Annotated in this window: 59 protein-coding genes (2 of these 59 cut by a window edge); 35 read left to right on the top strand and 24 right to left on the bottom strand. The window is 50.7% G+C overall.

Features of this window, described 5'->3' with window-relative positions; all coding sequences use genetic code 11:
- The 3 genes in view from fdhF to ACIDE9_RS09090 are tightly spaced (at most 20 nt apart) and all read right to left on the bottom strand, a layout consistent with a single transcriptional unit that may run on beyond the window.
- Nucleotides 1–254, bottom strand: the start of a protein-coding gene (gene fdhF, locus ACIDE9_RS09080) for a formate dehydrogenase subunit alpha (protein ID WP_411994261.1). It extends 2,668 nt beyond the left edge of the window; 254 of the gene's 2,922 nt are visible here — the first part of the coding sequence; it begins with the start codon at nt 252–254; its stop codon lies beyond the left edge, outside the window.
- 20 nt (nt 255–274) lie between these two features.
- Nucleotides 275–1,840, bottom strand: coding sequence for a formate dehydrogenase beta subunit (locus tag ACIDE9_RS09085; protein WP_411994262.1), 1,566 nt, complete (start codon nt 1,838–1,840; stop codon nt 275–277).
- Nucleotides 1,833–2,312 carry a formate dehydrogenase subunit gamma gene (locus ACIDE9_RS09090; protein WP_411994264.1) on the bottom strand — a complete coding sequence of 160 codons (480 nt, stop codon included), beginning with the start codon at nt 2,310–2,312 and terminating at the stop codon, nt 1,833–1,835. Before ACIDE9_RS09090 ends, ACIDE9_RS09085 begins: the two co-directional genes overlap by 8 nt.
- Nucleotides 2,313–2,441: 129 nt before the next feature.
- Here ACIDE9_RS09090 and moaA point away from each other — a divergent pair, with 129 nt between their 5' ends.
- The 8 genes from moaA (at nt 2,442) to lplT (ending at nt 10,805) form a co-directional block, all read left to right on the top strand.
- Nucleotides 2,442–3,452, top strand: a complete 1,011-nt coding sequence (gene moaA, locus ACIDE9_RS09095; protein ID WP_411994266.1) for a GTP 3',8-cyclase MoaA — start codon at nt 2,442–2,444, stop codon at nt 3,450–3,452.
- Nucleotides 3,452–4,030 (top strand): molybdenum cofactor guanylyltransferase MobA, encoded by a 579-nt coding sequence (gene mobA, locus ACIDE9_RS09100; RefSeq protein ID WP_411994268.1) that lies wholly within the window; start codon nt 3,452–3,454, stop codon nt 4,028–4,030. The genes moaA and mobA overlap by 1 nt, the downstream gene beginning before the upstream one ends.
- Entirely contained in the window at nt 4,023–5,288 is a 1,266-nt protein-coding gene (gene glp, locus ACIDE9_RS09105) for a gephyrin-like molybdotransferase Glp (RefSeq protein ID WP_411994360.1), read from the top strand. Before mobA ends, glp begins: the two co-directional genes overlap by 8 nt.
- An 88-nt stretch (nt 5,289–5,376) precedes the next feature.
- Entirely contained in the window at nt 5,377–6,174 is a 798-nt protein-coding gene (locus ACIDE9_RS09110) for a TonB family protein (RefSeq protein WP_411994270.1), read from the top strand.
- Between the two features lie 6 nt (nt 6,175–6,180).
- Complete coding sequence (locus ACIDE9_RS09115) at nt 6,181–7,653, top strand: ATP-binding protein (protein WP_411994272.1); 1,473 nt, start codon at nt 6,181–6,183, stop codon at nt 7,651–7,653.
- 96 nt (nt 7,654–7,749) lie between these two features.
- Nucleotides 7,750–8,211, top strand: a complete 462-nt coding sequence (locus ACIDE9_RS09120) for a peroxiredoxin (protein ID WP_411994362.1) — start codon at nt 7,750–7,752, stop codon at nt 8,209–8,211.
- A 12-nt stretch (nt 8,212–8,223) separates the two neighbouring features.
- Nucleotides 8,224–9,618 (top strand): PhoH family protein, encoded by a 1,395-nt coding sequence (locus tag ACIDE9_RS09125; RefSeq protein ID WP_411994273.1) that lies wholly within the window; start codon nt 8,224–8,226, stop codon nt 9,616–9,618.
- Between the two features lie 20 nt (nt 9,619–9,638).
- Entirely contained in the window at nt 9,639–10,805 is a 1,167-nt protein-coding gene (gene lplT / locus ACIDE9_RS09130) for a lysophospholipid transporter LplT (RefSeq protein ID WP_194755080.1), read from the top strand.
- A gap of 55 nt (nt 10,806–10,860) precedes the next feature.
- On the opposite strand, the gene ACIDE9_RS09135 is transcribed toward lplT, so the two are convergent.
- The 5 genes from ACIDE9_RS09135 to ACIDE9_RS09155 all read right to left on the bottom strand — a co-directional run bounded on the left by ACIDE9_RS09135 (nt 10,861) and on the right by ACIDE9_RS09155 (nt 16,611).
- A complete protein-coding gene (locus tag ACIDE9_RS09135; protein WP_194741321.1) occupies nt 10,861–12,192 on the bottom strand; it encodes an NAD(P)/FAD-dependent oxidoreductase in 1,332 nt (443 codons plus the stop codon).
- Between the two features lie 68 nt (nt 12,193–12,260).
- Nucleotides 12,261–12,737 carry a c-type cytochrome gene (locus ACIDE9_RS09140; RefSeq protein ID WP_370583287.1) on the bottom strand — a complete coding sequence of 159 codons (477 nt, stop codon included), beginning with the start codon at nt 12,735–12,737 and terminating at the stop codon, nt 12,261–12,263.
- A 177-nt stretch (nt 12,738–12,914) separates the two neighbouring features.
- The gene (locus ACIDE9_RS09145; RefSeq protein WP_411994276.1) at nt 12,915–13,397 is read right to left on the bottom strand and encodes a c-type cytochrome; all 483 of its coding nucleotides are present in this window, start codon (nt 13,395–13,397) and stop codon (nt 12,915–12,917) included.
- Nucleotides 13,398–13,623: 226 nt separating this feature from the next.
- The gene (locus ACIDE9_RS09150; RefSeq protein WP_194754893.1) at nt 13,624–14,502 is read right to left on the bottom strand and encodes a quinoprotein dehydrogenase-associated putative ABC transporter substrate-binding protein; all 879 of its coding nucleotides are present in this window, start codon (nt 14,500–14,502) and stop codon (nt 13,624–13,626) included.
- 243 nt (nt 14,503–14,745) lie between these two features.
- Nucleotides 14,746–16,611 (bottom strand): PQQ-dependent dehydrogenase, methanol/ethanol family, encoded by a 1,866-nt coding sequence (locus ACIDE9_RS09155; RefSeq protein WP_194754894.1) that lies wholly within the window; start codon nt 16,609–16,611, stop codon nt 14,746–14,748.
- A gap of 306 nt (nt 16,612–16,917) precedes the next feature.
- On the opposite strand from ACIDE9_RS09155, the gene pip reads away from it, so the two are divergent.
- From pip to ACIDE9_RS09190, 7 genes are all read left to right on the top strand, one after another.
- On the top strand, nt 16,918–17,868 hold the full coding sequence (gene pip / locus ACIDE9_RS09160) for a prolyl aminopeptidase (protein WP_411994278.1): 951 nt from the start codon (nt 16,918–16,920) through the stop codon (nt 17,866–17,868).
- Between the two features lie 27 nt (nt 17,869–17,895).
- On the top strand, nt 17,896–19,194 hold the full coding sequence (locus tag ACIDE9_RS09165; protein WP_411994280.1) for a YhjD/YihY/BrkB family envelope integrity protein: 1,299 nt from the start codon (nt 17,896–17,898) through the stop codon (nt 19,192–19,194).
- Nucleotides 19,195–19,315: 121 nt separating this feature from the next.
- Nucleotides 19,316–20,821, top strand: a complete 1,506-nt coding sequence (locus tag ACIDE9_RS09170; RefSeq protein WP_411994282.1) for a tetratricopeptide repeat protein — start codon at nt 19,316–19,318, stop codon at nt 20,819–20,821.
- Between the two features lie 243 nt (nt 20,822–21,064).
- Nucleotides 21,065–21,592, top strand: coding sequence for a YfiR family protein (locus ACIDE9_RS09175; RefSeq protein ID WP_194754898.1), 528 nt, complete (start codon nt 21,065–21,067; stop codon nt 21,590–21,592).
- Nucleotides 21,593–21,598: 6 nt separating this feature from the next.
- Nucleotides 21,599–23,674 (top strand): EAL domain-containing protein, encoded by a 2,076-nt coding sequence (locus ACIDE9_RS09180; protein ID WP_411994284.1) that lies wholly within the window; start codon nt 21,599–21,601, stop codon nt 23,672–23,674.
- A gap of 96 nt (nt 23,675–23,770) precedes the next feature.
- The gene (locus ACIDE9_RS09185; RefSeq protein ID WP_411994285.1) at nt 23,771–25,045 is read left to right on the top strand and encodes an OmpP1/FadL family transporter; all 1,275 of its coding nucleotides are present in this window, start codon (nt 23,771–23,773) and stop codon (nt 25,043–25,045) included.
- Nucleotides 25,046–25,238: 193 nt separating this feature from the next.
- Nucleotides 25,239–26,702 carry a porin gene (locus tag ACIDE9_RS09190; protein WP_411994286.1) on the top strand — a complete coding sequence of 488 codons (1,464 nt, stop codon included), beginning with the start codon at nt 25,239–25,241 and terminating at the stop codon, nt 26,700–26,702.
- A gap of 66 nt (nt 26,703–26,768) precedes the next feature.
- On the opposite strand, the gene ACIDE9_RS09195 is transcribed toward ACIDE9_RS09190, so the two are convergent.
- From ACIDE9_RS09195 to ACIDE9_RS09220, 6 genes are all read right to left on the bottom strand, one after another.
- Entirely contained in the window at nt 26,769–27,641 is an 873-nt protein-coding gene (locus tag ACIDE9_RS09195; RefSeq protein ID WP_411994287.1) for a choice-of-anchor A family protein, read from the bottom strand.
- A gap of 183 nt (nt 27,642–27,824) precedes the next feature.
- Nucleotides 27,825–30,464, bottom strand: coding sequence for an EAL domain-containing protein (locus ACIDE9_RS09200; protein ID WP_411994289.1), 2,640 nt, complete (start codon nt 30,462–30,464; stop codon nt 27,825–27,827).
- A 199-nt stretch (nt 30,465–30,663) separates the two neighbouring features.
- Nucleotides 30,664–31,323 carry a pyridoxamine 5'-phosphate oxidase family protein gene (locus ACIDE9_RS09205; protein ID WP_194741310.1) on the bottom strand — a complete coding sequence of 220 codons (660 nt, stop codon included), beginning with the start codon at nt 31,321–31,323 and terminating at the stop codon, nt 30,664–30,666.
- 117 nt (nt 31,324–31,440) lie between these two features.
- Nucleotides 31,441–32,199 carry a hypothetical protein gene (locus ACIDE9_RS09210; protein WP_228520048.1) on the bottom strand — a complete coding sequence of 253 codons (759 nt, stop codon included), beginning with the start codon at nt 32,197–32,199 and terminating at the stop codon, nt 31,441–31,443.
- 63 nt (nt 32,200–32,262) lie between these two features.
- Nucleotides 32,263–33,606 (bottom strand): diguanylate cyclase domain-containing protein, encoded by a 1,344-nt coding sequence (locus ACIDE9_RS09215; RefSeq protein ID WP_411994291.1) that lies wholly within the window; start codon nt 33,604–33,606, stop codon nt 32,263–32,265.
- Nucleotides 33,607–33,760: 154 nt separating this feature from the next.
- On the bottom strand, nt 33,761–33,925 hold the full coding sequence (locus ACIDE9_RS09220; protein ID WP_194754905.1) for a DUF3309 family protein: 165 nt from the start codon (nt 33,923–33,925) through the stop codon (nt 33,761–33,763).
- 348 nt (nt 33,926–34,273) lie between these two features.
- Between ACIDE9_RS09220 and ACIDE9_RS09225 the strand changes: the two genes are divergently transcribed.
- Nucleotides 34,274–34,447, top strand: coding sequence for a hypothetical protein (locus ACIDE9_RS09225; protein ID WP_411994293.1), 174 nt, complete (start codon nt 34,274–34,276; stop codon nt 34,445–34,447).
- Here the strand turns inward: ACIDE9_RS09225 and ACIDE9_RS09230 are convergent.
- Together ACIDE9_RS09230 and ACIDE9_RS09235 are read right to left on the bottom strand one after the other, a co-directional pair.
- Entirely contained in the window at nt 34,434–34,715 is a 282-nt protein-coding gene (locus ACIDE9_RS09230) for a hypothetical protein (RefSeq protein ID WP_411994295.1), read from the bottom strand. The genes ACIDE9_RS09225 and ACIDE9_RS09230 overlap by 14 nt on opposite strands.
- Nucleotides 34,716–34,736: 21 nt before the next feature.
- Nucleotides 34,737–34,892 carry a DUF3309 domain-containing protein gene (locus ACIDE9_RS09235; RefSeq protein ID WP_370583281.1) on the bottom strand — a complete coding sequence of 52 codons (156 nt, stop codon included), beginning with the start codon at nt 34,890–34,892 and terminating at the stop codon, nt 34,737–34,739.
- Nucleotides 34,893–35,143: 251 nt separating this feature from the next.
- Here ACIDE9_RS09235 and ACIDE9_RS09240 point away from each other — a divergent pair, with 251 nt between their 5' ends.
- The gene (locus tag ACIDE9_RS09240) at nt 35,144–35,623 is read left to right on the top strand and encodes a DUF421 domain-containing protein (RefSeq protein ID WP_411994297.1); all 480 of its coding nucleotides are present in this window, start codon (nt 35,144–35,146) and stop codon (nt 35,621–35,623) included.
- A 252-nt stretch (nt 35,624–35,875) separates the two neighbouring features.
- Complete coding sequence (locus tag ACIDE9_RS09245) at nt 35,876–37,486, top strand: EAL domain-containing protein (RefSeq protein ID WP_411994299.1); 1,611 nt, start codon at nt 35,876–35,878, stop codon at nt 37,484–37,486.
- 51 nt (nt 37,487–37,537) lie between these two features.
- Here ACIDE9_RS09245 and ACIDE9_RS09250 read toward each other — a convergent pair whose 3' ends face one another.
- The 3 genes from ACIDE9_RS09250 to ACIDE9_RS09260 all read right to left on the bottom strand — a co-directional run bounded on the left by ACIDE9_RS09250 (nt 37,538) and on the right by ACIDE9_RS09260 (nt 39,137).
- Nucleotides 37,538–38,491, bottom strand: a complete 954-nt coding sequence (locus tag ACIDE9_RS09250; protein ID WP_411994300.1) for a PA2778 family cysteine peptidase — start codon at nt 38,489–38,491, stop codon at nt 37,538–37,540.
- A 22-nt stretch (nt 38,492–38,513) separates the two neighbouring features.
- Complete coding sequence (locus tag ACIDE9_RS09255) at nt 38,514–38,912, bottom strand: PA2779 family protein (RefSeq protein ID WP_411994302.1); 399 nt, start codon at nt 38,910–38,912, stop codon at nt 38,514–38,516.
- 69 nt (nt 38,913–38,981) lie between these two features.
- Nucleotides 38,982–39,137, bottom strand: a complete 156-nt coding sequence (locus ACIDE9_RS09260; RefSeq protein ID WP_411994303.1) for a DUF3309 family protein — start codon at nt 39,135–39,137, stop codon at nt 38,982–38,984.
- 405 nt (nt 39,138–39,542) lie between these two features.
- Here ACIDE9_RS09260 and ACIDE9_RS09265 point away from each other — a divergent pair, with 405 nt between their 5' ends.
- On the top strand, nt 39,543–41,708 hold the full coding sequence (locus ACIDE9_RS09265; protein ID WP_411994305.1) for an EAL domain-containing protein: 2,166 nt from the start codon (nt 39,543–39,545) through the stop codon (nt 41,706–41,708).
- Between the two features lie 64 nt (nt 41,709–41,772).
- Here the strand turns inward: ACIDE9_RS09265 and ACIDE9_RS09270 are convergent, their stop codons facing one another.
- Together ACIDE9_RS09270 and ACIDE9_RS09275 are read right to left on the bottom strand one after the other, a co-directional pair.
- On the bottom strand, nt 41,773–42,564 hold the full coding sequence (locus ACIDE9_RS09270) for a hypothetical protein (protein WP_411994306.1): 792 nt from the start codon (nt 42,562–42,564) through the stop codon (nt 41,773–41,775).
- 139 nt (nt 42,565–42,703) lie between these two features.
- Nucleotides 42,704–43,153: a hypothetical protein gene (locus ACIDE9_RS09275; RefSeq protein ID WP_411994307.1), complete on the bottom strand. Its 450-nt coding sequence runs from the start codon at nt 43,151–43,153 to the stop codon at nt 42,704–42,706.
- A gap of 206 nt (nt 43,154–43,359) precedes the next feature.
- On the opposite strand from ACIDE9_RS09275, the gene ACIDE9_RS09280 reads away from it, so the two are divergent.
- Entirely contained in the window at nt 43,360–43,629 is a 270-nt protein-coding gene (locus ACIDE9_RS09280; protein WP_194754913.1) for a hypothetical protein, read from the top strand.
- Nucleotides 43,630–43,645: 16 nt separating this feature from the next.
- Nucleotides 43,646–43,981: a DMT family transporter gene (locus ACIDE9_RS09285; RefSeq protein ID WP_194754914.1), complete on the top strand. Its 336-nt coding sequence runs from the start codon at nt 43,646–43,648 to the stop codon at nt 43,979–43,981.
- A gap of 6 nt (nt 43,982–43,987) precedes the next feature.
- Here ACIDE9_RS09285 and ACIDE9_RS09290 read toward each other — a convergent pair whose 3' ends face one another.
- Genes ACIDE9_RS09290 through ACIDE9_RS09300 form a run of 3 tightly spaced genes read right to left on the bottom strand, consistent with a single transcriptional unit; the run spans nt 43,988 to nt 45,320 of the window.
- The gene (locus tag ACIDE9_RS09290) at nt 43,988–44,542 is read right to left on the bottom strand and encodes a pyridoxamine 5'-phosphate oxidase family protein (RefSeq protein WP_411994309.1); all 555 of its coding nucleotides are present in this window, start codon (nt 44,540–44,542) and stop codon (nt 43,988–43,990) included.
- Between the two features lie 36 nt (nt 44,543–44,578).
- The gene (locus ACIDE9_RS09295; protein ID WP_411994311.1) at nt 44,579–44,812 is read right to left on the bottom strand and encodes a DUF2798 domain-containing protein; all 234 of its coding nucleotides are present in this window, start codon (nt 44,810–44,812) and stop codon (nt 44,579–44,581) included.
- Between the two features lie 28 nt (nt 44,813–44,840).
- Nucleotides 44,841–45,320: a DUF2938 family protein gene (locus tag ACIDE9_RS09300; RefSeq protein WP_411994313.1), complete on the bottom strand. Its 480-nt coding sequence runs from the start codon at nt 45,318–45,320 to the stop codon at nt 44,841–44,843.
- An 82-nt stretch (nt 45,321–45,402) separates the two neighbouring features.
- Here ACIDE9_RS09300 and ACIDE9_RS09305 point away from each other — a divergent pair, with 82 nt between their 5' ends.
- The 14 genes from ACIDE9_RS09305 to ACIDE9_RS09370 all read left to right on the top strand — a co-directional run.
- Complete coding sequence (locus ACIDE9_RS09305; protein ID WP_411994314.1) at nt 45,403–45,804, top strand: helix-turn-helix domain-containing protein; 402 nt, start codon at nt 45,403–45,405, stop codon at nt 45,802–45,804.
- Between the two features lie 212 nt (nt 45,805–46,016).
- On the top strand, nt 46,017–47,171 hold the full coding sequence (locus tag ACIDE9_RS09310; protein ID WP_194754918.1) for a diguanylate cyclase: 1,155 nt from the start codon (nt 46,017–46,019) through the stop codon (nt 47,169–47,171).
- A 363-nt stretch (nt 47,172–47,534) separates the two neighbouring features.
- The gene (locus ACIDE9_RS09315) at nt 47,535–47,714 is read left to right on the top strand and encodes a Flp family type IVb pilin (protein WP_194754919.1); all 180 of its coding nucleotides are present in this window, start codon (nt 47,535–47,537) and stop codon (nt 47,712–47,714) included.
- Nucleotides 47,715–47,754: 40 nt separating this feature from the next.
- The gene (locus ACIDE9_RS09320; protein ID WP_411994316.1) at nt 47,755–48,201 is read left to right on the top strand and encodes a prepilin peptidase; all 447 of its coding nucleotides are present in this window, start codon (nt 47,755–47,757) and stop codon (nt 48,199–48,201) included.
- The gene (locus ACIDE9_RS09325; protein ID WP_228520058.1) at nt 48,201–48,692 is read left to right on the top strand and encodes a TadE/TadG family type IV pilus assembly protein; all 492 of its coding nucleotides are present in this window, start codon (nt 48,201–48,203) and stop codon (nt 48,690–48,692) included. Before ACIDE9_RS09320 ends, ACIDE9_RS09325 begins: the two co-directional genes overlap by 1 nt.
- 25 nt (nt 48,693–48,717) lie before the next feature.
- On the top strand, nt 48,718–49,647 hold the full coding sequence (gene cpaB, locus ACIDE9_RS09330) for a Flp pilus assembly protein CpaB (protein ID WP_411994318.1): 930 nt from the start codon (nt 48,718–48,720) through the stop codon (nt 49,645–49,647).
- A 23-nt stretch (nt 49,648–49,670) separates the two neighbouring features.
- The gene (locus tag ACIDE9_RS09335; RefSeq protein ID WP_411994320.1) at nt 49,671–51,026 is read left to right on the top strand and encodes a type II and III secretion system protein family protein; all 1,356 of its coding nucleotides are present in this window, start codon (nt 49,671–49,673) and stop codon (nt 51,024–51,026) included.
- 5 nt (nt 51,027–51,031) lie between these two features.
- Nucleotides 51,032–52,240, top strand: a complete 1,209-nt coding sequence (locus tag ACIDE9_RS09340; RefSeq protein ID WP_411994322.1) for an AAA family ATPase — start codon at nt 51,032–51,034, stop codon at nt 52,238–52,240.
- Between the two features lie 10 nt (nt 52,241–52,250).
- Nucleotides 52,251–53,513 carry a CpaF family protein gene (locus ACIDE9_RS09345; protein WP_194754923.1) on the top strand — a complete coding sequence of 421 codons (1,263 nt, stop codon included), beginning with the start codon at nt 52,251–52,253 and terminating at the stop codon, nt 53,511–53,513.
- Entirely contained in the window at nt 53,513–54,430 is a 918-nt protein-coding gene (locus ACIDE9_RS09350; RefSeq protein WP_194754924.1) for a type II secretion system F family protein, read from the top strand. Before ACIDE9_RS09345 ends, ACIDE9_RS09350 begins: the two co-directional genes overlap by 1 nt.
- Nucleotides 54,431–54,432: 2 nt before the next feature.
- Complete coding sequence (locus tag ACIDE9_RS09355; protein WP_411994325.1) at nt 54,433–55,350, top strand: type II secretion system F family protein; 918 nt, start codon at nt 54,433–54,435, stop codon at nt 55,348–55,350.
- Nucleotides 55,347–56,036 carry a hypothetical protein gene (locus ACIDE9_RS09360; protein ID WP_411994327.1) on the top strand — a complete coding sequence of 230 codons (690 nt, stop codon included), beginning with the start codon at nt 55,347–55,349 and terminating at the stop codon, nt 56,034–56,036. Before ACIDE9_RS09355 ends, ACIDE9_RS09360 begins: the two co-directional genes overlap by 4 nt.
- Nucleotides 56,037–56,053: 17 nt before the next feature.
- On the top strand, nt 56,054–56,335 hold the full coding sequence (locus ACIDE9_RS09365) for a DUF3613 domain-containing protein (protein WP_411994328.1): 282 nt from the start codon (nt 56,054–56,056) through the stop codon (nt 56,333–56,335).
- Nucleotides 56,313–57,671, top strand: partial view of a TadG family pilus assembly protein gene (locus tag ACIDE9_RS09370; protein ID WP_411994330.1) — the 5' portion only. Its footprint extends 270 nt past the window's final position; 1,359 of the gene's 1,629 nt are visible here — the first part of the coding sequence; its start codon is at nt 56,313–56,315; its stop codon lies off the right edge, out of view. Before ACIDE9_RS09365 ends, ACIDE9_RS09370 begins: the two co-directional genes overlap by 23 nt.

A 57,671-nucleotide genomic window follows, 5' to 3' on the forward strand; every position in this document is an offset into this window, starting at 1 on the left:
CCTTCGATCTCGACCAGGCACAAACGGCAGGAGCCGAACGGTTCCAATGAGTCAGTCGCACACAGTTTAGGCACGGTCACGCCGCCCAGTTGCGCGGCATGCATGATAGACGTCCCGTCGGGCACAGTCACGTCTACGCCGTCTATGTTCAGCGTCACCATGGTGGTGCTGTCAGACTTGGGCGTGCCGTAATCGGTATCCGCATTGTACTTAGGGGCTTGCGGCTGTGCAGAGGTATATTTGATGTCATCCATAACGTCATCCTTTGCTGCCCTTAGGCAGCAGCTTCTTTATTACTTAGACCAAAATCTTCAGGGAAATGATTCAAGGCACTGAGCACCGGGTAAGGCGTCATGCCGCCCAGTGCACACAAAGAACCATTGAGCATGGTGTCGGACAAATCACGCAGTAACTGCACATTTTGCGGGTGATTTTTACCCAGTACAATCTTGTCCATGACTTCTACGCCGCGCGTGGAACCAATGCGGCACGGCGTACATTTGCCGCAACTTTCAACGGCACAAAACTCAAAGGCGTAGCGCGCCATCTTGGCCATGTCTACCGTGTCATCAAATGCCACAATACCTCCATGCCCCAGTACGGCCCAAATCTTGGTGAATGCTTCGTAGTCCAGCGGCGTATCAAACTGGCTCTCGGGCAGATAAGCCCCTAATGGGCCACCGACTTGTACGGCACGGATAGGCCGACCCGACGCAGCGCCTCCGCCATAGTCATACAGCAACTCACGCAAGGTCGCCCCAAAAGCCAGCTCGACCAGTCCGGTCTGTTTTAAATTGCCTGCCAGCTGGATAGGCAAGGTACCACGCGAACGGCCCATGCCGTAATCGGCATAATATTGCGCGCCCTTGTCCAGAATAATCGGCACCGTGGCCAGTGAAATCACATTGTTGACAATGGTCGGCTTACCAAACAAACCCTCGATAGCTGGCAAAGGTGGTTTAAATCTGACCAGGCCACGCTTGCCTTCCAGGCTTTCCAGCAAAGAGGTTTCTTCACCACACACATAAGCGCCCGCAGCACGGCGCACTTCGAGATGGAAAGTGTGGCCCGAGCCCTGGATATTTTCGCCCAGGTAGCCCGCTAAATTCGCTTTACGGATGGCCTCATTCAGTGTTTTCAGCGCATGCGGATATTCGCTGCGCAAATAGATATAGCCTTGTGTTGCGCCCACGGCAATTCCGGCAATAGTCATGCCCTCAATGAGCACAAAAGGATCATCTTCCATGATCATGCGGTCAGAATAGGTACCAGAATCGCCTTCATCGGCGTTACACACCACATACTTCTGCTCAGCCGGGGCATTGAGTACAGTATTCCACTTGATGCCGGTGGGGAAAGCCGCTCCACCACGACCTCGCAAACCAGAGTCGGTGACTGCTTTAACAATATCGGCACCAGACATGGCCAAGGCATTTTTGAGGCCTTGATAACCATCATGTGCCAGGTAATCTTCGAGCGAAAGCGGGTCAGTGATGCCCACGCGGGCGAAGGTTAAACGTTGCTGTTTTTTCAGCCAGGCCAGTTCATCGGTCAAGCCCAGATACAAGGGATGCGCTTTGGCTTTGTCAGCCTGCACCTGGGTAAAACCTGCATCAAACAAGCCAGCCACATCGGAGGGCTGCACCGGGCCAAAGGCGACACGGCCTTGCGCCGTTTCAACTTCCACCAGCGGCTCCAGCCAGAACAAGCCACGTGAACCATTGCGCACTAGCGTGATTTCCACACCTCGCGCTTGCGCCTCTTGCATGATTTTTTTAGCCGTACGCTCAGCACCCAGCGAAAGCGCGGTGGAGTCTATGGGGACATACACCTTAACCATGACACACCTCGCTAATTAATGCAGTGACCTTGTCGGCACTCATACGGCCATACACTTCATCATCCAGCATCACGGCGGGCGAACAGCCACAGTTACCCAGACAATACACCGGTAACAGGGTTAGCTCACCATCAGCTGTGGTTTGATGGTAATCCACACCGAGTTTCGCCTTCAGTTCGGCTTCCAGCTTACCGGAGCCCATAGACTGGCAGGACTCGGCACGACACACTTGCAACACATGTTTGCCGATGGGGTGGGTACGGAAATGATGATAAAAACTGACGACACCGTGGACCTCGGCCACAGACAGGGCCAGCGCTTTGGCGATCTCTGGATAAACGCCTTCCGGCACATAGCCGATATCGTCCTGAATCGCATGTAACAAAGGCATCAGCCCACCCGGCACATGCTGGTGTGCTTGAATATGCGCTTGTATCTGCGCGTGTTGCTCGTGGCTTAATGTGTTATCCAAACCGACCTCACATTTAACTGGTTACAATTTAGTTACATTCTATCACCCTCGAATCATATCCTCTATTTATGCCTTGTGAAAGCCTAAAAAGGGCATAAAATACGAATTACTTTAGACCTTAATATAGTCATGCAAACAACGGCCACCATTCCTACACAATTGATCGACCAGTTTGGTCGGCGGGTGGACTATATCCGCCTGTCGATCACCGATCGTTGTGATTTTCGTTGCCAATACTGCATGGCAGAAGACATGACTTTCTTGCCGCGCGATGCTGTGTTATCACTCGAAGAATGTGCACGCCTCGTTAAACTATTTGTCCGTATGGGCGTGCGTAAAGTTCGCATTACCGGTGGCGAACCGCTGGTACGCAAAAATGCCATGTGGCTGTTTGAGGAAATAGGCCATTTGCCCGGGCTGGATGAGTGTGTACTCACCACCAATGGCAGCCAGCTGGATAAATATGCCACGGCGCTGAAAACCGCTGGCGTCAAACGCATCAATATCTCTATCGACAGCCTGCAAGAACACCGTTTTAAAACCATCACCCGCGTGGGCGAATTATCAAAAGTGCTCACCGGGTTAGACGCAGCCAGGTCGGCAGGCTTTGACAATATTAAAATCAATACTGTGCTGATGCGTGGCATCAACGACGATGAAGCCGAAGCCCTGGTTAACTTTGCGATTGAAAAACAGGTCGATATCAGCTTTATTGAAGAAATGCCGCTAGGGGCCGTGGCGCATGACCGTGAACAAAGTTGTGTCAGCAATACCGAGACACTTTCCCTGCTAAAAAGTAAGTTCTCACTCACGCCTAGCACCCACAGGACCGGCGGTCCTGCACGTTATTGGCAAGTCAATGGCCAGCCAACCAGAATTGGCTTTATCTCACCGCATAGCCACAACTTTTGCGAGAGTTGCAACCGCGTGCGCATTACCTGCCAGGGTGAATTATTCCTGTGTCTGGGCCAAGACCATCAAGTCAATTTGCTGCCGCTCCTACGTGCACATCCTGACAACGACCAACCTTTGGTTGATGCCATTCTGCATGGTATGCATATCAAGCCCAAAGGACACGATTTCGATTTAAGGCGTGCAGCACCTGCGGTCGTGCGCTTTATGTCACATACGGGTGGTTAATGCAGATTACTGCTGTCATTCTGGCCGGCGGGCGCGGCACACGTATGGGCGGTGCCGATAAAGGCCTGGTGAGCTACCAAGGCAAGCCCCTGGTCGCACATGTGCTGGAACGCATACAGCCGCAAGTCGATCACGTTATAATCAACGCCAACCGCCATTTAGACCAATACCAGGCATTTGGCGTACCTGTCGTCACCGATGACAACGACCAGTTTGATGGCCCACTGGCGGGCATGCAAGCGGGCATGCGTCATGCCAGCACTGACTGGATACTCAGCGTTCCTTGCGATTCACCATTGCTGCCACTGGATTTAGTAAGTCGGCTGTGCCATGCAATCCGTGACGCCGCGGCGATTAACAAGACCTCCACCATGCTGGCCATTGCACGCAGTGCTGGTGGTACGCACCCGGTATTTTGCCTGATGCCGCGCCAACTGAGCGCCGACCTCGATGCTTTTCTGCAACAAGGCCAGCGCAGAGTCAGTGCCTGGCAAGCGCAGCACCCCCATGTATTCGTGAGCTTTGAAGATGAGCAAGCGTTTACCAACATCAACCATTACCCCAGCCATCATGACTAACCAAACCCTTTTGCAACAACTGGCCAGTAATCCTTCCTGCGCAGATGACTATGACCCGAATGCCATGTCGGTGACGCAAGCACGCCAGTATATCCAGCAATTCTTGTCGCCGGTCCAAGACACCGAAACCATTAACATCAGGCACGCGCTGGGACGCACATTATCAACCGCTGTGACTTCAGGCATGAATGTGCCTGGCCACGACAATTCGGCCATGGATGGTTTTGCTTTTAGACATGCAGAAGCCACTCAAGCACTGAACATCGTCGGCACCGCATTTGCGGGCAATCCATTTACTGGTGAGTTACCGGCAGGCGCTTGCGTCAAAATCATGACCGGCGCTGTGATTCCAGCTGGCGTGGATACCGTCGTCATGCAGGAACACACCGCGACTGAAGGAGGCAAGGTCGCGGTGCTCAAAATCCCGGCCCGAGGTGCCAATATCCGCCTGACCGGCGAAGACATCGCCACCGGGCAAACCGTGCTGGTGCAGGGCCACCAAATACAACCCGCAGACATCGGCCTGCTCGCATCTTTAGGCATTGCCGAGATTCAAGTCTACCGCCGCCTGAAAGTAGCCTTTTTCAGCACTGGCGATGAGCTGGTGAGTGTGGGGCAGCCATTGCAGACTGGCCAGATTTACGACAGCAACCGCTATAGCCTGTGGGGCATGTTGCAAGCCTTGGGGGTAGACGTGCACGACCTAGGCAATGTCGCCGACGACCCCGCCGCGCTTGAAAAAACCTTGCTAGCGGCGGCGACCGAACATGACGTGGTGATTACCAGTGGCGGCGTTTCGGTAGGCGAAGCAGATTTTATGAAGCAACTGCTGGCCACACACGGCCAGGTACTATTCTGGAAAATCAATATGAAACCGGGCCGCCCGCTGGCCTATGGCAAAATCGGCCAGGCGCATTATTTTGGCTTGCCCGGCAACCCTGTGTCTACCATGGTGACCTTTTACCAGTTTGTCCAAACGGCGCTCAAACACCTGATGGGAACAAATACACTGGCGCAGCCCTCCTTCAAGGTCGAGTGTGTCAGCGCGATTAAAAAGGCCCCGGGGCGGACTGAGTTCCAGCGCGGCATCTTATTCAAAGAAGGCGACACCTGGAAAGTGAAAACCACTGGCGAGCAAGGCTCGGGGATTTTGAGCAGCATGAGCCAGGCCAATTGCTTTATTGTGCTGGATGACCAAACCAGTGCACTGGCCGCGGGCACATTGGTTGAAGTACAACCATTTAGCGGTATTTGCTAACCTCACCTTCTGCGCACGCTGGCATGAATCATAAAAAATAGCTTATAGTGTCGGGTCGCAGTGGGGGTTTAATCATAAAGGTGTTGGCGTGCAAGCCGTGTTAAAAGAGTCTAAACAGTTCAATCATGTATTAGAGTGGTGCTTGATCGCTTCACTGCTTATCCATGCTGCGATCATGTTTACCATGCCTAAGCCAGACTACGACCTGCCCCCCCCAAAAAAGCAGGAAATCCGCATTGAACTGGTGAAAGAACAGCCACCTGAGCCCGCATTGCCTAAACCTGTCGTGCCTGTGGCGCAACCAGAGCCTACACCGACACCACCCAAACCTGAACCAGTCAAGCCACAGCCGGCCAAACACGAAGCTAAACCGGTTGAGCAAAAACCAGTCACGCCACAAAAACCATCCACAACCCCGGAACCCCCTGCAGAAACGGCGCACCCGGTGGTTGAAACGCCTGCCCCGGCAGTGATTACTGCTAAACCAAGCGTCAGCGAAGCAAAGCCGGAAATGGTTGTACCACCTCCAGCACCGCCTGCGCCCCCACCTGAGCCGGCGAAAGCGACAGGTCCGAGCGAAGGTGATATTGACGCGGCGCGCAACGCGTTTAAAGAAGCTGCGCAACGTGAAATCCAGAAGAATCTGCGCTATCCGAGAATTGCCTTAGAACGCGGTATAGAAGGAGTGACTAACCTGCACATCATCTTTGATGACCACGGCAATGTCACCAGCATTGAGGTGGTGGAATCCAGCGGTAACAAGGCGATTGATGAAGCTGCCATTGCCACCATTAAAAAGTCGCAATTGAAATCACTGTTTAACGACATCCTGCGTGGCAGGCTGAAATCGACCAATGTACCGGTCAGCTTCAAGCTGGCAACTTAAGCGGCCATGTTTTTCAAGCGCACATCCTTGAATACCTCGAGCAGAGACAAACCACTGCGGCACCTGCTGCTGTTTCATGACCTGTATTTTATTGCCTTGATCGTGCTGGCGGTTGCCAGCGGCGGCTATGGTATTTACCTGTGGGACAAGGCTTCCAAGCAATCACAACGCATTAACTTCGTGATCCAGGAAATCTACCTGGTGCGCGGCGACCTCTATCGCCAAACCAAAGAGTTGTTTGATGCTTTCTTCTTGCAAGAAGAAAATGCATTACATGAATACAACCAATACACCACCTCCATCCTGGATCACCTGGAGCGACTGCAAAACATCGCCATCGACCAGGAGGAACGCGATGCGCTGATGGACATTGAGCTGAAATACCGCAACCTGGTCAATGAAGCCCCCGCCCTGTTTTACCGCTACCAGAACAACCCGGATCGCAAGGCACAGAAATCTATTTACCAGGATATTGAAACCGGCATTTTCAGGCACTATGAAGAGGTTTCCAAGCGCGCCGAAACCCTGCTGTTTGTAAAACAAGGCGAAATCAAGCACCGGCTGGATGATGCCAGAAGCAACTCGATTGCCGTGCTGTCGCTGCCGCTGATCCTGGCGTGTATCCTGATCGTGTATTCGCGCCGTATCCTGAAAAACTCCATTGTCAGGCCGATTAACGACATCATGCAGGCCACCAATGCCATCAGTACCGGCAACCTGAGTCATCAGGTGCCGGAAGCCGGTGCAGAGGAACTGGCGGTGCTGTCGAGAGAAATTAATAAAATGGCCGAAGACCTGGCCGCCAGCCGCGACGCGCTGGTTAAAAGCGAGAAACAGGCGGCGCTCGGCCTGCTGGTGCCCATGCTGGCGCATAACATCCGCAACCCGCTGGCCAGCATACGCGCCACCGCACAAGTGATTGACGACCCGCTGCTGGATAAAGATACGCAGGAATCGATTCAGGGCATTATCCACACAGTGGACCGCCTGGAGCGCTGGACAGGCAGCTTGCTGTCTTACCTGCACCCGATCAAACCCATGCTCAACCAATTACTGCTTTCGTCTATTGTGCAGGGCGCGATCTCAACCTTGCAGCCAAAGCTGAACGAAAAACAGATCAAGGTCATTGAAAACAGCGCAACCATCAAACGCCTGGTGCTGACAGATGAGCACTTGCTGGAACAAATGCTGTACAACCTGCTTCTAAACGCTTCAGAGGCTTCGCCCAAGGGCACCGAAATCCAGTTAAGCTGCACATTAGCCAACAACCTGCTCACCATTACCATGATAGACCAGGGGCCAGGCATGCCCTTCAAGCCCGAACCGCATGCGCTGACCCCAGGACCGACCACTAAACGCTTTGGCACTGGCCTGGGCATCCCGTTTGCATTCAAGGTTTGCGAAGAACTGGGCGGTGCCATGGCCTTTGACAGCGAGCCCGGCCAAGGCACGCGCATCACCATCACGCTGCCGCAGTAACAGGCAAGCCCTGCGGTTGCATGAGAATTTTCGTTTTGTGCTTGCTTAATTTTGTATTTTTATCAACAATGTGATTAAGTGATTGTCATGACTACTATGTTGAATTCACCTGTTCCAGAACTCTCCTTACCGGCCACCTCCGGCCTGCAATTTAATAGCAAAGACTATTTAGGTAAGTTTCTCGTTCTCTATTTTTACCCCAAAGACGCTACGCCCGGCTGTACGACCCAAGGCATGCAGTTTCGCGATATGCATGAACAGTTTGCTGCAGCCAATGCCGTGGTCTTTGGCATTTCACGCGACAGCCTGAAATCGCACGAAAATTTCAAAGCCAAGTACACGTTTCCATTTGAGCTGATTTCTGACAGTGAAGAAATCGCCTGTCAGGCTTTCAACGTCATTAAAATGAAAAACATGTATGGTAAACAGGTACGCGGTATTGAACGCAGTACATTCCTGATCAACCCACAAGGCATCATTGTCAGTGAATGGCGTGGTGTCAAAGTGGATGGTCATGCCGCTGAGGTATATGCCAGCATTCAGTCTTCCCACTCATAAAAGTGATTTTCTATGGCCCGTGCTCCACACACCAAGCTGTTTGTTCTTGATACCAACGTTCTGATGCACGACCCGTCGTCGCTGTTCAGATTTGAAGAGCACGATGTCTATTTGCCAATGGTGACATTGGAAGAACTAGACAACAACAAAAAAGGGCTGACTGAAGTCGCCCGCAATGCCCGTCAGGCCAGCCGCTTTCTGGAAGAAATCATCGGCAGCATAGACACGGACAAACTGGAAGAAGGCTGTCCACTTGGCATTCAGGGCAATCGCCACCTGACCGGCAAGCTGTTTTTCCAGATGGAACATGTGCCAACTGACCTGCCGGGCCTGGCAGGCAGCAAGGCAGATAACCAGATCATCAGCGTCGCCCTATCTCTCAAAAAGCAGTTTTCCAAACGTAATGTCATCCTGGTCAGCAAGGATATCAATATCCGCATCAAAGCCCGCGCCATGGGTGTGCCATCTGAAGACTACTTCAATGACAAGGTGCTGGAAGACAGCGACATGCTGTATACCGGCCTGCGCGAACTGCCAGAAGACTTTTGGGAAACACACAGCAAGGACATGGACTCATGGCAAGAGTCAGGACGCATGTTTTATAAAATCAGCGGCCCTGTCGTCAAATCCCTGTTGGTGAACGAATTTGTGTTTTATGAATATAACAAACCGTTCCATGCCATCGTACGCAAAATAGAAGATAATTCCGCCGTGCTGGAAGTGGTGCAAGATCACCAGAACCCCAAACATAGTGTCTGGGGCATCACCGCTCGGAACCGCGAGCAGAACTTTGCCTTGAACTTGCTGATGGATCCTGACATTGATTTTGTCACCCTGCTTGGCCAGGCTGGTACTGGCAAAACCCTACTGACACTGGCCGCCGCGCTGACTCAAACTCTGGACAAAAAGCGCTACTCTGAAATCATCATGACGCGCGTCACCGTGCCGGTCGGTGAAGATATCGGCTTCTTGCCAGGCACAGAAGAAGAGAAAATGGCGCCATGGATGGGCGCGCTGGAAGACAACCTGGATGTGCTGAACAAAACGGACGAGGATGTGGGTGAGTGGGGACGTGCAGCGACCCAGGACTTGATCCGCACACGCATTAAAATCAAGTCACTGAACTTTATGCGCGGCCGCACCTTCCTCAACAAGTTTTTAATTATTGATGAAGCGCAAAACCTCACGCCCAAACAAATGAAGACCTTGATTACACGTGCAGGCCCAGGCACCAAAGTCGTTTGTTTAGGCAACATCGCGCAGATCGATACCCCCTACCTAACTGAGGGGAGCTCGGGCCTGACATATGTGGTCGATCGCTTCAAGAACTGGTCGCATAATGGCCATATCACGCTGGTTCGTGGCGAACGCTCACGCCTGGCAGATTTTGCAGCCGAGGTCCTGTAGACGCAGTCTGCTTGAATGTGATGGTTAAAGGCTTTTATACCTTACTGATTGCCCAGTTCTTATCGGCAATCGCTGACAATGCACTCCTGTTTGCAGCCATTGCGCTGCTGGCCCAGCTGAACGCACCAAGCTGGCACGAACCGCTGCTACGGGAGTTCTTTGTCATTTCCTATATTGTGCTGGCGCCGTTTGTCGGCCCATTTGCCGACGCCCTGCCTAAAGGTCGCGTGATGTTCCTAAGTAACGGCCTGAAGTTTATCGGCTGTTTAATGGCGTTGGTCGGCGTCCCGCCCCTGTATGCTTATGCCATGGTCGGCGTCGGCGCTGCTGCCTACTCCCCGGCAAAATACGGCATCCTGACCGAAATGCTGCCGTCAAAGCTGCTGATCAAGGCCAATGCCTGGATGGAGGGCACCACCGTGACCGCCATCATCCTCGGCCCGGTGCTCGGCTCCACCCTATCAATCAACAATCCCTATATCGGTATCGCCTGCATCATGCTGCTGTATTTACTGGCGGCGGGCTTTAACTATTACATCCCCAAGGTGCCGATTGACCATAAGGTTGAGCAAAAGACCCTGCGCTTCTTGCTCAAGGACTTCTGGCACGCATTTATTACGCTATGGAAAGACCCACAAGGGCAAGTCTCGCTGGCCGTGACCACGCTCTTCTGGGGGGCAGGCGCAACCCTGCAGTTTGTGGTGTTGCAATGGGCAGATGTCAGGCTGGGATTCTCCCAGCAGCAAGCCACGTATTTGATTGCCATCCTGGCGGTGGGTATCGCAGTGGGTTCAATCGTGGCCTCACGCTACGTCGAATTGGAGAATGCGGTAAAAGTACTGCCCGCCGGGATCTATATGGGCATTCTGGTCATCAGCATGATGGTGATCCACAGCCCCATACTGGCTGGTATTTTGCTGTTTGTGATTGGTGTACTGTCAGGTTATTTCCTGGTGCCACTTAACTCGCTGTTACAGCATAGAGGACATCATCTGCTGGGTGCAGGCCATTCAATTGCCGTGCAAAACTTTAACGAGAACATCGGTATCTTGTTATTGCTGGGTGCCTACACCTGGATGGTCGGTGCGAAGCTAGAGATCAACACAATTGTGGCTATTTTTGGTGTATTCATTATCGTGAGTATGTCTTTGATTACCCTGGTTTACCGCAAACAAATTCAGCAATAATTAAACACACACCCAATAAAAAAGGCGCTTGAAGCGCCTTTTTTATTACCATCAATTAGTGCAGTTTCACATGCGGCTCGGTACGTCTGGAGATAATGCGTCCAATCGTATGCACAATCACCGCCATGATGCCGTGCAATGCCATCAAGTGCATTTTGTACAACGAACGATACATCACGCGTGCAAACAGGCCTTGAATATACATGCTGCCACCGGCGACAGCGCCCATCAGGCTGCCAACGGTAGAGTATTTACCCAGGTTCACCAATGAACCGTAATCGGTATAGTGAAACTCTGGCAACTGTGCTTTACCAGCCACACGTGCCTTGACTGTTTTCACCAGCAACGAAGACTGCTGGTGCGCTGCCTGTGCGCGTGGTGGCACGGTTGTATCGTGTCCCAGCCATGGGCACGCCGCACAATCACCAAAGGCGAAAATGTTCTCGTCACGCGTGGTTTGCAGATGCTGGTTCACCACCAACTGGTTGATACGGTTAGTTTCCAGGCCATCAATATCCTTCAGGAAATCTGGCGCCTTGATGCCTGCAGCCCACACCACCAATTCAGCGGGAATGGTACGGCCACTGTGCGTCGTAATGCCTTTGGACGACACCTCAGTCACACGTTCCCCGGTAAACACATTGACACGCAGCTTACGCAACTCAACGTCTACGGCATAGGATAATTTAGGCGGTAACGCAGGCAAGATACGGTCGCTGGCTTCGATCAGTGAAATTTTCACATCGCGGTCCGCGTCAATCTTATCCAGGCCATACGCCGCCAACTCACGCGTCGTATTATGCAATTCTGCAGCCAGTTCAACCCCGGTGGCACCCGCACCCACAATCGCCACTTCCAGTTGACCTGGTTTGAGTGGCTCAGGCTGCGTTTGTGCACGCAACAGGGCATTGTGCAGATAACGGTGGAACTTCTGTGCTTGTGACTGGGTGTCCAGCGCAATTGAAAACTCGCGCGCACCCTTGATCCCAAAGTCATTGGTCGTACTACCGACGGCAATAATCAAGGTATCGTACTTGAACGAACGACGCGCAATAATCTCGTTACCATCTTCATCATGCACGGGCGCCAGCAGCACTTCACGTGTGCTACGGTTCAGGCCATCCATGCGGCCCAGACGGAATTTGAAATGATGCCAGTGCGCTTGTGCCAGATACTCCAGCTCATGACGATCAGGGTCCATGCTGCCCGCTGCAATCTCATGCAGCAATGGCTTCCATACATGGGTTCTGGTGGCATCAATCAGCGTAATTCTGGCCTTTTTCTTTTTGCCCAGAGAATCGCCCAGTTTGGTTGCCAACTCCAGGCCACCAGCACCACCACCTACAATGATGACATGGTGCAAATCATTTTCGTCTGTTACGCTCACGCTTAATCCTTCAATAAAAAAGCGCGCCTGCCGTACTGCCAAGCGCGCACAACATCTCAATTATACCGTTATTCGTTACCAGTGATTTTGGCATGGCTACGAATAAAGGCGATGACTTTCAACACGTCATCCGGTTTCAAACCATCATCCGGTGCCATCAAGCCAAATCCTTTGGCCCCCATCCCACCATTGGTACCATGCCAAATGGTTTCAAACATGCCTTTGTTGGTCGCATTCTTGGCATAGCGGAAATTTTCACCAATCAAGCCTGGACCAACTGCCCCTTCTCCATGACCACCGTGGCAAGCCACACAAGAGAACAGGTTAAATCTTTTTTTGCCTTCTTTAATGGCTTCTTCGTTGCCGATATAAGGGTTTTTACCCGTCGCCAAAAATTCTTTTGCAGCAGGTGTATCAAACATTTTCTGGTCAATTTCCATCGGCTGACCATCTTGCGTTGTCACAAACTGAATCGCCTTGATATCACCACCACCGGCTTCAGCTGCCGCACCAGATTGGCCACCGTTATTACAGGCTGCCAACATTGCGGCAAGCAGCGTTGTTAAAAGCATACTTCTCATGATTACCCCCATCTTTCCTAAGATCCATGTTCTTTGAAATAAAACGGTTTTTAATTGTTTTTTATAATGAAACCGACTGCATTTATTGTGCCACAAAAACAAAAAACGGTCACCTCAGTGACCGTTTTTATTCGTAACGAATTATTCGTTACCTGTCATGCCTACGTTGCTATTGCTACGAATGAAAGCAATCACTTTCAGCAGTTCGTCTGGTTTGATACCATCATCTGGAGCCATCAAGCCAAAGCCTTTAGCACCCATACCACCGTTAGTACCGTGCCAGATTGTTTCAAACATACCTTTGTTAGTTGCGTTTTTCGCATAACGGAAGTTTGCACCGATCAAGCCTGGACCTACAGCGCCTTCACCTTTACCACCGTGACAGGCTACGCAAGAATACAGATTGAAGATTTTTTTGCCTTTTTTAATGGCTTCTTCGTTACCGATGTAAGGGTTTTTACCAGTGGCCAAAAACTCTTTTGAAGCATCTGTATCGAACATTGCTTTGTCGATGTTAATCGTTGAGCCGTCTTGAGTAGCTGAAAAAGTGATATCAGCCATCGCACCTGTGGCAAAAGCCATCAAGGAAATCAACAATGCTGATTTAAATGTGTTGCCTAACATGTTTTCTCCTAATCCTAAACAAAATGAGCGACGTTAACATCAAGACCCAACCAATATTAACGTATGCTCATTTAACGAATCGTTCCAGAAACGGTTGACGAATATTTCCGAATTAAATTACAGAATAATTCACTAAGCCATCTCAAAACAAGGCCACGATTCTACTGTGTTTCTTTTACCTTGTCATTAGCAACTGTCTGTTTTTAAAACTTTTTCACCATGTGTGTTACTTTTTATACACACTGTCGCCTTCAACCACCGGCACGGTTGGAATACCGTAATCTTTCAGGATCGCATCAATCTTATCTTTATTGCGTTCCAAGGCCTCATTGATCATCTTGATACGCTCTTTATCCTTCATACGCACGGCCACGGAGATGTTCCAGTATTCCTTGCCTTTGAGGTTGACCTTGTTGTACTCAGGAATCATGCGTACTTCTAACGGCACCTTGGACTGCTTGGCAAAATAGCCTGCAATCGGCCCCCACATCACAGCGACATCAATGTCACCTTTCACCAGGTCATCGATAATAAAGCTGGTCGGCAAATTCAGGTCACGTTGCAAACGATAAGGACGGGCATTCGTCATCAAGTCGTAATCGTTTAAAGGAATGGTTGCAGGGCTTTTATCGACAATGCCAATAATGCCTTTTTTCAGGTCTGGGGAATCCCAGTTATTAATGTCATAGTTACTGTCTTTACGCCAAACGAATACATGGCCGGAACGATAGTAAGGTTTGGAGGTTCTCAAGCCGTCAAAGTCAGAGGTCATGCCGATAATGACATCACAGCGCATGGCATTGATGGTGTTACGCAAGAAGCCCTGGCGATTATAGGCATATTGAAAGGTCAACTTTTTACCCAGATCATCCGCCAGCACTTTGGCAATCTTGTCTTCAAAGCCTTCCAGTTTGATATTGGAGTAAGGCATATTGTCCGGGTCGGAACAGACCTTAAACTCGGATTCATCGGCGACACGGCGTACTTCACCGATACGGCCTTCGTCCGGGTTGATGGAGGGGATATCAATTTCTTCGGCAAACACCACACCTTGTGTGGCAAACATCATCGCAAACGCACCCAGTATATTCCATGTAGTTCTCATTTTGACTTCATCCTTGTTGTGATTGTTTCCTGTCGTTTTTGGAGCCTTGCCTGGCACAAAAGTTCTGCCAACCAACGACAAACTGAATCATCTTATCGCGAATGCGTTTTCATTTGTAGCCAAAACACATTTAATTTTATTGCGACACTTTTGAATCATGATATTCATGAAAAAAAACACCCTGCCGAAGCAGGGTGTTAAGGAGTCAACGTATTACTACGTGTAACTTAAGACAAGCTCAAATTACAGTGAGAAAACGTTCAGTGCACCGCCGCCAGGAGCAGCGTTGTACTTAGTCAACTCTTTGTAACCACCAGCAGCACCCAGTGCGTCTGTGTCGTTGGTCATGCCCAAGTTCATCGCAACACCAGCCCAACCGCCGATACCGGACAGTACGCCAACGTATTGTTTACCCTTGTTGCCGTATGTGAATGCGTTACCAATCACGCCGGAACCAACTTGGAATTTCCACAGTTCTTTACCGTTTTGTGCATCAACAGCTTTGAACCAACGATCCAAAGTACCGTAGAACACGATGTTAGAAGCTGTAGTCAGAGCACCGCCCCATGCAGAGAATTTCTCTTTGTTGTACCAAACTTTTTTGTTGGTCATTGGATCATAAGCGCCGAAGCCACCCATTACGCCGTCAGGACCAGCAAACATAGTCAAAGTAGCACCAACCCATGGTTGACCAGCAACGTATTTAGACTCAACTGGCTCGTATGTCATACATACGTGGTTCAATGGTGTGTACACCAAACCAGTTTTTGGAGAGTAAGCAGCAGGCTGTTGGTCTTTAGTACCCAAAGCAGCTGGGCAAACACCCTTAGCGTTGTAGTCTTGGTGAGTAGAAGCAGTTGCCAATTTGTTTGGCACACCTGTTTTCAGGTCAACATCAGTTGCCCAGTTAACGAATGGGTGTACTTTTTCAGCTGCAACCAATGAACCGTTATGAGCGTTCCATGTGTAGATGAAACCGTTACGGTCATGGTGCCATGCGTAAGTTTTGCCACCTTTGTCGAACAGGATTACTTCGTTAATACCATCGTAGTCCCACTCATCGTGTGGAGTCATTTGCATGCCCCATTTAGCCACACCAGTGTCCAAATCACGAGCGAAAATTGTCATAGACCATTTGTTGTCGCCTGGACGTACATCTGGGTTCCATACGGATGGGTTACCAGTACCGTAGTAAACCAGGTTTGTACGTGCATCATATGGCCACCAGCCCCATACGGAACCGCCACCATGTTGCCAGCCGTCTTTAACAGCTTGTGGTTTCAACCAGGTACGTGTACCCAGGTCTTTTTCACCAATTTTCAGGCTGTCGTTAGCCAGTTTTTTGAAAGAACCACCTTGTTTGTTACCGCCGTTTACATCTTCGTAAACTGACAGAGCGTTGTATGATGGGTTTTCTTTGTTGAAGTCAGCACCGATCAATACTTCGCTGTCTGGACCTGTAGAGTAAGCTTTCCATGCCAGAGAGCCGTCTTTCAGGTTGTATGCAGCGATAAAGCAACGTACGCCGAACTCAGCACCTGAGCAACCGGTCAATACTTTGTCTTTGATTACGTGTGGAGCGTTAGTGTTAGTTGCACCAACTTTTGGATCAGTGTTCTTAACGTCCCATACTTTAGCACCGGTTTTTGCATCTAAAGCAACCAACATACCGTCGTTTTGTTGCAGGTAGATTTTACCGTCGCCGTAGCCCAGACCACGAGAAACGTTGTCACAGCACAGAACTGCTTGAACGCTTGGGTCTTGTTTAGGGAAATAGGACCAAACGATTTTTTGATTGTCGTTCAGATCCAGAGCGTATACGTTGTTTGGGAAAGCTGTGTGAACGTACATCATGTTGCCCACAACTACTGGTGAACCTTCGTGACCACGGTTTACACCAGTAGCGAATGTCCAAGCTGCTTTCAGGTTTTTAACGTTACCCTTGTTGATTTGTGCCAAGGCGCTGTAACCGTTGTTGTTGTGTTGACCACGTGGATGTGCCCAGTTGTTGGCATCTTTCAACGCGGCTTCTTGGTCAGCTGCTGCGAAAGCAACCAATGGCAATGCTGCTACCAGACCCAAGGCCAGTTTGATTTTGTTAACTTGCATATTGATCTCCAAAGTTAGAACTAAGGGTTTAATATTAAGTACACGTTAAATTCTGCCAGCACTAGGATTGGCAAACCAAATTTCCCGCATACTTTTCACTCCAGAGACAAGGGAAAAACTCCTGAAACGCTTTAGAATTTATCACTTGCCGCATGTGAGGATTGCAATATAGAACAATTTGTTTTCAATTGCAACAGTTTGGTTACAAATCGGTTACAAATATTTCGAAATATTTTTTGTTAATTTTCCGCAAGCTGACAACAAAATAAATTACTATTAAAAATCATACAGTTAAGAAAATAATTTATGAGCACTCTCTACCTCTATCCCGAATGCCAACCGTTCACAAATACGCATATTGACGTCAATTCGTTACATTCAATCTATGTTGAACAATGTGGTAACCCGCACGGCGTGCCCGTTATTTTTTTGCACGGCGGCCCTGGTAGCGGTTGCAATCCGGGACAAAGACGCTTTTTCGACCCAGCGCATTACCACATTATTTTGTTCGACCAACGTGGCTGTGGCCGCAGCCTGCCAGCAGGCGAGACCACAGACAATACCACGCAAGACCTGGTTGCAGATATAGAAGCGATACGCCAGCATTTGAACATTGACCGCTGGCATGTGTTTGGCGGCTCATGGGGAAGCACGCTGGCATTGTCTTACGCAAACAGCCATGCTCAACAAGTGATCAGCCTGACATTGCGCGGTATCTTTTTGAGCAGACAGCATGAAATTGATTGGTTTTTGGGCCAGGTCGCATTATTTTTCCCAGAAGCCTGGCAAACACTGCTGGCAGTGGTGCCAGCCAGCCACCAGGAAAATGTCCTGGATTACTATGCGACCCGGGTGTTTCACAGCGATACGGCCATCAGCATTCCAGCTGCCATCCGCTGGAATGCGTTTGAATCCAGCATTATGAGCCTGATCTCCAAAGCCGACAGCGCCGAGGTCAATGGCGCGGTTGAGCTGGCGCGTGCACGTGTACAGATTCATTACATTCAGCATTTATGCTTTGTCGATGGCGATCAAATGTTACAAGCCGCCGCGCAGCAACTACAATCCATCCCGACGACCATTGTGCAAGGTCGTTATGACATGGTGTGCCCACCACAAACCGCCTGGGAGTTGAGTCAGGTATTACCGCACGCCACATTGGTGATGGTGCCGGATGCCGGCCATTCGGCGATGGAGCCAGGTACTTGCCAGGCACTGTTGAATGCCACGGAACAATACAAGCAACTCGGCGTCTAGCAATCACCAGCAATGAAAGCGGGATGTATGCCGACGTTATGGACGACACTACAAACACAGTGGCAAGGCCTGAAGCAGCAATTACTGGCTTATAGCTATTGCACGCCACTGTTTGTGCTGAAAACGACCTGGCAAGGGGTGGCGAGGCACCGGTTAATGGGGCTGTCGGCCGCGCTGTCTTTTTATGCACTGTTTGCCTTGATCCCGCTGATCGTGCTGATTTTCTTTTTAATCAGTCACTTGGTGTATTCGTCTGATTATGCCATTGTGAAACTGGCAATTTTAACCAGCAACCTGCTGCCCGAATTCAGCCAGCGCATCATGGTAGAGGTCTATGAAAACACGCGCACCAAAGCCGCCTGGGGCGTAGTTGGTTTTTTGGTATTGTTGTGGACCATCACCCCATTAGCGACGCATATGCGCGCCAGCTTTCACCTGATTGCCAGCCGTAATGACGTATCTTCTTTCTGGCATAAAAAGTTACGCGATGTGCTTGCCGTACTCGGCGTATTGCTGGTGTTCTTCTTGTTCACCGCGGCTGGGTTTGTGCTGGAGTCCATCATCGTGTTCCTGGCCAATCATTTGCCATCCGCCTCCATTAATGTAGTCGGTTCGCTGCTATCGCTCGCCTTAACTACTTTGTTGATTGCCGGTTTTTACCACACCTTTTGCCCGCTGAATGTGCACTGGCGCCATTTGCTGTTATCCGCCCTGCTCACGGCCACCTTGTGGATGCTGATGCGCCCGGCCTTCGGCCTGTTTCTCAGTGTGAATAAAAACTTCGGCGCCGTGTTTGGCAGCATGAAGGCCATGTTTGTCTCCATCAGCTGGCTCTACCTGAACTTTGCCGTATTCCTGGTGGGCATAGAGTTAATGGTCACGCTGAGGCAAAAAGATGTGCTGCTGCTGAAAGGCCTGTTTGAAGATATCCCTAACCAGCAGCACTATTTACAGGCATTGATGGGCAAATACGGCAAGACCTATATGCAAGGCCACTATGTGCTCAAAGAGGGTGAAACCAGCCATCACTACTATATGGTGGTTGAAGGCAGCTTGCATTTAACGCAACGACAAGCTGACGGCAGTGAAAAAACCCTGCGCATCCTGCAGTATGGCGACTTCTTTGGCGACATTGCCTTGTTCTCAGCGCAACCCGTCACAGCCAGCGCAGTCGTCGCCTCGCCGGAAGCATCGGTCATAGAGATTTATGCCGACTGCATGGAAAACCTGCTACAGGAAGACCCACAGATTGCCGTGCGCCTATTAAAACAACTCTCTCATCATGCGCAGGTAAAAAATACATTTGCGCCATCCAGCGCCGCATAAACCGCCTGGCGCCTGATAAACAGCATAGATCCGCAGCGTTTTGCGCTAAATCAAGCCACACAACCATTGCAGAATTGTAAGATGTGTTACAAAATTGTAACTATCTTTGGAATTTCGCACGATGGCACTCCCACTTTCGCAAGAGATCAATACGCTGATACAACAGCTGAATCACGGACAATTTGCTGCTGTCATTCAACGGGCACGCCCATTGGCAGCGCAACACCCGCGAGAGTTTGTATTGCATCACCTGCTGGCGCTGGCGCTGGACCAAACCCAGCAATACCCGCAGGCGGCACAGGCCTATGAAGCGGCCCTGCAACTCAACCCGCAAGCCGCAGAGCTGTGGTTTAACTACGCGATTGTACAAACGCAGCTGGGCGCAATGGCCGCCGCCGAACAGGCTTACCGTAAAGCCATCGCCCTGAATCCGCAATTTTTTGAGGCGCATGGCAACCTGGGCACGGTACTGCAAAAACAGGGCAAACTGGATGAAGCCATGGCGAGCTACCAGCAGGGTTTACGCATCCAGCCACAAGACGCGCGCGGCCATTTCAACCTGGGCACGGTATTGCGTGACAAAGGACAACTGCAGTCCGCTGTGCAAAGCTACGAGCGCGCGATCGCACTCTTCCCCAATTACACTGACGCCTATAACAACCTCGGCGAAACCTGGCGCGACCAGGGCGATATGACCAGGGCGGTGCAATATTATCAGCAGGCGCTGCAACGCAATCCACAGCATCCTGGCGCCAATTACAACATGGGCGAGTTTTTATACCTGGCCAAGCGGTTCGAAGAAGCGATTCCTCACTTCGAGGCTTCACAATTGGACGACTGGCAATCCCGTGTACTTTACTGTTTATACCGTGCCGAGAAATTCGAGGCGTTCAAGCAGTTACGCGACGACATTATCAAGCAGGGGCCGCATACCGCACCGTTTATTGCCACCCTGTCCACACATTACAGCCTCAACCACGGCGAGGCAGACCCTTACCAGTTTTGCCCGGATGGCCTGTCGTTTGTTTACCACCGCAGCCTGCCTGAGCTGGCACCCGGCAGCCCCTTACTGGCAGAACTGCTGGACAATATTGCGCAAGCCGATATTGCCGAGCGCAAACAGGCACGCCTGACCAATGGCAAGCAATCTGCAGGCAATCTATTCAAACGTCCCGAAACCGCCTTCAGGACGCTGGGCGAGCTGGTCAAACGTGAGTTTCTGCAATACCAGGCACAATTCCAGCAGGCCAACTGCGCCTTAATCTCCCATTTCCCCAAAGCGCTTGAGTTCACCAGCTCATGGTATGTCAAGATGCAAAAAGGCGGCCACCTGGATGCCCATATCCATGAAATAGGCTGGCTCAGTGGCGCGGTTTACCTGGCCATGCCAGAGACCGCAGATCCCAAGGAAGGCGCATTCGAATACGGCACTCATGGTGACCAGTACCCGCAATTACACGACAAGTTCCCCACCCGCTACATCAAGCCCGCCGTAGGTGATATCGTGTTATTTCCATCGTCGCTGTTTCACAGGACGATTCCCTTTCACGCCGAAGCAGAGCGCATTTGTGTTGCCTTTGATTTAAAACCAGCCGCACACCTGCCAACGGCACGCAGCCAATATTAAGCCAAGGTACACGACCATCATTTAACCGCCGCAACAAGGTTGTGCCTTGCTTATCAAACTGATACAGAATTTATCAAAATTGCTGATTGTAGATTGCATGGCGCAAGGTATGATACTTGATGAGGAATCGTTATTTAAACTGGGATAGAACCAAGGGTTGCCGATGCAATCGCCCGGGAAAATCGCGCCGCAGTTCACCTCGTCTCAGGCCATCCCCACCAACCCTGATGGAGTCAGACCAATATGATTTCAGTGCGCCGGACCTGTTTGCTTCTCCCCTTGCTTGGCCTGGGTACCAGCGGCTTGTCGCAAGCGGGGCCTGAACAAGCCCGTGAAACCAAGAGTGAATTACTTTTCAACCTGGCCCTGCTGAGCCAGATGCCTAACCGCCAGCCACAAGACACCTATGCAGTATGTGCATTTGAAGAAGACATCGGCCATTTGAAGGCCACAGCGCTGGAATCGCAAAAATTACAGAATTTACAGATATTTTTGGTCACAGTGAAAGCGCCAACCGACGTCAAGCGCTGCAATCTGTTATATATTCAGGACTACGGCGCACAAAAGCCGCTAGAATTACAACAGATCATCCAGAAAGAGTCCGTATTGACCGTTGTATATAACGGCAACAAGTTTTCTGAGTATGGCCATGTGGAAATCAGCGAGCAGGACAAACGCTACCAGTTCGCACTGCACCTGACATCGGCCAAACAGGCAGGCATTGTGTTTGACACGCGACTGATGAAACTGGCGACCAATATTGTTAATTGATTGTGTATGTTAAGACTACTTCCACACCTCAAGATTGCGCACAAACTACTGCTCACCGAGCTGGTGATGACATTGAGCATGCTGCTGGTATTTATTGTCTTTGCATTCGGCAGCCATTACCACAGTCTGCGCTCCCACCTGATCCGTGACATTCTGGTACAAATGAATGTGGTGGCAAACTCGATTGGCCCGGCCGTGATGTTTGGCGAGGTGAGCTCTGCCGCCAAAACACTGGAACCGCTGACAGATAACCAGAATATCCGCAGCGTCGTCATTCTTAATCAGCAACAACAACCCTTGCAAAGCCTGCATCCTGAGCACCCGCAAAACCCGGCAGGCTGGCAATGGCTGTATCCCTACTTTACCGACATGGAAGTCTCGACGCCGATTATCGTTAATGATAAAACCGTAGGCACTTTGCATGCCACTATCAAGCAGGAACAAATTGTCGATGTATTAATCGGCTTTGCCTGGTCGAATGCCATTGCCGTGCTAGCAGCGGCATTGGCAGGCTGCCTGATTATGTGGCGACTGAACCGCAATATTGTCGATCCGATTCACGCGCTACAAAGCTTCGTCAGCAAGATCACGCGCAATCACCATTACGACCAGCGTATCAAAGTGACCAGCGCCGACGAAATCGGCATGCTGAGCCATGATATCAACAACATGCTGGAAAGCATCCGCCAACGGGATGACCGGTTGCAAGCCGAACTGGAACACCGCAAGGTGATTGAAGAGAAACTGCAGTTTTTAGCGCACTATGATAAAAACACCCAGTTATTGAACCGCCACGCGTTTGAAGAAGCCATCACGCGCAAGATCACCGCCCCGCTGGATGACCGCAAACACGTTTATCTGCTGCTACTGGACCTGGACCGTTTCAAAATCGTCAACGATGCCTTTGGCCATAACACCGGCGACAAGCTATTACAGCAGGTGGCGCACAGACTGCGCGGCAATATGTCACAGGAAGATGCCATTTTCCGCCTGGGCGGAGATGAGTTTGCCATCCTGCTGGATGCGCCTGCGCGCAATCTGATAGAGCAGGTATGCAAACGGATTATCCAAACCATTTCTGCACAATTTATCGTCGATGACCATGAAATCCACATCGGGGTCAGTATTGGGATTGCACAGCTGCGGCCCGGCTTTGACTCCAAAACCGAAGTCATGAAGAATGCCGACGTGGCGTTATACCAGGCCAAAGATGCCGGGCGTAATACCTACCGCTTTTATAGCGAAACGGATGAGGCTAACACCTCGGAATTGCGCAACCTGCGTGAAGAGCTGCATTTTGCCTTGCAGAATCAGGAGCTGGAGTTGTATTACCAGCCGATTATCCATACCCAGTTGCTCAAAACCATCGGCTTTGAGGCACTGCTCAGATGGCGCCATCCAAGCAAAGGCTTGCTGACGCCAGACCAGTTTATCAACCTGGCAGAAGGCTCAGGACTCATCATCAGCATAGGCGCCTGGGTGATCCACCAGTCGCTCAAGCAACTGTCCATGTGGCAAGAAATGTTTGACCCTGACCTGTTCATGAACGTGAACATTTCATCACGACAACTGGATGATGACAGCTTGTCTGACACTATCCGCCATGCGCTGGATTTTTACCACGTCTCGCCACGCACACTTAACCTGGAAATCACAGAGTCCATGGTCATGCGCAACATTGAATCGGCCAAACAAATTCTTTATTCACTCAAACAATTGGGTATAGGCATTGCAATTGATGATTTTGGCATCGGTCACTCATCCATGAATTACCTGAAGCAGTTGCCGGTCGATATCCTCAAAATTGACAAGCAATTTACGGCTGGCATTCCGCAAGACAAGGTCGATATTGCTATTGTGGATGCCCTGGTTGCACTGGCGGTGAGCCTTAATTTAAAAGTCGTTGCTGAAGGCGTAGAAAGTGCGATCCAGTTTGAATACTTGCAATACAAACTTTGCCATCATGTACAAGGCTATTTATTTAGTGCAGCCTTGTCTGCCAGCCAGACAACAGCGTTTATGGCCGAATTTCCAGAAAGCATTCCAACTGTTTTTCGTAAAATTGCCGGGGCCGAAAGCTAACACTTATAAAGTTAGCCTAGATACTTAAACCTAGATAAGTAGCATTGCAATCACACAGATAACAACAAGTCACACAGAGAGCGTTCAGGGGAACACATGTTACGTTTCAAACCATCTTACCTACTGGTCGGCCTGGCACTGTCAGGCTATCACCTCAACAGTACAGCAGCGGGCTTCGCCCTGTTTGAACAAGGCGCGAGCGGCCTGGGCAATGCCTACGCCGGCGCTTCAGCCGTTGCAGAAGATGCCAGCACCATTTTTTTTAACCCGGCTGGCATGACTTACCTTGAAGGTCGCCAGATGGTCGGCGCCTTGCACCTGATTAAAACCACAGGCGATTTTGATGACAGGGACAGTGCGCGCGCAGGTACACGCCCACTGGGCGGCGAAGGTGGGGAGATTGGCAGTCTGGCGGCCATCCCTAACTTTTACTACAAGCAAGACATCAGCGACCAGCTCAAAATCGGCATTGGCGTAGGCACGCCTTTCGGTTTGAAAACCGAATATGACAAAAACTGGCTGGGCCGCTTTCAGGCAATCAAATCAGAGCTCAAAACCGTTAATATCAACCCATCCTTAGCCTGGAAACTGAACGATCAATGGTCATTTGGCTTTGGCGTCTCAGCGATGTGGGCGCAAGCCGAGCTCACCAGCGCCGTCAACTTAGGGGCAGCAGAATCCTCGATCAATAATAAAGGCAAAGACTGGGGCTTTGGTTACAATCTGGGCGCCATTTACCAAGTCACACCCGATACCCGATTAGGCTTGGCATTTCGCTCAAAAGTAGAACAACATTTAAAAGGCGATGCACGCTCACCTTTTACCGGATTAAACGCGATTCCTGGCAGGACCTTGAATACAGACATTACTGCCGACCTCACCTTGCCAGAAACGCTTTCTTTCAGCAGCTTTAGTCGACTGGATGACCGCTGGGATTTACTGACTGATGTGACATGGACTCGCTGGAGTCAATTCAAAACACTCAGCATTGTGCGCGACAACGGTAGCAACTCAATCCTGGGCGAGACCCAAGAGCACTGGAATAACACCCTGCGATACTCTGTAGGCGTCAACTATCGTTACACAGATACTATAAAACTGCGCACCGGCGTCGCTTATGACGAAGAAGCCATAGACAACAATCACCGTACGGCGCGCATCCCTGGCAATGACCGTATTTGGCTATCCTTGGGTGCGAGCTGGCAATATAGTCCGCAGACTAAATTTGACGTCGGCTATGCGCATCTTTTTATCAAAGAAGCGCGCATTTATGACGATCAGCAAAGCCCTGCGCCTGGCAAAGGAATTATTGCAGGTAAATATGACGGCAGTGCCGACATCCTCAGCATGCAATTCACACACCAGTTCTAAGCCGCTCTGGGCCTAGCAATACCACACGCCAGCCGTGACTGCTGATGGCATCACGGCTGATTCCCGCGCCATGTCAGCAGCGTATCTTTCACCTTGTAAGTTTCATGTAAGCCGGTTGTCATTTAAACTTCATCTACCAGATTGAAAATGCGTGTCTTGAAACAACCCGAAACACCGCTTTTTAGGATAGAAGATGACCATAGCGCACTTTTTCAAACTGGCTTTACTGCCGCTGGCAATTAGCCAGGCATTCGCAGCCCAGGCAGCAGACCAAGCCAGCACGGCTTCACAAGAATCCCCTTCTCTTGTGTCCCGTTTCATGAATGATGACAATCCGTTCCGCATCAATTTCGATTTGGGCGACCATCCTTCTTACTTCCAGGTATATGGCCTGGTCGATATCGGCCTGACCCATATCAATCACTCTCTGCCTGAGAACTATGAGTTAGCAAACAACTTCTACCCTTACTCAGGTGCAAAAAAAACAGACAGAACCACCTCAAGAACTAACTGGGTGAATGGCGGCTGGCAAGGTTCACGCCTGGGCTTTAAAGGTGAGGTCGCCAAGCTGCAAGCATGGGACCACGATTTCAAGTTTATCTACCAACTGGAAGCCGGTTTTAATACGCTGGACATGAAACTGCACGATGCTGCACAAACCCTAGCTGATAACTCCGGTACCAATGCCAACTCCAGCGTCAGCGCCAACTCCTCCATGAACGGTGAATTGTTTACCCGCCAAGCCTGGGCAGGGATTGATGCTGGCTCATGGGGTAAATTGACTTATGGTACGCAATACAACCCGTTCTTTGAAATCACCGTGACCTATGATCCTAACGGTAAGGCCGACAGCTTTTCACCACTGGGTGAGAGCGGCACCGTGGGTGGTGGTGGTGGCGTATCTGAAAACTCACGCATGAAAAACTCCATCAAGTATGCAAATACTTACGAGTTGGAAAGCCATGACAAAATCAATTACGCCGTGATCAACCAGTTCGGTAACTCAGCGGGCACTTCGCACGGCAACGGCTACACCACACAATTAGGCTACGAAAGCAGCGCATTCGGCGTGCAATTGGCTTATGACAGATTTTTTGATTCAGTGAAGTCAGGCATTGCTGGCGCTGGCAATCCTTTGGCCAATGACACCATTGCAGTATCCCTATATAACACTCAGGCGGTATTGCTGACCGGCAGATGGATGCCGACCAAAGACCTGAAAATCATTGGTGGTGCGGAATGGTATCAATTACAACCATCCTCCTCACGCTCGATTGATTATCACTCTATCTATGATCAAACCGTGTTTGGTGGCGTAGCTAACTCGGCATTGAAACCAGGCTACAAACAGGATAACTATGTATATTACCTGGGTGCCAACTTTGACTTTGCGCAACGCGTGCCTGCCCTGGCTGGCCTGACCACCTCCATCGGCTACTACCTGACAAAAGCGGACGCCATTGACGGCCCTACCGTTTCAACCAACTCACAGGGCAAGATTGATACCTGGACGGCAATGCTGGACTATAAGCTGAATAAACGTTTCGATACTTATCTGGCTTATACCACCAACCACTTTTCAGGTGATAAATATCCAAGCGCTTCGAATTACACGAATGTGACCAGCTACGGTGCTGGGTTACGCATGAAGTTCTAAAGCGAATGTGGAATTAAAAAAGCTCAAGCATATGCTTGAGCTTTTTTATTTGCGCTGCTGCGTTGATTAGGCGTGATATTTGCGTCTGCGAGCCAGCATGCCAGCCACACCAAGACCCACCAGCAACATGCCATAAGATTCAGGCTCTGGCACCGGCGTCACCACCAGGCCAGTGATTTCTGTTGGCTTGAACATGCCTTTTACATTGACCTGGGTATTGGTGTTCCAGCTATTGGCAATCACGTTACCGTTGATCGCCGTAAAACCGCCAGTGATGTCCGCCAGTGGCGCCAGGATAGTGCCCGTTGCACCTGAACCGGTACTCAATGCCGTGGCTTCATAGAAGTTATAAACGACATTAAAACCATAGCTGGCAAAGTCAGTGCCGGTGCCGCCGTTGAAGGTCAAACCACTACCTGAAATGTTCAGAATAATGGTTTGGCCTGCTGAAAAACCAGTAAAGGTTGTATTGTTTCTGGAGTTGAAAAAACTGCCATCAATATCAAAAATTTGCGCACTGCTATTGTTGCTGGCGGTGAGTTGCAAGCCGCTATAGTTGTAAGTCGCTGTTCCAGTATTCACCAGATTATTCAGGCTGGCAGACAAGTTGAGCAAATAAGTGCGCTCATTGGCGAAGTTGATAGGGTCGCTGTTGGTGTAACTGCCAGTAACCGTTGGACTATTCTTGATTGTTCCAGCGACATCAATATTACCGTTCTTCACGCTACCGTTACCAAAATCCAGGTCTTTGCCAACCACCAGCGCATTCCCCGCAACCGCTTTGTTGAGCTCATTCACTGCATAGCCTGTCGCTGTAAAGTTGCCTCCCGCTGCGACGGCACCTTCAACATCGCTATAACTACTGGTAAAGTTGTTAAACACGAATACGTTAAACTGGCCAGCTACGCCAAAATCCAGCACATCAGCCGAGGCTGCCATGCTTTGCATTGCAAGTGTGGCAATAACCGCGCTTTTGAACATCCAATTCATACATCACCCTTTAATAGCCAAATAATCGTCATCATAAATAATGTTTTATGATCGTTTAAGTGACTTATAACACTTTTACTTCTGGCCTCAGATAGCCCATTCGGGTAAATCCGTTTCTACACAGGCAGTTAACTACCTGGCAATGGCCGCTTCGCGAGACTGCTGCACTAGCATCTGCTCAAAAGCATCCGCTGGAACAGGCGGGGAATAGAAGAAACCTTGTGCATAGTCGCAATCAATATCCATCAGCAAGTCACGCTGTAGCGCAGTCTCTACGCCTTCGGCAATGACTTTCAAGCCCAATTTATGCGCCATCACAATAATCGCTTCGCAAAGCACGTAGCTCTCATTACCCGCATTGAGGTTGCGGGTGAACGACTGGTCAATCTTGAGATAGTCAATATCGAACTTGCTTAGGTAGGACAATGAAGAGTAGCCAGTACCAAAGTCGTCAATCGCGACCTGGATGCCCATGTCCCTAAATTGCAGCAAACGCTCTTCGACCACTGGATCCGGATTAAGCAGCAAGCCTTCGGTGATTTCCACTACGATACGCTTACCCTCTACGCCCATGGCACGCAAAGCGTGTACCCAGTCATTTTGCAAGTTGAATTGCTCCACAAACTGCACCGGTGATTTGTTGACACTGATGGCAAAGTCATCGCCCATCAATGGCTGCCATTGTATGGCGCGCTGCGCAGCCTGATGGAAAATCCAGTCGCCCATGGCAATAATATCGCCAGTTTCTTCTGCCACCGGGATAAACAAAGCGGGGCTAATCAGGCCGCGCTCTGGATGCTGCCAGCGCATCAGGGCTTCGGCCTTGACAATCTTGCCATCATGCAAACTGACGATAGGCTGGTAGTAGTCACGCAACTCATTATTTTCCAGCGCAGTGCGCAAATCACGCGCAAGGTTGACGCGTTGTGACAACGCATCCCTGATGGCCAATGAGAAGAAACGCACACTATTACGGCCGCGGCTTTTGGCATCGTACATTGCCTGATCGGCATGCTGAATCATTTCTTCAGCGTGTACAGCATCATCAGGATATTGGCTGATGCCGATGCTGACTGTCACAAACACGCGTTCGCCACCTAAAATATAAGCCTTGGAAATATCCTGCATCAGTTGGCTACACAAGGCATGCAGGTCCGCATGCAGGCCTTCCGGCACAATAATGGCAAACTCGTCGCCCCCCAGCCTGGCCACCGTCGCCGCTGCGGGCACACACTGGCGGATACGTTGCCCGACCTCTGCCAGCAACTCATCTCCGCGTCGGTGGCCCAAGCTGTCATTAACTTCCTTGAAGCGGTCAAGATCGAGCAACAGCAAGGTTAAACGCTGCTGCGTGGCAGTGGCTTCTGCCAATGCCTCTTTGATTTGCTGATGAAAATAGTGCCGGTTAGGCAATTCGGTCAGGCTATCGTAATTGGCCTGACGCCAAATGGCCGCTTCGGCCTGTTTTTTATCCGTGATATCAATATGCGTCCCGCGCATCATCGCAGGCTCACCTGCCGGCGTGCGTGAAATCAAACGGCCACGATCGACAATCCACACCCAATGCCCCGCTTTATGCCGCATGCGGATATCGCACTCATAAAACTCGATTTCTCCCTGCAAATGGCGTGCGACTAGCGTCATCGATGTTTGCCAGTCATCAGGGTGCGTCAGGCGCTTTGCTGTTTCGAGATTATGCGGAATCAACTCCTCGAGGCTATATCCGAGGATCTCTGCCCAGCGCCGGTTAAACTGAAACTGGCCAGTCTCCACATTCCATTCCCAAGTCCCGGCCCGGGTCGCATCAATAATATCGGTGAGGCGCAAACGCTCAAGCTCTAACTCTTCACGCTTATTTTGTATTTCAGCCGTTTTTCTTTTGACAGCTACCCGCAGCATGACAATCAGCAAAACGAGCGTCAACGCCACAACGACAATCAGCACCAGCACAATCTTTACCTGCCTGGAAGTCTCGCCGCGCTGCAAAGGGCTACCTTTCCATTTAGCTTCCAGTGCAGCCATGTCTGCCGGGCTGATTGCATCTGCACCACGTGCAATCAGGTTCAGCATTTGGGTATTGCCCTTTTTCACTGCGCGATGAAATTTTCCCTGATACAGCGTAAATGCACGCAGAATCTGGCTATCAGCATCCATGCGGTACAAATAGTAACTGGCAGGATAATCGTCCATGCAGACGATTTTGACCTGACCGTTTAAGGTCGCCTGAATAATCTCTTCATAATTGTTATACAGTCGGAACGACTTCACACCAGCATCTTTGAGCCTGAAGATGCATCCATCACCTTTTTGCACCCCGACGGTGAATCCGCTCAGCCCGCCTGGCGCCACCAATCCACTCAGGCTCTCATGCACATAGATCCCAACCGGAACGGTGGCATAAGCAGGGGTAAACGTATAAGTCTGCTCTCGCTCCGGGTTGCGGAAGATCATTTCAATCACATCGGCATGACCGCTTAACAATTGCTGCTGCGCCTGCTCCCAGGCGGTCGAGAGCAGCGTCACCTTGACGCCGGTCCGTTGCTCCCACAGCTTCCAGTAATCAACCACGATGCCCACCGTATTGCCATTGGCATCCTTGAATAAATAGGGCGGATAATTATCGTCACTGATCACGGTGATGGCATTGTCTTCTGCCCATACCGTAGACGCGACGATGCCTACGCCCAGCAGGACGCAGCAGAGCAAGCGGCAAAACCAAGACAGAACACGATAGACACGGCGCCGTGCAGGCCTGGCTGCAAAGTTATTCATGGGTAATGAGGTGTACACCCTGCAATTGGTCAAAAAGATGGTTATGAGTATTATCGACAGAATAATACAAACATTTACGACAATTGTCTTTTACAGTACGTTAAACAGGCACAGATGAACGCGAACTCCAATCAAAAAAGGCGCCAGGAAAATCCTGAACGCCTTGCTGAAACGGTGTTAAGAGAAGTTGCAGCGGATGCTACACATCTGGTGCGCCGGCTTTGATTTTTGCGATCCAGTCTTCTACCTGGATAAAACCAGCCGCCTGGGCCTTTTGGGCATCCTCTTCAGAAATCACATCCTGCACAAACTCCAACCGTTTCCACTCAGCCAAAGGCGTTTTACATTGGGCACTGGGCACATAGCGTGAAGCACTGTCTCGTGTATAGCGGTGAATATAGCGCGGGCAGTTCTGCCACAGCTCGGACAACGTCACTTTGACCACAAATTCAGCCTCCTGGTACAAAGCCAGCAGCGCAGGGTCTGTGGATACCTGGCTCACTCCTTGCAAGCGTATGCGGTGCGGGCGCTCAAAAGACATAAACAACATGCCAATATCTGCATTTTCGACCATATTGCCAACCGAAAGCTGCATACCATTACCATTGTATATCGGGAAAATCAGTGTTTTGTCATCAATCACGCGCACAAAACCAGTAAAGCCACCTTTATAGGAGACGGTTGGCCGTCCGTTATGATCCACCGTAGACAGGAAAAACATATCCAGCGACTCTATAAATCCTTTGGCATCGTCATCAATCTCGGTCTTGCAGGCGATTTCTTCAATACGGTCGGCCAGCTTCCTGGTGCCTTGCTCATCCTGCACCTTGCGGTGTGTTTCTCCAAACAAACGACTCATATTACCCCCTCCAGACTCATGAATAATGTGCGTTGCCAGACCTTGCCAAGGTACTGGACGCTGAGTTCAAACTCACCTCAGACGGGACTATTGTAGGAGCTTCAGGCATGACTGTCATTAAAACACCCGGATTAACCGGAAACTCCACAAACGTTGCGTTTTATCCGGATGATCCAGCGTAGACCAGGCGGTGCCCAACTGCACCGTGTAAGACTGGCTGGCATCATAATGCAGCTGCGGCGTCAGCCGGTAGCGCCAGGTGCCGCCACTACTCACTTCCTGGTTCAGTTCCAGGCCCAAGGTCAGGCGCGGCGAAACGTCATAGAAAACGGTGTTATTCAACAAATAATCCACTTGAGCACTGCGGTTGATGTCGTGCACACGCAGACCCAGCATACTCAACGACGACCATTGGCCCTCCCATTTCAAGGCATGAATATACGTCGCATCAGCAGACACGGCTTTAGTATGCTTATTGACGTCGACAAATGCCTGCCAACCGTTGGCCATGCCTTGCGCTTCATCAATGTTCAATGTTTGCTGAATCGCCACTTTATAACGTTCGTGGCTGGCATTCTCAAACGGCAGCTCGATCTCAATCGCCAGGTCATCTGCCAGGCCGTACTCTAACTCTGGCGCCCAATTAATATCGCCGGTATAGGGGTTATAGTCGCCCAGCGCATTGATTTCCATTTCGCCCTGCCTGACGCCCAAAGGACGCACCAGGTCGTAGACCATGGGCTCCGGAATGCGAGACAGCCGCGTACTATGCGCAGCATCAGGCTCGGCAAAGCGTGGTTCAAGATTGATATCGGAGGCGTAAAGCGGCGAACAGGCCACCAGGCTGGCAACCAACAGAACATCAGTGCACTTCATCAATATATTTACATCAATAAAAATGCCATACTAACACGCTGAGCGCGTGCAATAAACGTTGGTTTATTTCCAGAGGCTGTAAGTATTCCTGCCGGTATGCTTGGCCTGGTAAAGCGCCATGTCCGCTTGTTTAAGCAGTTGCTTTAAGGTGACATCCGATAAAGGATCATACAAGGTGAGCCCAACACTCAGGTGCACGGCGATTTCATGATCATTAATCAGCATCGGCACATTGAAAATATCCAGCAACTTGGTTGCGACTTTGACCAGGCCTTGCTCGGACAATTGATCTTTGACCACAATCACAAACTCGTCCCCTCCGAGACGGCTGACTGTATCCATGTCACGGATATTGGATTTCAACCTGACAGCGACCGCTTTAATGACTTCATCGCCCACATCATGACCATACTGGTCGTTAATAGCTTTGAAATGGTCTACATCCAGCGCCATGAGGCCGAATCTTTTGTGATCACGTTTGGCTTCTGAGTGTGCATAATTCAGGCGGCTTTCGAGCAGACGACGATTGGGCAAGCCGGTCAGGCTGTCCATTAATGCACCCTCGGACAAATAATAACGCTCCTGGGCAAAGAAGTAGGCGATGCCGCCTACCAGCAGGCTTAACAATACACTCAAGACGATACCGAGGCTGCGCCCGGGCAGGTCATGGCTTTTTTTATTCTCGATGGCCCATTCCCATTTGCCATTGGGCACTTCGCTTTGCTGAATGAAGATGTTTTTCTGACTAAACAACGCCGCATCGCCATGAAACACGCGCTTCTGATCCGCAGTCCTGATCGCAAATGAGAACTGGGGATTTTGCACATTCTGAAAAGCGGCTTGCAAAAAACTATGGGTATCAATCACCGTCGACATAATGCCCCAGTAGTGACCATCGACAAAAATCGGGAAGCGGTAAATCATGCCGTTACCGCCCTGTATCAAATCCAAAGGGCCATCCAGCACGCCTTGACGAGAGTCAATCGCCAGTTTCACTTTAGGCCACTGCGAGGCAACCTCACGATAATCGATGCCGATAATCTGCTCATTGCCCTTTTCAGGATAAACATAGGTGAGCTTGTAATTCACAGCCACGGCCAGGTTTCTGACATGATGCGCATTGGACCAGAGATCAGCGAGTATCGCCTGCATCTTCTCATGCTCTAATTCGTTCCGGTAGACCTTGATAAAACTGGACAAGCCATTAGAAATAAATAGCAGGGAATTTAATTCACGATCTAGCTCAGCACGCAGCAGACTGCCATAAGACGCGGCTTCAAGATAAGCTTCGCCCTCAGCTTTCTGGCGCTGGTAATCCAGCAGGAAATGCCAAAACAAAAAAGCCAACATTGCCGCAAATGCAGCAATCAGTTGGCTTTTAAACGTTTGGCTAAGTTTCGGACGCACTGGCTCACTTCACAAAAAGGTTCCATTTTGCATTCTACGCTAAGCTCATCCGACTCCTTTTGAGAAAGAGCAATAGGTTTACTCTTTAATCATTGAAAATGATTCACGCGATCACTATCTCTTCAAAAAGTGTTATCACGAAGATCATTGTGCGTTAAAAATCAACGAAACCAATGGCAAACGCCATCATAATCAAGACGGCGATCAACAGGGTCAACGCACGCCCTGGATCCATACCCCAACTCACGCGGTAAAGACCGGTACGAAAAGCATGAATTAAAGCAAGCGTGAAAATCACTATCAGCAGCGTCCCCAGCATATCGCCCTCCTGCAATCAAGCCTTCACGACAGCACGGTCAGCGAGAGGCATCTAATGGTTGAAGCAAGGAATAGTTACATCTATTACAGGCTTCATTATGGCGCATCGTCTGGCGAAAAACGAGGTGACTTATACTGAATCCATTGTAGGAATGATCGGACAAAGATGTGAGACGTAAGCGCCCACATACTTAACAAGCTATCAGCGTTCCGGGGACGCTTTAAAAAGTGAAACAAACAGCCATTTACTGATGCTGTGCATGAAATTCTGACAGGCGTATCAGGCACATACGGATGCCTGCGGCTCAGTAATGTGAAGTGTCCTCTCAATATCCTTATGGAGTTTGATATGTCTACGACTTACATCCCGCATCAGCATGACCAGGCTCAGCAACAGATCAACCCGCACCCTGCATTTCCAGAAGAGACACATAAACCGATCAAACCGGACCCTGACACACCTTACGAACCAATAGAACCTGCAGAGCCTGACGTGCAACCCGACATCATCAATGATGTTTAACACTGGCTGCAAAATAGCCGGCTTTGGTCAACCGGAATGCTTCATGTAGCGGATCGATCCATTGTTGTGTTTTGGCATAGGCAATGCCTTGTAACAAGTCTTGCTGGCTTTTCTGTTGTGCATACCATACCCCGCTTAATTGCTTAACGCTCAAGGCTTCTCCTGCCAACCGCTGAAAATGATGTACAAAAATATCCAGCAATAAGCGTGCACTCCCCTCAGCAGGCTGCATGCCTTTTTGCCTACCCTGATTTGTATATTGATTCATTTGCATCTCGCCATGCATCTCTTATCCTCCAGAAAATGTCAGCAGCAACAATGCCAACAGCAACAAACCAAAACCGCCACTTGGGAAATAACCCCAGTTTGCACTATGGGGCCAGGCGGGCAAAGCACCAATCAGTGCGATAACGAGAATAATAATGAGGACAGTGCTGAACATCATGCGCTCCAGTCATCGATTCAAACCGGCCACAAAAGCAAGCCTGAATACCAAAGTGAGTAAGGCTTCATCATGCCGTCATCACCTTATGCTGACCATGGTACTGTGGCTGAATTTGCTGTAGGAATGAATAAGACACGTTTTTTCATCGTCGGCATAGCGGGTTTTTCCTACAACAAGTGCATCTGGCGCTGATAAATACCCTGGCCTTATTTTTGTACACTCTCTGCACATCATTAAATGTGGCGAATGACATGGATACATCTGCGTTCAGCTTAAGCGTTCCCTTGTGGGAAATCGTGATTCGAGGATCTATCGTCTATTGGTTCCTGTTTTTTATTTTCAGATCCATCTTGCGCCGGGATATGGGCAGTGTCGGCGTCGGGGATTTTTTGTTTGTGGTCATTGTGGCCGATGCTTCCCAAAACGCTATGAGCGGGGATGCCAAATCGATCCTGGACGGCCTGGCATTGATCAGCGTATTGGTTTTCTGGAATCTGTTGATAGACTGGCTGAGCTATAAAAACGAATGGGTCAGACGCGTGATGGAAGCGCCGCCGCTGGTACTGGTCCGTCACGGCGTACTGCAAACCCGTGCCATGCGACGCGAATTCATTACCAAAGACGATATTCTGGCCAAGCTGCGAGAAGAAGGGATTGAGCATTTATCCGCAGTAAAACAAATGCAATTAGAGTCAGATGGTCAGCTCAGTATTATTCACGACGATAAGTAACAATGACTTTCTTCAAATTAACGTTTATTCTCACGCTGTAAAAGTGACGCAGCTTCATGTGCCTCTCACCGCCTCAAGATCGATATTCAAATAACACTAACGAAAAGAACTATGCTTATCATTCTTGCACTCCGCGCCCGTTCCATGACCTCCAGGTTGCATACACCTATCCCATGACCCATTGGCCAGCCACTGCACGCTGGCCAATCTGTAAGGATAGCGATGAAACTGACTGTTGGAAGGAGGCATCACATGGATCACCTATTAAAGAAAAGCTGGCGTAACAAAAAAATTGTCACTGGCATTACCGTTCTACTGATTGCCATCACCGCCTCCATTTCCATCTTTCTATCTTTAATCATTGCCCATAACCAGGCGGTTTCAAAAGAAACCAAACACCTGCGGGAAATCACTTCCGGCGTATTAATGCGCATGAGCACTACACGGCAACAGTTTGCCAATGTGGTGAATTACTTTTCTTCTATCGCCGAACAGGACGCTTGCCTGCCACAACAGGTACAAAAGATGCAGGAATTCAATGTGTCAGGATTCTTCTTGCAGGGCGTGGCACATATCCGCGACAACAAAATCCTCTGCTCATCTATTTCCGAATTGCTGGATGGGATGGAACTCGGTCAGCCCTACCGGACTGAGCCCGATGGCACCAAGGTATGGTCCAACATCAAGATTGCAGACTGGCAAGACCGGCATCTGGTGATTTTCGAAAAATCCGGCTGGGCCATCATGTTTGTACCCAGCCACGCCATAGAAGCCCTGGATAACTCCGAGGTTGCTATCGGCGTGTTCAGCATTCAGTCGCACCGGCTATATACCAGCAAGGGAGAGATTGCAGCAGCCTGGCTACAAAGATACCAAGGTAAGCAAGCACTTACTTTTATTGATAAAGAGCGCCAGATGCTGGTGTATATTGCACCCAACCAGCTGAATGTCACCGCAGTGGTGGCCGCCATCCCACTTAAGGATATCAATGATGATATCGTGACTTTTATTCAAATCCTGATCCCGCTGGCCATCATTGTCGGCCTGTTATTGGGCGGGCTATTTGTCTATATGCAGCGCACCAGGTACTCGACTAAATCGGCCATTTTGCGCGCGTTAGCAAATGATGAGTTTTACCTGGAATATCAGCCCATCATGCATTTGCATCACAATACTTGTGTCGGCGCCGAAGCATTGATTCGATGGCGAACGCCGGATAATACCTTCATCAGTCCGGACACGTTTATCCCCGCCGCCGAAGCGGCAGGCGTCATTTGCCAAATCACGCAACGCGTGTTTGAACTCGTGGCGAAAGACATGCGCAATGCATTTAATACCCATCAGGACTTTCATGTCGGCATTAATATCTCCTCGCACGACATTCGCTCAGGCCACTTATTATCACTGATTAAAAACCTGACCAAATCCAGCGGAGCATCAGGCGGGCAACTCCTGATTGAAGTCACCGAACGTGGTTTTCTCGATGATGACGATGCGCTCACGACCATCAAGGCTATCCGTGATTGCGGTGTACGGGTAGCGATTGATGACTTCGGGACGGGTTACTCCAGCCTGTCTTACCTGACCAAGTTCCAGCTGGATTACCTTAAGATCGACAAGACTTTTGTCGACTCCGTGGGCACCGACGCGGTCACCAGCCACGTCGCTTTTCATATTATTGAAATGGCGAAAACGTTACAGCTGGATATGGTGGCTGAAGGCGTGGAAACGGCAGCGCAAGCAGAAATCCTGCAAGCACGTGGTGTCAAATATGTACAGGGCTGGTTATTCTCAAAATCACTCAAACGAAAAGATTTTTACGCTTACCTGGACAAACACCCACCGATCACACAGGCCACTTAAGATAGAAAAAATCTATTTTAAAACGTAAGCAAGCGCTCACACCATTCGTAATTATTTTCGAGACTGACGGATTTCAGTCAGCGTCTGTGCAAGTTGAGATTTTAACTGTTGATTGTCCCCGGCCAAGGCGAGCCCTTTCTCGGCAACCGTTTCTGCCTGGGTGATGTGCTTTTGTGCAAGCAGCACATTGGCTAAATTATTATAAGCGGCGGCTGAAGCAGGATGTACGTCGGTCATATGCTGGAAAGTGGCCGCAGCCAACGGCAAATCATTGTCGGCATAGGCCGCATTACCCAAGCCCATCAATAGCACCTGGTGATCGGGCCACTGATTGACGGCGGCCTGATACGCTGTTTTTCGCGCAGTTACTGAGGTGTTCTTCTCATAAGCCACCAAAGCCTTGGCGACATCGTCTGCGCCTACGCTGACGGGCAACCTGCCTGGGGCTAATGCCACAAATGCCCAATGCTCACTCCGTGCCCATGTGCGCTGAAATGCACTGAGCGACATTTCAAAACGCTCATAAGTACCTGAGCGCAACCACAACAATTCTTTATCCAGATCATAACCAACGACGACGGCATAATGCCAGGAGGGGACCCACGAAAAACCAAGGTTCTGCATGACTACCACCACATTGCCCGCAGCCACCTCCTGCATCACAGCATCCAGTTGCGGCGGGATTTTTACCGCCACTGCGCCGTGCCGTCTGGCAGCAGCCAGCATTTCAATCTGCAGGCTGCCCTGACGGCTGGGTACATATACCTCAGGGGTCAGTTGCGCTGGGGTCACTTGAATATTGGCCGCCCCCAATGCCGTTGCCAGCGCGGCCGGGCCACACTGGTATTGTGCCTGCGGAAAAAAAGGCGTGTCCGTCAGTTCGGCATGGCGTGGCAACTGGGTATTGTGCGTGGCTTCACGCACCCCTGTCGCCGCACATGCGCTTAACAGGCACCAAAAAGCCAGCAGGCTTAGGTGGCGCAAACTGGCTTTGATGGCACTCATAGACATATCCAGAGGTACGGTCTTAACGCACTGAACGTGTGAATGGGAAGATTTTTGTGAAGCCTAAAATATCAGTCAGCAACAATACAAAGAATACGAGCACAATCGCACCAATAATGCCGCCGCCAGCAGGTGCTTTATCCAATTGAGAGGCGAGGTTATTCGCTTCGTCATCGGTCAATGCCGCCACGCGTGACTTGGCGTCCACAGGATCAATACCACGCTTCACCAACTCAGACTGCACCTCATCGCGTGAAAGTATCTCTACGATTTTGGCTCGGTCTTGCGCGCCTTTGGCCGATATCGTCGATTCAGCGACTTGATCAGTGCCAATCATGGCTGCCTGTACAGCTTGCATAGACCCAGTAAATAAGAGCGAAGCTGCTAAAAAAATACTTAAAAAACGTTTAGCCATCATCATGATCAGTTCCTTTATGTAGAGATTGAATTGGGCATACTTACCACCGTAAAACCACCTCAGGCGCACGAACTATAGCCGCCCCGTGAGCGCAAGAATCAGCAATATCAGAATGATCAAGCTCAGGCCGCCACTTGGGTAATAACCCCAACCAGCACTGTAAGGCCAGGTAGGCAAGGCACCGATTAAAGCCAAAATCAAAATCACCAGCAACAGGGTTCTCAGCATAGCATGTACTCCTCAGGCAAACGATTGCCAGTGATACTGTCAATCAGCGTATTGGTATTAAATGCGTGAGGCTCCATCATGCGGACAAACCATCCCTAATAACATGTCACAACGGCTGAATTTATTGTAGGAATAGTCCGATACAGGGATTTGTTTGGAATAAAACCTTGCTAGCAACATGCAATGATGGAGAAAAAAAGACCATCCCCTATCCGGCCGGCATTCTCCCAAACACAAGCATAAAAATATAACAGACACGCAAAGAGTTCTCTCATTCCGCCACGCAATGCTTTACTATCACATACAATTTAATTTGTATAAAAGAATGTATCCTGGGAGAGAATGGATGAGGTTGAATGCCGCAACACATCCATGTTCAGCATGATCAAACAATGCATTTTACTCATGGCAACATGCCTGTCATTGTCACTGCCTGCGCAAGAAATTCTGCCTGGTAGCCTGTATGCCGCAGACAATTTGCAACGACTGCATTTTTCAGCACAGGAAACCGACTGGATAAAACAGCATCGCAATATACGCGTTGCAGTGAGAAATGGCTGGATGCCGATTGAGTTTCAGTTAGAGAATCAAAAACATAAAGGCGTTTCGATTCAATATCTGCAAAAAATTAGCCAGCTCACCGGTTTGAAATTCACCATTGTCGATTACCACGACAACATCACCAGCAACGAAGCTTCACTCGTGACCGGTATCCGCGGCAAGCAGATGCCCATGGGCTTCAGCCTGCTGGCCACGCCTTACCTGGAAACGCCTAACGCCATTTATGTCGCGTCCCACAACAAACTTTACCAGAGCGAGATTCAACTGGACCAGCTGACCCACAAAACTGTGGCCGTTTTCAGAAACGGGCCTTTATCTCAAAGGCTCAGCGAACTGGTGCCTGGCATCAAAATCAAACTGGTCGATATTGCAGATGAGGCCTTTGAATACCTGGATGCCGGGCTGGTAGATGCTTACGTCGGCAATGAGCTGGTACTTGACTACCACCTGGACTTCCACAAAATAAAGGCCATCAGGAAAAGTGGTGTCACCGCGATCACCAGTACAGTATTTATGGCAGCCAGTGACACTGAGCCCATGCTACGCAGCATTTTGAATAAGGCCTCTCTGCAGATTGGCACCAATCCGCCAGATATTCTGGAGGCGTGGCGCAGATCACCCGAAAATCCACTGACCAAATATCTGGTGTCAGCCCTGTCTTTTTTTGCCGTGCTGTTACTGATCCAGTTATTTAAACTCTACCAGGCCAATAAAAAACAAGCCGTAGCGGCACAACATGCCATCTGGTTCCAGGCTAACCATGACTTTCTGACCAAGCTGCCGAACCGGTTTCAGCTCAAATATGAGCTTGACCAGGCACTACAGGCAGCCATGCGACACCCCAACACACTGGGTGTGATGATTATTGACCTGGACAATTTCAAGGAAATTAATGATACGGCAGGTCATGCTGTGGGCGATGAAGTGCTGATTAAAGTGGCTGCGCGTATCCAGTCTATCATCTTGCCACCCAACTTCACTGCCAGGTTTGGCGGAGATGAGTTCTTAATTGTGATTCAACAGGACGCCAGTGAAGAGAAGCTGCGCCAGCTTTGCGATCAACTGATTGCTGTCATGGCAGCGCCATTTACGATTCAGCAAAAATCTTTCGTAGCTTCCATCAGCATTGGTGTGTCGCTGTTTCCCGACAACAGCCTGCAAGCGGAAGAGCTCATCATGTTTGCCGACCAGGCGCTTTACCAGGCCAAGCGCACGGGCAAGAACAAATTCATTCTATTTAACGAAGGCATGCACGATGCCTTTACCAGAAGAACGCACCTCAGCAATGAATTACGCTATGCTGTACAAAAAAATCAGCTACATCTGCAATATCAGCCCATTTTCAATTTAACTGATTTACGCTGCGACAAAGTTGAAGCATTGTTACGCTGGCAACATCCTGAATTTGGCACCCTCTCGCCAGAAGCTTTTATCAGCATCGCAGAAGAGAACGGCTATATTATTGAACTTGGCGAGTGGGTATTCCAGCAAACCATCAGGGACTTCGAGCAGATTAACCAGCGCTTTGGCCAGGTAGAAATCTGCATCAATATTTCACCGTTACAATTCTCGCAGTCAGCCCCCATTCACCATTTCATCTCCAACCTGGCTGCCCGCAGTATATCTGGCGACCACTTTTGCTTTGAAATCACCGAAGGGCTACTGTTAGAGCCTTCAGGCAATGTGATTGAAACGCTCAACAGCATGCATGAACACGGCATCAAACTGGCGATAGATGACTTTGGCACAGGCTACTCTTCGTTGGCCTACCTCAATAAATTCAAGATTGACTACGTCAAAATTGATAAATCGTTTATCAAGCAGATTACGTCCAATCTGAACGACCAGGCTTTATGCAAAACCATTATCTTCATGGGTAAACAGCTGAATATCAAACTGATTGCCGAAGGCGTTGAGACACTGGCACAGGAGAACATGCTGAAGGAAATGGGCTGCCAGTACTCGCAAGGCTATTACCGGGCACGGCCATCCGACCTGGATGATTTATAACCCATAAAACAAAAAAGACGCCTGAAGCTGGCGTCTTCTCCTCACAAAGCTCACAGACTAACGGTTAGAAACTCTGCTCGCGAGAGGCGTGCAATTTATCCAACTCGCTATTATTTTCTGCGGCGTGACACTCCAAAATATCGACGTCACCTTTACTAAAAGTCAGCCGTTCAACGGTGTTGATATTACCGGCAAATTTATTGTCGAGTTCGCCGCACTTTTTGGCACGGTGATTCACAAAATTCAAATAATCTTTTTTCCTGGCCTCCAGCTGTGAAGCCGGGATAGAGCTATCGTTCATTACGTTCGTGTAAGCACTTCTTAATCGCAGCTCAGACACACTCCAGATATTAAAAACCAGCATTTTTCTGGAGGTTTCTTTTTGCTGCACAGGCTCGGCCACCGGCAGTGCCTGGCTGGCATGGATCTCTACCACTGGAGCCTGGGCCGGTTCAAGTTCACTGCTATCAGTTTTTTTAGATTTTTTGCTGCCCGGCTTGGACGCAGATTTTGCAGGGGCCACCGGTGCCGCCGCTGCCTCATCTTGCACTGCACTGGTAGCGGCCGGCGCTTCAGCCTTCACATCAGACACATTCACCTCAGGGCCAGCCTCTGACGCAATCTGTGTCTGCATGCGCATTTCCTGGCGGGAAAGGGCGGTATTGCCTTCTTCCTTGGATAGCAAACCAAATAGAATGACCACGATCAAACCGATCAATATGACATTGACTTTGCCGATATCGACCGAACCGCGCTCGCAACTTGGCGACTTCACGGAGCGTTTTTCATCTCCCGCCAACCACGGCGCTGAGGCACGGCTAGCATGTGTGTTTCCAGGATGAAGCATATTTCTCATAAATTCTGTTATATGGTGTGTTGATACCAATCTTCCGCTCAATGTCGAACAATGCACTAAAACTGCCCAAGATTCAAGAATTTGTACTGACTGTATATCTTTCGGGCTTCATGTATCCAAGCCTGCATGAAGCAGGCCGTTAAATTCTGGTTACTCGAGACTTCTCTGATACAAACTGCATGGACATCGGGTTGGCAAAAATACGCGTCGCTTTTGCCGCAGGCTGACCATATCCTTGGGCTGCCGCGGCAGAAGGGCTATGCGCATCTTCACGCAGCAAAGCATCCATAAAGTGCCCTTTTTCCGCTTTGTGCGCTGGCTTAGCGGCACGCGCGGCCTTGCCAAACGACGCATCGGCCACCAGTACCTGGCTTGCCACCACGGAGTCAGTTAAATGTGCGGCATGCATGTCACTTGGTGCACTGGATCCAATCGAAACGACTGTCATAAAAAATCCGATAAACATAATCACCAGCGCAGCAGATACTGTGCCCGCCGTGATCGCGATCAGAGACATGGCGCTGGTTGCACCTTGTCTTGATGTACCCTGCAATGTTGATGCATTTGGCACTGGATTGGATTTTTTCATGAGCAGCCTCCCGGTTTTAGATTTTGGTCAAATCAATACAGGTGCCATCATGCCGCACCGCCCAGTCACGCCCTATCCCACTCACGCTGAATCTGTTGTAGGAATTATCGGACACGACATCCCCTCGGAGGCGATGCGCCTATGCCGTCATCCTCACTCTCGTTTTATAATAAAGGTCACACAGCCACATCTGCACGAGGAAAACCATGGACTTCAACGTTCTGTCTGCATTTTATCTAGTACCGCTGTTTATCTCAGCGATAGGCGGTTTAATTGAGTTCAGGAGCTGTGAGTTTGATACACCCAGGCACGCCTTGAGCAAGGCATTTTTCCTGGCTTTCAGGAGCATGGTGCCTGTCCTGAATATCTTTTCGGCGATTTTGTACCTGATTACCTGCGGTACTTTTACCTTGAAAAAAACAGGTGCCTGGAAACAAAACGGCGGCTGGAAGAAGTCTGCAGCCCCAAAGAAATAATTGAGGAAAACAGTAGATGCTTAAATATTGGTTGTTTTTGTTCGCGGCGATTCTCAGTGAAGTGACTGCGACCTCTTCACTTAAAGCCAGCGCAGGGTTTACCAAAGTAATCCCGTCTGTCATCGTCGTGGTCGGTTATGGTTTGTCGTTCTACTTTTTATCGCTGGTATTAAAAGCCATCCCTATTGGCATTGCTTACGCGGTGTGGGCCGGCCTGGGCATCGTGCTATTAGCCCTGGTCGGGTGGATATTTTTTGGCCAGGCGCTGGATACCCCGGCCCTGATTGGCATCGCGCTCATTCTGGCCGGGGTGATTATCATGAATGTGTTTTCAAAAGCGGTTGCACACTAAAAAGGCTCAATCGCCTTCTTTGCCGTTGATGTAGGTAGGCAACCCATCAATACTGGTGTGATTTTTTGCCTGCCAGTAGGCCTCAATCCCGGCCTCACCTTTCGCCGCTGCCCAATGGTTGAGCTGCTCCCGCTCCCCGACATAATCCATGTAGGGCACAGACATGCCACAAGAGGTTTGCACCAGCTCAATATTCAACTCAAATATCTGCCGCGCGCCGGGCAAAGGGTCAAACTGGCCAATCAATGTCTGCCACGCCGGGTCATGCCTGTGGATGACGTTGGCCTGGCCGTATAAACGCAGAATTAAAGGATCCCCTGATAAGGCCATAAACATCACCGTCATCCTGGCATTCTGTTGCACATGGGCGGCTGTTTCATTACCGCTGCCCGTCACGTTCAACCACATCACCTGCTGGGGAGAAACCACTTTCAAGGTGTTCATACCTTTAGGTGAAATATTGACTCGCCCCTGATCCACGGCGGTGCCGACAAAAAACACTTTCTGTTCGGCGATAAACTGCATATGTGCCGTACTTAATGCCTGAAACTGCTTACCCATGGCCACTCCCGAATATCATCTGCCCATATTATATGATCAGCCTGCTACCGTTGCATTCACCAGCCTGACAACGAGCGGTCTCACCAATTGCAGAAAAACAAATGCCGTTGGCATCGCCAGCGCATAGGCTTGGATGACCCTGATGAAGTAATGTCCATCGACACCCGTATTGATGGCAACAATCACCATGCACATCAATAAGGCCATGACTGCCGACATATAAAAAGCAAATACAACCGGCGTATATTTGCGTGGTAGTTTGTAACGCATATTCTTCCCTCCATGTTAGTTAACGCACTCATTTGAGCATCTCAGCGGCCAAAAACAGGCACAGGCCAAACATGCCATGGTTAAACAGGCTTCTGAGACAGTTCATCAGTGGCTGCGGCGTATTGCGAAATGCCAGGCCGCCGCCCATGCCGGGCTGCATGATCAACAGCGGAAAAACCACCGTCAGCACCCCCACCACCAGTGCAGCGCCAATCTCCGGCTCGCGTAACCACTGACCACCATACACCAGCAGTAACAGCTCGGCGATCAATATGCCAATCGCATAATGCGCCACCACCCCGATGCCCCATTCATTGGCCAATGCCGGGGCTTGCCCGACATTGGCATGCACGAATTTCATCTGTGTGAAATGCCCGATCCAACGGCCAAGATAGGCAAAATTGAGTGCTCTGCCCCCCAGCTGTTTCTGCAACCACAACCAGCCATCAAACAACGCGGTTGCCACCACCCCCAGTAAAACGCCATTCAATACAATGGTGCTCTGCATATTCCTCTCGCTCCTTTTCTTGACGCATGTACATTGTGTAAAGCACTATACAAGTTCAAGTTAACTTGAGGTCAAGCGATTTATGAACATTTCTGAAGTGGTCAAAAAGACTGGGATCAAAGCATCGACGCTCAGATATTACGAAGAGATAGGCTTAATCAAATCCCTGGGCAGAAAAGGACTGCAAAGATACTTTGCAGCAGATGTCATCGACCAATTGGCACTGATATCCCTGGCCAAATGTGCTGATTTCTCCTTACAGGAAATCAGCACCATGTTTGCCGCCAACGAACAACCCCTGGTAGATCGCAATAAGCTCCTGGATAAAGCAGCGCATATTGACGAGACCATTAAACGACTCACCCTCATGCGCAACTGCCTGAAACATGCCGCCGAGTGCAAGGCGCCATCACACCTAGAGTGTCCTTCGTTCAGGCGGCTGATGAAAGCCGCCATCACAGGCAGGCTGACCGGTAGCACTTAGATGGCAAGGCCTGCACTGTTACACTGGCGGCCCCGATGGATGCTAGACCGGACCAATCACACAATTTGCTGCACACTGACAGGCACAGCCCTACAAAATGCAGCATAATAAGCACACCGTCGTGCGATAAATCGTTGGCATCCGGAGTGTGCAGTGTCTACCCCTGACCTTCGCCACATTCAAATAATCAACGCATTAGAACAGGATAGAACTTGGTCAATAAAACAAGAGAAAGTGCCATCAAGGCTCTGGAGTTCAATCCGCATGATCTTGCCTGTGAAGAACTGCGCCATGTTTACCGCGGCAAAAACAGTGGCAAGCTGATTGTATTGTTTAGCGGCCTGGTGGCCGCTGCCATGCTGGCTTGGGATATTGGCGTGGTATATGCAGGCGCGTGGTATGCCTGGCTGCTGCTTGCACATGCCTGGCACTGGTGGCTGGGGCGGCTGGACTTTATCTCAGCCAACGTCAGCATTGAGCTAGCGCGCATCAACCGCCATGTCATGGCGGCTGGCATGGCAGGCTTGGGCTGGGGTGCCCTCTCTATCGCACTGCCGCTACTGGATCGTTCTAGCAAAGCGGCCATCCTGATCATCATGCTCATTGCGGTCATCGTCGCACTGCCGCGACTGGTCGTGTTCCTGCCCATTTTCTTTGCTTTCGCAATTGGCGTATATGCGCCGCTGCTGCTGGCGACACCGTTTCTTGATTTTGAAACCTTACATATGGTGCTCGTCATCCTGGTCGTTGTTGGCGCGACACTCTGGGCATCAGCAAGCGAGGTGCGCAAAATCCTGATTGATGTATTGCTCAAGCAGATTTCATCGGAACAGGCTTCCTGGGAGGATAGACTGACGGGCATTGGCAACCGTCGAAGTTTTGATGCCAACATGGCAACCACCTGGGCCCAGGCTTCGCGTGCCAAAGTACCGCTATCACTGATGATGGTGGATGTGGATTTTTTTAAAAAATTCAATGACAGCTATGGTCACCAGGCAGGAGATGAATGCCTGAGGCAAGTGGCGGCAGCGCTGGATAGCTGCGCACGCAGGGCGGGGGATGCTGTCACCCGTTATGGTGGCGAGGAGTTTGCCGTCGTCCTGTTTCACACCCCATTGAACGAAGCTCGCAATATCAGCGAGAGTATGCTGACGGCGGTGCAAAAACTCGGTATCCGCCATGAACAATCCCCACATGAAATCGTCACCATCTCGATGGGGATTGCGACCATCGTCCCTACAGCTGAACACGGCATACAACAGTTTATAGAAGAGGCGGATAAAGCGCTTTACCGTGCCAAGGAAAATGGGCGCAATCGCGCTGAATGGCAAATTCTGAGCCCGCCAAAGGGCGACGAAACGGCTTAAATGCCCGCCAAGGTTACAAAAAATTTTACATCCCTGTCATATTTTGTCATCCCTGAACAAAAATTGTAAATCACATGCTTGCATTTCCATCCATAAAAAATGACGATTTTCAACAAAAACAACTAAAAATCATGTAGTTATAAAAAATTCACTTAAATAACGCGCATTCCAGTTGAAAAGTGGGCACATTAGTTGCTATAAAAATTACATAAATGTTTTTTTGGGTAAAGCAGTCAAGGGTCACGCTCTGTTTCAGCAACTACAGTCGCTCTTTAGAAGTTGATTTTCGTCATTTGTAAAATTAATTGGGGCTATGTCGGCAATTCAGTCAACACAAGCACCCAAAATACACGGGGAACCAAAATGCAAAACACGATTAAAGCAATCATTTCCAAATTCTTGCGCGACGAAGAGGGTGCCAGCGCGATTGAGTATGCATTGCTTGCCGCCATGGTAGCCATTGCACTAGTCACTTTCGTGAAACCTATCAATGGCCTCATTTTCGACATTTTTACGCAGATTTCAACAGCGCTCACCCCATAACCATCGCGAACATCAGGCGAATGCACACTGAATGCAGCCTATGCCTATCGCAGAAACAATCATCATCGCCTGGTGCCTGGCTGTTGGCCTGGCGGATGTGACTACTAGACGCATCCCGAACATCTTAACGCTAGGCTTAGGCTTGATTGCCGCAAGCTGGTTGCTGATGACCGGGCAAGCCGTGCTTGGTGCAGACTGGCCGTCAGTGGCGCTTGGCGTCGTTGCCAGCCTGCTACTCACATTGCCAGCCTATGCAGCACGCCTGCTGGGTGCCGGTGATGTCAAATGCCTGCTAGTGATTGCTTTACTCGGTGCCTGGCATATGACACTGCTCGTCTTTGTGATCGCAACCATGTTGGCAACTGTATTCGGGCTGGCACATATGCTGTTCATGCGATTCAGCTCACATCACACAACGCCCAAGCGGTGGATTCCTTTTGGGGCGGCTTTAAGTGCCGGATTACTGTGTGTCATAGGGATAGTGTAATGATCATAAAACCAATCAATCACATTTTCCGGCGACCGCTAAGCGCCCAAAAAGGATCCGTTGCAATTGAGTTTGTGATGCTGTTTCTTATTTTCTTTGCGCTGTTTTACGCCATGGTCAATTACGCCATTGTGATGCTGATGCAATCTGCGTTTATTCATGCGGTGGAAGAAGGCGCACGAGCCGCGATTGCGGTGGATCGCCTGGCATATGCCAATAACTCGGCTTACCTCAGCAATGGCGTCGACCCAAAAGTCAGAAGTGTAGTGGGTAATTCACTCAACTGGCTGCCTCCCAAGCCTAAAGACAAAGTGCTGGGCTCCGCTAACAGCAAAGTGCAATTATCCATGAACGGCAATCAGCTCACCGTACGCGTCGTATATAGCAGTTATGCCAATGACCCCTTGATTCCCATGTTGACCCTGCCCGTCATCGGCCAGATTCCCAAAGTGCCAACCGACCTGGCGGGCACGGCAGTGATAGAACTTTAAAAAAGCAGACACGGAGGATGACATCATGAACAGTACATTCCTGCGTATATTGGCGGCCCTGATGGTGATCGCAGCCATCGTCACTGGCTACCTTGGTTATCGCATCAGTAACAAAAAGCCTGCGGATACATTAACCGTGATTGTGCCCTCCTACACCCACGTGCTGGCCACAAACGATATTGCGGCGGGTCACGTGCTGACCGCAGACGACCTCAAAGTAGCCACGACGCCACAGCATGACAAACAAAGCTTCAGCGACCCACAACACCTGATCGGCAAAGCGACCACCAGCGCGGTCATGAAAGATGCTCCGTTCAAGGCCACGCACTTTCCGGCCAAGAATGTGTTTGGCCAGGGGCTTGGCCCTGATGAGCGTGCCGTCGCGATTAAGGTCAATGAAGTCATCGGGGTTGGCGGTTTTATCAAGCCTGGCGATCATGTGGACGTTTTGCTCTACCTGCATAGAGACCAGGAGACCGAACAAGTAAGCTCAAGCCAGGTGGTACTGACTGATGTGAAAGTGCTGGCCTACGGCACCCTCACCACTGAAGCGGAACCCGGCCCTCAAGAGACCGTCACGCCAGAAACACCAAACAAACTGGGGCTTAGTAATAGCCGGATGGATAGCAAGAGCGCAAGAGATAGCCGCTCTGCCATTCTGGCCGTACACGCACAAGACACTTCAAAACTGATGCTGGCAGATAGCACCGGCATATTGCGTTTAGCGCTGCGCGGCGAATCACTGCCCGGTGCAAACGCTGCAGCAACAAACAATCAGTTTGTCCGCCTGGGCGAGGTGTCACAGCCATCAGGCATCGCGCTCGCCACGCCGGTCAGCAGCATAACCGTGGCACCCATGGACATCGCCGTAAAACCGCACAAACCTGCCGCAAAACGGACACGTATCATCATTCATCACGGCGAGCAGGTAGAAGTGGTCAACGTGAAAAAATAACAATAAGAAGCCAAGGACACATCATGCAAACAGTGAAATATGCCTGGTCAATGCTGCTAAGCTGCCTATGCAGCCTGGCTCTGCTGGCACAGGCCGAAGAGCCGAGTGAGTTGAGCCTGGTGGTCGGCAACCAGCAGGTCTATGTCCATGCCAAAGCCGTCAAACGTATCGCCGTAGGTAACCCTGACGTCGCCAACATCGCGATGCTGACATCGCACAACATCATGATTACAGGCAAACAGGCTGGCGCAACAGAAATTTCAATCTGGGAGAGTGAGCAGGCTGCGGCGCCTGCCAAGCAGCTCAAGGTCACCGTCAGCATTAGCACCGCGGTCGAAAAACAAAGGCTGCAATTTTCAAAAAGTATCAAATTATTACCCGCGGGTAACCAGGCGGCCATTACAGGTGATGCAGACTCTCTGGAAGAACACGCCTTAGCACGCCAGGCAGTGGATAAAAAGGCCGAGGTGCCGATGGATGCGACTTCAAGCAGCTTTGATAACCAGGTGCAGATTGACATCAAGGTGGTAGAAGTCAGCCGCCAGAATATGATGCGTGCAGGTTTTTTCCTGGGTAAGAATAGCCGTAACTCCACCATTGCGCTTGGGTCTCCGGGCAATCTGAGTGGGGTGCAAACCGGGGATAACGGATTTACGCTGAATAGTGCCTCAGGCTTTTTACCGAATGCCAGTGCATTCAATTTTGTGGCCGGAAATGCCAGCCGGGGGTTACTCGGTACACTGAGCATTCTGGAGGCCAATGGTTTTGCCTACACCCTGGCAGAACCCAGCCTGACGGCTTTTTCTGGCCAAAGTGCAAGCTTTCTGGCGGGTGGCGAGTTTCCGGTCCCTATCCGCGCGGGCGCCGGTGGTGATAGTACCGTCACCATACGCTACAAGGAATACGGGGTGCGCCTCATGCTGACGCCGACCGTGCTGGATGGCAACAGAATTTTCCTTAAAGTATCCCCGGAAGTCAGTGAAATCGATTTTTCCAATGCGGTACAAAGCGGCGGTGTCGCCGTGCCTGGCTTGCGTGTGCGTAGGACAGACACCAGCGTGGCACTGGGCGATGGCGAAAGCTTCGTGCTGAGCGGGCTGGTCAGTCGCAATACCTTACAAAACGTAGATAAGCTGCCAGGCCTGGGAAATTTACCGATCATAGGCGCCTTTTTCCGCTCGACCCGCTTCGAACGTGAGGATAAGGAATTATTGATGATCGTCACCCCACACTTAGTGCGACCCATCGCCAAAGATGCCGCCATGCCCGCATTGCCAGGCGGCAATCTGCGCGACTATAACCCCAGCTTCAGTGACTTGTTCTTCCAAAAAGGGCCCCAGCCAGATGCTGGCATCCCTACCACCGGTTTTTCGAGGTAATAAAAATGAGTGAACGCAACTGCTACATTGCCATCACCCAGTCCCAGGAGTGCCTGCAATGGTTAACCCAATCCCTCCGGGATGAAGGCGATGTGATTCCTGCAGACTCCCCGGCGACAGAGCGCGTGGTGCAACTCTCGGATGCGGTGGGAGCGGCTACCATTTTTATACAACTGAATCCAACAGACTATAGGCAAGAAGCGCTGCTGATTGAGGGCATGATTGCCGCCAAGCCATTTCTGCCAGTGATCGTTGTCGCAGATTCCTTTGACCAGGACCTGCTATTGACTGTGATGCGTCTGGGTGCGCGCGACTTTATCAAAACGGGCACCCGTGCCAGTGAGGTGGTGGCTGAGGTCAAGCGCCTGACACCACGCGATGCGGCCCTCCATACCACGCAATCAGATCATGGCGGCAAAATTACGGCAGTGATCAGTGCGCGGCCAGGCAGTGACTCACCCATGCTTGCACTGCATCTGGCGCTGGCCATTCAAGAAACCGAACCCACGCTGTTGCTTGACCTGGGCGTCCCGCATGGGGATGCCATGTTATACCTGGGGCTGACTTCGTCTTACAGTTTTATTGACGCCATTCGCAGCTTGCGCAGAATTGACTCTACGTTGATCCAGACCGGCTTTGGCCGCCATAAAAGCGGCCTCACCGTATTATCAATGCCAGAAGACCCTTGGGCCGGTGCGCAATTCACGGCAGCAGACGTCTGTGTGTTGTTACGCAGTCTGCGTCGGCACTTTTCCAGAATTGTCATCAATCTTGGTGGCATGGTTGGCTCAGATTTCCTGCTGCTGTTACTGGGCAATGTCGATCAGATGCTGTTATTAGTAGAGCAAAGCGTCCCTAGCTGTCGACAGAATATGCAATTAATCAAACATCTGCGTGAAGAGAAAGTGCTGTTGAGCGGCGCAGGTGTGGTGGTAGACCACTATCTCTCAAAAATGCCGCCAGATGCCGAAAGTATTGCCCAGTCCTTTGGCTTGCCGCTGTTTGGCACGCTGTCTTCCTCAGGCATGGCCCGCCTGGCGACCATGAATTCGGGTGAAAGCATGTTTGAGTTGTCTCCCAATGACCCATACAGCGTGAGTGTGCGCAAACTAGCGGACAAACTGCTGGATGCCCCAGTCACCGCCTCAGAGAGAAAAGACGGCCTGCTTTATAAACTGATCACGGCTATCACGCCTATGCGTGAAAAACTCTAGAGGGTGAAAAATGAATCTTCAGCTACGTGGATTTGATTATGGCCTGAAACAGGCACAGGACTATCAGGAGCTCAAGTTTCAACTCCACCAGCACCTGATTGCAGAAATTGAACGCGACCATATCGGCCTGCTTGACCTGGCACGCAGCGACATCGCCGATTATGTGCGGGAGAAAGTGATCAGTTATGTCGCCGAGCGGCATTTGCCCATCAGTGGTTACGACCTGGACAACCTGGTAGAAGAAGTGGTCGATGAACTGGCAGGATATGGCCCGCTGGAGAGCCTGATCAAGGATGACCGCATTAACGATATCCTGGTGAATGGCCCCAAGAAGATTTTTGTAGAACGGGATGGACGCCTAGAAACCACCGAGTTACGGTTTATTGATAACGAGCATGTGTTACGCGTGATCCGCCGCATTCTCGCCCATCTGGGGCGCCGTATTGATGAAGCCAGTCCCATGGTTGATGCGCGCTTGCCGGATGGTAGCCGGGTCAATGCGATTATCCCGCCGCTGGCGCTTGATGGCCCTTGCCTATCCATTCGAAAATTCCGTAAACAACCCTTGCTCTCTGGCGATTTACTGCAATACGGCACGCTGGATAACGATATGCTGGCATTCCTGACCACCGCAGTTGAGCGGCGCTGCAACCTGATTGTCAGTGGCGGTACAGGTGCTGGCAAAACAACCTTATTGAATGTCCTGAGCCGCTTTATTCCGCACAGTGAGCGCATCGTCACCATCGAGGATGCTGCCGAATTGCAACTGGAACACGAGCACGTGGTGAGGCTGGAAACCAGGCCCTCCAATATCGACGACCATGGTGAAATTACTGCGCGCGAACTGGTCAAAAACTCCTTGCGTATGCGGCCTGACCGTATTGTGCTGGGCGAAGTCCGCGGCGAAGAAGTCATGGACGTACTACAGGCGATGAATACCGGGCATGACGGATGTATGAGTACCGTGCATGCGAATAGTCCGGAGGACGCCATGCTGCGTTTCGAAATGCTGGCAGGCCTGGCCAAGTTTCATGGCACAGAAGCCACCCTGCGCAAAATGATCGCGGCCGGGATTGAACTGGTGGTGCAAATTTCCCGCATGCCCAACGGACAGCGCAAGGTGATCTCCATTACAGAGATTGCGGGGGTGCGGGATGGTCATTTCGTGCTGAATGAACTCTACGCTTATGACGCCAGCACCGGGCATTTTGCGCATCCTATGGTACGCCCCTGCAATAAAAAATTACAAGACCTGGCGTTCAGGAAATTGTGATGAATACACTGGCCATCTGGTTTATTGTCGGCGCCATCGGTATGCTGTTACTCGCCGTGTGGATGCTCAGGCATAGCAAGCAGAAACGCTTGCGCGAACGCATGATGCTCCATTTCCGGGAAGTGCTGCCGTATGGCAGTACCGTCTCAGGCGTCGCCCCGGGTACCCAGCAAAGCTACTGGCACCTGCTGAAAGTGCGTGCCTCCATCTATGCCGGATTCGAGCTGCAAAAAAAACATGTCGTTGGCATCCCGGTCGCCTTTTTTTTCACCGGCATGGTGGGATGGTTCATTTATGGTTTGTTAGGTGCCGTGCTGATTTTCAGTGCAGCCATCTTTGTGTTCGGTTTTTTGCTGCCATACAGCCGCCTGCATCGCCGCCGGGCACAAACCGTGGCCCAGATTCCTCTGTTTATTGACCAGGTGTTGCGCAGCCTCAGCACCGGCCGCAGCCTGGAAAGTGCCATGCGTTTTGCTGCCAATGAGTCGTTGACACCATTGCGTGACGTAGTGGATCGCGTGGTGCGCGCAGCTGACCTGGGCGCAGACATGATTGAAAGCCTGACAGAAGCGGCCAGGCTACATAACCTGCGTGAACTGAACCTGATTGCACTGGCCATGCGCATCAGCAATCATCATGGCAGCAGCCCGCGCGATATGCTGGAGAGCGTGGTAAAAATGGTACGCCAGCAGGAGCTTGCGCGGCGAGAGCTCGCCGCCATGACAGGGGAAACCAGAATGTCAGCCTGGGTGCTGGGATTGACGCCACTGGTGATCGCCGCCTACATCATGTTAACCAATCCCAACTACCTCAACATGTTGCTCGAAGATGCCTCAGGACAAAGCATGATCGTGACAGCCATGGTATTGCAAGGGCTGGGCGCCATCATTCTCTGGCGCATGCTGCGGAGTGTTTGACCATGAATATAGCCTGGTCAATCTCCATCCTCCTCATGCTACTGGCAGCAGGGCTGTTGCTTTACAGTGCCCAAAAGAATAGCCATCCAAGACATATCCAGCGACGCTTCCGCGAAGCCTTGCACCAGGAAGGCATACATATTTCTGCCCAACTCGGCTCACTCGATCTGGAGGAAGCCCTGCAAGACATGCTAGGCAAAGTGTCGCGCAGTGAAATGGAAGAAATGCAACGTTTGCTGTTACAGGCTGGCTGGCCGGGCGCCAAGGCAAAATGCACCTTTTTGCTCATCGCCTGGGGGCTGCCCATGGTACTCGGTATCTTTGCCGCCATTTATGCCATCCTGAACCAGGACACCCTGATCAATATACTGTTTCATTTTCTGTTTCTGTTTGCCGCCACGTTTGTGCTGATTCGTCGTTTACTGCGCTGGAAAGCACAAAACCGGCGCGATGCCATTCGTAAAGAAGTGATTCCGTTTTTACATCTGCTGCGCATGTTGTTTGAGGCTGGCCTGGCCATGGAGCATATTTTGCTAGTCATTGAGCAACAGGGCAAAGACCTTATTCCCAATCTTGCCGAAGAACTGCACCAGGTCATCAAGCGCATACAGACAGGGCAAGACCGGTCGGATGCGCTGGTGGAAATGGCGGCACCATTAGAAGTGATGGAATTGAACGACACGATCGCCATGCTGAAACAGGTCACGCGTTATGGCGGCAATATCAGGGACTCCCTGACTGAATATACTGCGCTGATTGAGCAACGCCAGGTTTCGGAGTTACGAGAATATGTCAGCAAACTCTCGGCAAAAATGACAGTTGTCATGATTTTGTTCTTGTTCCCAGCACTGATGATTTTCCTGGCCGGGCCAGGGTTCATCGGGCTGGCCAAGGCATTAAAAGGAGCAAACGGCTTATGAAATCGACCACCCTCATGATGGTATTGGCATGGCTATGCATGCATGGTTTGCCACACGCGCTTGCGGCTGACACCGATACAAAGTCGTTGCGGCAGATAAAAAATACCGAGAATAAAGCTTGTTCAGCAGTATCCCCTGAAGAAACCACGAAACTGGGGCTGATCCAGCAGATGCTGGCAGAAGGCAAACCGCATGCCGCACTTGCACACCTGGAGGCCGCCAACATTAAAAATGAACAGGCAGCCTTGCTGCGTGCCCATGGCTTACGCCAGACCGGGCGCGCGTTGCAGGCCCAGGCAATTTATGAACAGTTAGTCACCAGTTGTGTTTCCGGCTACGCCTACCGCGGCCTGGGGCTCATCGCCAGCAATGCCGGAAACCTGCAGGAATCTCTGCGCTATCTGCAAGCCGCCAGTAATGCGTTGCCAACCGAACATACCATCCGCAATGATCATGGCTATGTCCTGATGCAATCTGGCGCCACCGAGCCTGCTTTGCATGAGTTTCTTACAGCGGTCGAACTTGCGCCGGACTATCGGCAAGCCGCCCACAATCTCATCCTGCTGCTATACCGGCAGGGAGACATCAACCGCGCAGAAGCTTTTGCCAGGCAGTTTGGTGTCGATGCAACAGAAATGCAGCAACTCAAGAAAATGACTGCGGATAGCCATAGCACAAACCCTTAAACCGCAAGGAGTCCCTCATGAAAAGCATTCTTACGCTAGCGCTATACGGTTTTTTCAGCATTCACCACGCCATGGCAGAAGACCGCCAGACATCCGTGGAGACCACAGTGCAGACCACAGCACGCACGCTAACGCCAACGCAACAGTGGCTGGAACTGCAACGTTCAGGCAAAGCCGCCTCCCCCCAGTCCCAGCCGGTTTCCGGCGAGGTGATGGATAAAGTGCATAGCCGCTACATCAAGAGTTTTGAGAAACCCATCCCAGAGTACTATGAGCATGCGATGCCCACCACCCGCTAGCGCGCACAGCCAGCGCGGCGCGATTGGTCTGGCCGGAGGCTTGCTCCTGCTAATGGCATTATTCTTCACTGCGCTAGTGGTAGACAGCGGCCGCTTGTGGATGCAGCAAAAGCAATTGCAATCGATAGCGGATATGTCCGCCATTCACGCTTCACGCTATCTTGGCTGCCAGGCCAACCTGCAAAACATCATGCAAATGGCGCAGCAAGCGGCCGTCAATAATGGCTACGACGGGCAGCTTGCCAGCAACCCCAACCAGGTCTTGCTTGGCAGACTAGATACGGTGCAAGGCATACGGCAATTTACCGCTGACGGCAGCAACCAGGCAATCTATGTCAGGGCAACCAAAGAAGTGGCCAAAAGCCTGGTCGCCGGCGGACTGATGGGCGGCACCATGACGTTGCGGGCGGAAGCTGTCTCGGCATCCGACCCACCATTGGCGGTCTTTGGGGTGGGCAGTTTTACGGCAAGCCTTAGCAGCCAGCAATCCGTGCTGCTAAATGGGCTGCTCGGCGGCATGCTGGGCGGACCACTTAACCTGGATGCAGTGACTTATCGTGGCATCGCTGCCACCAAAATCACCTTGCACGACATCTTAGCCGTGTCCGGACAGGCGGGGACGCTGGAAGATCTGTTGAATACCAATATGCAAATTGGCGATTTACTCGACCTGATCGCCAGCGCGGCGGGCCAGAGTGGTGTTGCGAACCTGCAAGCAGTGTCGGCCATGCAGAGTATCGCGGCGATTGCCGTGAAGAATGTGCCCATCAGGCTGGGCGATGTACTGGCGGTGACCACGCCTGACCCTAATGCCGCCACCGCCGTGGCCCTGAATGCATTATCCCTGATTACGACAGCGGCCATGATCGCCAATGGCACCAATGCCATCAGCCTGCCATTGGCAATCAATATCGCCTCTATCGCCAACGTCAATGCACTAGTAACGGTGATTGAGCCACCGCAACTGAGCGTAGGCCCGGCAGCAGGCAATGGCAACTTATGTGCGATTGCGCGGACCGCGCAAATCAGGACCAAGGTTAGCGTCCTGGTCAATATTCCATTACTGGCACGCATAGACCTGGCATTGAATACCGAGGTCGCACAAGGCACTGCCGGGTTGCGCGCCATCCAGCAAAATGATGGCGTATCGGAGGTTGAAATAGAGGCCAGCCCAGGCATCGCAGCGCTCACACTCACCAATAACGCTGGCACCGGACCCGCCAGGGTGTCGACTTTGTTGAGTATCCCCATTGCAGATATAGGCTTAAACCTGCCCATCCAACCGGGCAATGCGCAAACCCTTGAATATTCAGTGGCCAATCCGGTGGAAAGTCAC

This window comes from Methylophilus sp. 'Pure River' (genome assembly GCF_046765995.1).
In the GTDB taxonomy this organism is placed as follows: domain Bacteria; phylum Pseudomonadota; class Gammaproteobacteria; order Burkholderiales; family Methylophilaceae; genus Methylophilus.

Coding starts and splice junctions, on each gene's coding strand:
- ACIDE9_RS09355 (WP_411994325.1), top strand. CDS start 54,433: ATGAATATAGCCTGGTCAATCTCCATCCTCCTCATGCTACTGGCAGCA.
- ACIDE9_RS09305 (WP_411994314.1), top strand. CDS start 45,403: ATGAACATTTCTGAAGTGGTCAAAAAGACTGGGATCAAAGCATCGACG.
- ACIDE9_RS09235 (WP_370583281.1), bottom strand. CDS start 34,892: ATGATGTTCAGCACTGTCCTCATTATTATTCTCGTTATCGCACTGATT.
- ACIDE9_RS09300 (WP_411994313.1), bottom strand. CDS start 45,320: ATGCAGAGCACCATTGTATTGAATGGCGTTTTACTGGGGGTGGTGGCA.
- ACIDE9_RS09360 (WP_411994327.1), top strand. CDS start 55,347: ATGAAATCGACCACCCTCATGATGGTATTGGCATGGCTATGCATGCAT.
- ACIDE9_RS09285 (WP_194754914.1), top strand. CDS start 43,646: ATGCTTAAATATTGGTTGTTTTTGTTCGCGGCGATTCTCAGTGAAGTG.
- mobA (WP_411994268.1), top strand. CDS start 3,452: ATGCAGATTACTGCTGTCATTCTGGCCGGCGGGCGCGGCACACGTATG.
- ACIDE9_RS09125 (WP_411994273.1), top strand. CDS start 8,224: ATGGCCCGTGCTCCACACACCAAGCTGTTTGTTCTTGATACCAACGTT.
- ACIDE9_RS09270 (WP_411994306.1), bottom strand. CDS start 42,564: ATGAGAAATATGCTTCATCCTGGAAACACACATGCTAGCCGTGCCTCA.
- ACIDE9_RS09165 (WP_411994280.1), top strand. CDS start 17,896: ATGCCGACGTTATGGACGACACTACAAACACAGTGGCAAGGCCTGAAG.
- cpaB (WP_411994318.1), top strand. CDS start 48,718: ATGAACAGTACATTCCTGCGTATATTGGCGGCCCTGATGGTGATCGCA.
- ACIDE9_RS09250 (WP_411994300.1), bottom strand. CDS start 38,491: ATGAGTGCCATCAAAGCCAGTTTGCGCCACCTAAGCCTGCTGGCTTTT.
- ACIDE9_RS09120 (WP_411994362.1), top strand. CDS start 7,750: ATGTTGAATTCACCTGTTCCAGAACTCTCCTTACCGGCCACCTCCGGC.
- ACIDE9_RS09350 (WP_194754924.1), top strand. CDS start 53,513: ATGAATACACTGGCCATCTGGTTTATTGTCGGCGCCATCGGTATGCTG.
- ACIDE9_RS09345 (WP_194754923.1), top strand. CDS start 52,251: ATGAATCTTCAGCTACGTGGATTTGATTATGGCCTGAAACAGGCACAG.
- ACIDE9_RS09275 (WP_411994307.1), bottom strand. CDS start 43,153: ATGAAAAAATCCAATCCAGTGCCAAATGCATCAACATTGCAGGGTACA.
- ACIDE9_RS09365 (WP_411994328.1), top strand. CDS start 56,054: ATGAAAAGCATTCTTACGCTAGCGCTATACGGTTTTTTCAGCATTCAC.
- ACIDE9_RS09265 (WP_411994305.1), top strand. CDS start 39,543: ATGGCAACATGCCTGTCATTGTCACTGCCTGCGCAAGAAATTCTGCCT.
- ACIDE9_RS09195 (WP_411994287.1), bottom strand. CDS start 27,641: ATGGCAGCCTCGGCTGATGTGCTGGATTTTGGCGTAGCTGGCCAGTTT.
- ACIDE9_RS09140 (WP_370583287.1), bottom strand. CDS start 12,737: ATGTTGGCAGCCTGTAATAACGGTGGCCAATCTGGTGCGGCAGCTGAA.
- ACIDE9_RS09170 (WP_411994282.1), top strand. CDS start 19,316: ATGGCACTCCCACTTTCGCAAGAGATCAATACGCTGATACAACAGCTG.
- ACIDE9_RS09245 (WP_411994299.1), top strand. CDS start 35,876: ATGGATCACCTATTAAAGAAAAGCTGGCGTAACAAAAAAATTGTCACT.
- ACIDE9_RS09335 (WP_411994320.1), top strand. CDS start 49,671: ATGCAAACAGTGAAATATGCCTGGTCAATGCTGCTAAGCTGCCTATGC.
- ACIDE9_RS09220 (WP_194754905.1), bottom strand. CDS start 33,925: ATGCTGGGGACGCTGCTGATAGTGATTTTCACGCTTGCTTTAATTCAT.
- ACIDE9_RS09280 (WP_194754913.1), top strand. CDS start 43,360: ATGGACTTCAACGTTCTGTCTGCATTTTATCTAGTACCGCTGTTTATC.
- glp (WP_411994360.1), top strand. CDS start 4,023: ATGACTAACCAAACCCTTTTGCAACAACTGGCCAGTAATCCTTCCTGC.
- ACIDE9_RS09145 (WP_411994276.1), bottom strand. CDS start 13,397: ATGTTAGGCAACACATTTAAATCAGCATTGTTGATTTCCTTGATGGCT.
- moaA (WP_411994266.1), top strand. CDS start 2,442: ATGCAAACAACGGCCACCATTCCTACACAATTGATCGACCAGTTTGGT.
- ACIDE9_RS09255 (WP_411994302.1), bottom strand. CDS start 38,912: ATGATGATGGCTAAACGTTTTTTAAGTATTTTTTTAGCAGCTTCGCTC.
- ACIDE9_RS09260 (WP_411994303.1), bottom strand. CDS start 39,137: ATGCTGAGAACCCTGTTGCTGGTGATTTTGATTTTGGCTTTAATCGGT.
- ACIDE9_RS09320 (WP_411994316.1), top strand. CDS start 47,755: ATGCCTATCGCAGAAACAATCATCATCGCCTGGTGCCTGGCTGTTGGC.
- ACIDE9_RS09295 (WP_411994311.1), bottom strand. CDS start 44,812: ATGCGTTACAAACTACCACGCAAATATACGCCGGTTGTATTTGCTTTT.
- ACIDE9_RS09190 (WP_411994286.1), top strand. CDS start 25,239: ATGACCATAGCGCACTTTTTCAAACTGGCTTTACTGCCGCTGGCAATT.
- ACIDE9_RS09180 (WP_411994284.1), top strand. CDS start 21,599: ATGTTAAGACTACTTCCACACCTCAAGATTGCGCACAAACTACTGCTC.
- ACIDE9_RS09240 (WP_411994297.1), top strand. CDS start 35,144: ATGGATACATCTGCGTTCAGCTTAAGCGTTCCCTTGTGGGAAATCGTG.
- ACIDE9_RS09175 (WP_194754898.1), top strand. CDS start 21,065: ATGATTTCAGTGCGCCGGACCTGTTTGCTTCTCCCCTTGCTTGGCCTG.
- ACIDE9_RS09115 (WP_411994272.1), top strand. CDS start 6,181: ATGTTTTTCAAGCGCACATCCTTGAATACCTCGAGCAGAGACAAACCA.
- ACIDE9_RS09290 (WP_411994309.1), bottom strand. CDS start 44,542: ATGGGTAAGCAGTTTCAGGCATTAAGTACGGCACATATGCAGTTTATC.
- ACIDE9_RS09325 (WP_228520058.1), top strand. CDS start 48,201: ATGATCATAAAACCAATCAATCACATTTTCCGGCGACCGCTAAGCGCC.
- lplT (WP_194755080.1), top strand. CDS start 9,639: ATGGTTAAAGGCTTTTATACCTTACTGATTGCCCAGTTCTTATCGGCA.
- ACIDE9_RS09210 (WP_228520048.1), bottom strand. CDS start 32,199: ATGAAGTGCACTGATGTTCTGTTGGTTGCCAGCCTGGTGGCCTGTTCG.
- pip (WP_411994278.1), top strand. CDS start 16,918: ATGAGCACTCTCTACCTCTATCCCGAATGCCAACCGTTCACAAATACG.
- ACIDE9_RS09155 (WP_194754894.1), bottom strand. CDS start 16,611: ATGCAAGTTAACAAAATCAAACTGGCCTTGGGTCTGGTAGCAGCATTG.
- ACIDE9_RS09340 (WP_411994322.1), top strand. CDS start 51,032: ATGAGTGAACGCAACTGCTACATTGCCATCACCCAGTCCCAGGAGTGC.
- ACIDE9_RS09230 (WP_411994295.1), bottom strand. CDS start 34,715: ATGAATCAATATACAAATCAGGGTAGGCAAAAAGGCATGCAGCCTGCT.
- ACIDE9_RS09205 (WP_194741310.1), bottom strand. CDS start 31,323: ATGAGTCGTTTGTTTGGAGAAACACACCGCAAGGTGCAGGATGAGCAA.
- ACIDE9_RS09085 (WP_411994262.1), bottom strand. CDS start 1,840: ATGGTTAAGGTGTATGTCCCCATAGACTCCACCGCGCTTTCGCTGGGT.
- ACIDE9_RS09150 (WP_194754893.1), bottom strand. CDS start 14,502: ATGAGAACTACATGGAATATACTGGGTGCGTTTGCGATGATGTTTGCC.
- ACIDE9_RS09315 (WP_194754919.1), top strand. CDS start 47,535: ATGCAAAACACGATTAAAGCAATCATTTCCAAATTCTTGCGCGACGAA.
- ACIDE9_RS09225 (WP_411994293.1), top strand. CDS start 34,274: ATGTCTACGACTTACATCCCGCATCAGCATGACCAGGCTCAGCAACAG.
- ACIDE9_RS09185 (WP_411994285.1), top strand. CDS start 23,771: ATGTTACGTTTCAAACCATCTTACCTACTGGTCGGCCTGGCACTGTCA.
- ACIDE9_RS09200 (WP_411994289.1), bottom strand. CDS start 30,464: ATGAATAACTTTGCAGCCAGGCCTGCACGGCGCCGTGTCTATCGTGTT.